This is a genomic window from Bifidobacterium sp. LH_449, assembly GCF_056356755.1.
In genome coordinates this window covers 173015-229298 of sequence record NZ_JBKEUV010000003.1, presented here as the reverse complement: position 1 = coordinate 229298, position 56284 = coordinate 173015, and the positions used below count along the sequence as shown (strand labels likewise).

The 56284-nt window shown below is 61.6% G+C and carries 58 protein-coding genes and 2 tRNA genes (1 of these 60 only partly in view); 12 read left to right on the top strand and 48 right to left on the bottom strand.

The genetic code is table 11. The annotated features are described in order from the left end of the window. The 6 genes from AC1AX7_RS04315 to AC1AX7_RS04290 form a co-directional block, all read right to left on the bottom strand. Window positions 1–142 carry the start of a UDP-glucose--hexose-1-phosphate uridylyltransferase gene (locus AC1AX7_RS04315; RefSeq protein ID WP_476508883.1) on the bottom strand. 1379 nt of this gene lie to the left of the window's left edge, so 142 of the gene's 1521 nt are visible here — the first part of the coding sequence; its start codon is at window positions 140–142; the stop codon falls past the left edge of the window. Continuing rightward, window positions 142–1224, bottom strand: coding sequence for a phosphotransferase enzyme family protein (locus AC1AX7_RS04310; protein ID WP_476508858.1), 1083 nt, complete (start codon window positions 1222–1224; stop codon window positions 142–144). Before AC1AX7_RS04310 ends, AC1AX7_RS04315 begins: the two co-directional genes overlap by 1 nt. 176 nt (window positions 1225–1400) lie before the next feature. Beyond that, window positions 1401–3653, bottom strand: coding sequence for a 1,3-beta-galactosyl-N-acetylhexosamine phosphorylase (gnpA, locus tag AC1AX7_RS04305; protein WP_476508857.1), 2253 nt, complete (start codon window positions 3651–3653; stop codon window positions 1401–1403). A 129-nt stretch (window positions 3654–3782) separates the two neighbouring features. Then, window positions 3783–4745 (bottom strand): carbohydrate ABC transporter permease, encoded by a 963-nt coding sequence (locus AC1AX7_RS04300; protein WP_476508856.1) that lies wholly within the window; start codon window positions 4743–4745, stop codon window positions 3783–3785. Continuing rightward, window positions 4742–5713, bottom strand: a complete 972-nt coding sequence (locus AC1AX7_RS04295; RefSeq protein ID WP_476508855.1) for a carbohydrate ABC transporter permease — start codon at window positions 5711–5713, stop codon at window positions 4742–4744. The genes AC1AX7_RS04300 and AC1AX7_RS04295 overlap by 4 nt, the downstream gene beginning before the upstream one ends. Before the next feature lie 162 nt (window positions 5714–5875). Next, a complete protein-coding gene (locus AC1AX7_RS04290) occupies window positions 5876–7183 on the bottom strand; it encodes an ABC transporter substrate-binding protein (protein WP_476508854.1) in 1308 nt (435 codons plus the stop codon). Window positions 7184–7414: 231 nt separating this feature from the next. On the opposite strand from AC1AX7_RS04290, the gene AC1AX7_RS04285 reads away from it, so the two are divergent. Continuing rightward, window positions 7415–7813 (top strand): hypothetical protein, encoded by a 399-nt coding sequence (locus AC1AX7_RS04285; protein ID WP_476508853.1) that lies wholly within the window; start codon window positions 7415–7417, stop codon window positions 7811–7813. A gap of 6 nt (window positions 7814–7819) precedes the next feature. Here AC1AX7_RS04285 and AC1AX7_RS04280 read toward each other — a convergent pair. Together AC1AX7_RS04280 and serS are read right to left on the bottom strand one after the other, a co-directional pair. Beyond that, a tRNA-Ser gene (locus AC1AX7_RS04280) sits at window positions 7820–7907 on the bottom strand. A gap of 118 nt (window positions 7908–8025) precedes the next feature. Beyond that, window positions 8026–9312 (bottom strand): serine--tRNA ligase, encoded by a 1287-nt coding sequence (gene serS / locus AC1AX7_RS04275; RefSeq protein WP_476508852.1) that lies wholly within the window; start codon window positions 9310–9312, stop codon window positions 8026–8028. 225 nt (window positions 9313–9537) lie between these two features. On the opposite strand from serS, the gene AC1AX7_RS04270 reads away from it, so the two are divergent. Beyond that, the gene (locus AC1AX7_RS04270; protein ID WP_476508851.1) at window positions 9538–10701 is read left to right on the top strand and encodes a diacylglycerol/lipid kinase family protein; all 1164 of its coding nucleotides are present in this window, start codon (window positions 9538–9540) and stop codon (window positions 10699–10701) included. A gap of 20 nt (window positions 10702–10721) precedes the next feature. Here AC1AX7_RS04270 and AC1AX7_RS04265 read toward each other — a convergent pair whose 3' ends face one another. Both AC1AX7_RS04265 and AC1AX7_RS04260 read right to left on the bottom strand, forming a co-directional pair. Continuing rightward, on the bottom strand, window positions 10722–11591 hold the full coding sequence (locus AC1AX7_RS04265; protein WP_476508850.1) for a PRD domain-containing protein: 870 nt from the start codon (window positions 11589–11591) through the stop codon (window positions 10722–10724). Window positions 11592–11620: 29 nt separating this feature from the next. Further along, window positions 11621–13729, bottom strand: a complete 2109-nt coding sequence (locus tag AC1AX7_RS04260; RefSeq protein WP_476508849.1) for a glucose PTS transporter subunit IIA — start codon at window positions 13727–13729, stop codon at window positions 11621–11623. Between the two features lie 275 nt (window positions 13730–14004). Between AC1AX7_RS04260 and pgm the strand changes: the two genes are divergently transcribed. From pgm to rpiA, 3 genes are all read left to right on the top strand, one after another. Further along, entirely contained in the window at window positions 14005–15681 is a 1677-nt protein-coding gene (gene pgm, locus AC1AX7_RS04255; RefSeq protein WP_476508848.1) for a phosphoglucomutase (alpha-D-glucose-1,6-bisphosphate-dependent), read from the top strand. Between the two features lie 111 nt (window positions 15682–15792). Continuing rightward, window positions 15793–16992, top strand: coding sequence for a ribonuclease H family protein (locus AC1AX7_RS04250; protein ID WP_476508847.1), 1200 nt, complete (start codon window positions 15793–15795; stop codon window positions 16990–16992). A gap of 143 nt (window positions 16993–17135) precedes the next feature. Continuing rightward, a complete protein-coding gene (gene rpiA / locus AC1AX7_RS04245; protein ID WP_476508846.1) occupies window positions 17136–17834 on the top strand; it encodes a ribose-5-phosphate isomerase RpiA in 699 nt (232 codons plus the stop codon). Window positions 17835–18012: 178 nt separating this feature from the next. On the opposite strand, the gene AC1AX7_RS04240 is transcribed toward rpiA, so the two are convergent. Further along, window positions 18013–18102, bottom strand: coding sequence for a 30S ribosomal protein bS22 (locus tag AC1AX7_RS04240; protein ID WP_004268639.1), 90 nt, complete (start codon window positions 18100–18102; stop codon window positions 18013–18015). A gap of 211 nt (window positions 18103–18313) precedes the next feature. Then, on the bottom strand, window positions 18314–18940 hold the full coding sequence (locus tag AC1AX7_RS04235; RefSeq protein WP_476508845.1) for a hypothetical protein: 627 nt from the start codon (window positions 18938–18940) through the stop codon (window positions 18314–18316). A 67-nt stretch (window positions 18941–19007) separates the two neighbouring features. Between AC1AX7_RS04235 and radA the strand changes: the two genes are divergently transcribed. Further along, on the top strand, window positions 19008–20450 hold the full coding sequence (radA, locus tag AC1AX7_RS04230; RefSeq protein WP_476508844.1) for a DNA repair protein RadA: 1443 nt from the start codon (window positions 19008–19010) through the stop codon (window positions 20448–20450). Window positions 20451–20544: 94 nt separating this feature from the next. Here the strand turns inward: radA and ribF are convergent, their stop codons facing one another. The 5 genes from ribF to nusA form a co-directional block, all read right to left on the bottom strand. Beyond that, entirely contained in the window at window positions 20545–21696 is a 1152-nt protein-coding gene (gene ribF / locus AC1AX7_RS04225; RefSeq protein ID WP_476508843.1) for a bifunctional riboflavin kinase/FMN adenylyltransferase, read from the bottom strand. A 51-nt stretch (window positions 21697–21747) separates the two neighbouring features. Beyond that, a complete protein-coding gene (gene truB, locus AC1AX7_RS04220; RefSeq protein WP_476508842.1) occupies window positions 21748–22767 on the bottom strand; it encodes a tRNA pseudouridine(55) synthase TruB in 1020 nt (339 codons plus the stop codon). Continuing rightward, window positions 22764–23357, bottom strand: coding sequence for a 30S ribosome-binding factor RbfA (gene rbfA, locus AC1AX7_RS04215; protein WP_476508841.1), 594 nt, complete (start codon window positions 23355–23357; stop codon window positions 22764–22766). Before rbfA ends, truB begins: the two co-directional genes overlap by 4 nt. Before the next feature lie 227 nt (window positions 23358–23584). After that, on the bottom strand, window positions 23585–26422 hold the full coding sequence (gene infB, locus AC1AX7_RS04210; RefSeq protein ID WP_476508840.1) for a translation initiation factor IF-2: 2838 nt from the start codon (window positions 26420–26422) through the stop codon (window positions 23585–23587). 219 nt (window positions 26423–26641) lie between these two features. Then, the gene (gene nusA / locus AC1AX7_RS04205; protein ID WP_476508839.1) at window positions 26642–27706 is read right to left on the bottom strand and encodes a transcription termination factor NusA; all 1065 of its coding nucleotides are present in this window, start codon (window positions 27704–27706) and stop codon (window positions 26642–26644) included. Between the two features lie 73 nt (window positions 27707–27779). Between nusA and AC1AX7_RS04200 the strand changes: the two genes are divergently transcribed. The 3 genes from AC1AX7_RS04200 (at window position 27780) to AC1AX7_RS04190 (ending at window position 30500) form a co-directional block, all read left to right on the top strand. Beyond that, window positions 27780–28706, top strand: a complete 927-nt coding sequence (locus tag AC1AX7_RS04200; protein WP_476508838.1) for a hypothetical protein — start codon at window positions 27780–27782, stop codon at window positions 28704–28706. 114 nt (window positions 28707–28820) lie between these two features. Then, window positions 28821–28908, top strand: a tRNA-Ser gene (locus AC1AX7_RS04195). 185 nt (window positions 28909–29093) lie between these two features. After that, entirely contained in the window at window positions 29094–30500 is a 1407-nt protein-coding gene (locus tag AC1AX7_RS04190) for a C1 family peptidase (RefSeq protein WP_476508837.1), read from the top strand. A 154-nt stretch (window positions 30501–30654) separates the two neighbouring features. Here AC1AX7_RS04190 and AC1AX7_RS04185 read toward each other — a convergent pair whose 3' ends face one another. From AC1AX7_RS04185 to rpsJ, 30 genes are all read right to left on the bottom strand, one after another. Further along, entirely contained in the window at window positions 30655–31578 is a 924-nt protein-coding gene (locus AC1AX7_RS04185; RefSeq protein WP_476508836.1) for a tRNA pseudouridine synthase A, read from the bottom strand. 253 nt (window positions 31579–31831) lie between these two features. Beyond that, window positions 31832–32332, bottom strand: coding sequence for a 50S ribosomal protein L17 (rplQ, locus tag AC1AX7_RS04180; RefSeq protein WP_476508835.1), 501 nt, complete (start codon window positions 32330–32332; stop codon window positions 31832–31834). A 90-nt stretch (window positions 32333–32422) separates the two neighbouring features. Next, the gene (locus tag AC1AX7_RS04175) at window positions 32423–33418 is read right to left on the bottom strand and encodes a DNA-directed RNA polymerase subunit alpha (RefSeq protein ID WP_476508834.1); all 996 of its coding nucleotides are present in this window, start codon (window positions 33416–33418) and stop codon (window positions 32423–32425) included. Window positions 33419–33497: 79 nt separating this feature from the next. Next, window positions 33498–33896 (bottom strand): 30S ribosomal protein S11, encoded by a 399-nt coding sequence (rpsK, locus tag AC1AX7_RS04170; protein ID WP_476508833.1) that lies wholly within the window; start codon window positions 33894–33896, stop codon window positions 33498–33500. Between the two features lie 82 nt (window positions 33897–33978). Beyond that, complete coding sequence (gene rpsM / locus AC1AX7_RS04165; RefSeq protein WP_476508832.1) at window positions 33979–34356, bottom strand: 30S ribosomal protein S13; 378 nt, start codon at window positions 34354–34356, stop codon at window positions 33979–33981. 139 nt (window positions 34357–34495) lie between these two features. Further along, complete coding sequence (gene rpmJ / locus AC1AX7_RS04160; protein ID WP_003842636.1) at window positions 34496–34609, bottom strand: 50S ribosomal protein L36; 114 nt, start codon at window positions 34607–34609, stop codon at window positions 34496–34498. Between the two features lie 23 nt (window positions 34610–34632). Continuing rightward, the gene (infA, locus tag AC1AX7_RS04155; protein ID WP_003808114.1) at window positions 34633–34851 is read right to left on the bottom strand and encodes a translation initiation factor IF-1; all 219 of its coding nucleotides are present in this window, start codon (window positions 34849–34851) and stop codon (window positions 34633–34635) included. Between the two features lie 214 nt (window positions 34852–35065). Further along, complete coding sequence (locus AC1AX7_RS04150) at window positions 35066–35626, bottom strand: adenylate kinase (RefSeq protein ID WP_476508831.1); 561 nt, start codon at window positions 35624–35626, stop codon at window positions 35066–35068. A gap of 209 nt (window positions 35627–35835) precedes the next feature. After that, window positions 35836–37173, bottom strand: a complete 1338-nt coding sequence (gene secY, locus AC1AX7_RS04145; RefSeq protein ID WP_476508830.1) for a preprotein translocase subunit SecY — start codon at window positions 37171–37173, stop codon at window positions 35836–35838. A gap of 225 nt (window positions 37174–37398) precedes the next feature. Continuing rightward, window positions 37399–37860, bottom strand: coding sequence for a 50S ribosomal protein L15 (gene rplO, locus AC1AX7_RS04140; protein ID WP_476508829.1), 462 nt, complete (start codon window positions 37858–37860; stop codon window positions 37399–37401). A 2-nt stretch (window positions 37861–37862) separates the two neighbouring features. Continuing rightward, window positions 37863–38045, bottom strand: a complete 183-nt coding sequence (gene rpmD, locus AC1AX7_RS04135; RefSeq protein WP_476508828.1) for a 50S ribosomal protein L30 — start codon at window positions 38043–38045, stop codon at window positions 37863–37865. After that, on the bottom strand, window positions 38045–38770 hold the full coding sequence (rpsE, locus tag AC1AX7_RS04130) for a 30S ribosomal protein S5 (RefSeq protein WP_476508827.1): 726 nt from the start codon (window positions 38768–38770) through the stop codon (window positions 38045–38047). The genes rpmD and rpsE overlap by 1 nt, the downstream gene beginning before the upstream one ends. Next, a complete protein-coding gene (rplR, locus tag AC1AX7_RS04125; RefSeq protein ID WP_476508826.1) occupies window positions 38767–39138 on the bottom strand; it encodes a 50S ribosomal protein L18 in 372 nt (123 codons plus the stop codon). The genes rpsE and rplR overlap by 4 nt, the downstream gene beginning before the upstream one ends. A gap of 1 nt (window position 39139) precedes the next feature. Next, window positions 39140–39679 (bottom strand): 50S ribosomal protein L6, encoded by a 540-nt coding sequence (gene rplF, locus AC1AX7_RS04120; RefSeq protein WP_476508825.1) that lies wholly within the window; start codon window positions 39677–39679, stop codon window positions 39140–39142. A 17-nt stretch (window positions 39680–39696) separates the two neighbouring features. Then, window positions 39697–40095: a 30S ribosomal protein S8 gene (rpsH, locus tag AC1AX7_RS04115; RefSeq protein ID WP_476508824.1), complete on the bottom strand. Its 399-nt coding sequence runs from the start codon at window positions 40093–40095 to the stop codon at window positions 39697–39699. An 83-nt stretch (window positions 40096–40178) separates the two neighbouring features. After that, window positions 40179–40364: a type Z 30S ribosomal protein S14 gene (locus tag AC1AX7_RS04110; protein WP_003808046.1), complete on the bottom strand. Its 186-nt coding sequence runs from the start codon at window positions 40362–40364 to the stop codon at window positions 40179–40181. Between the two features lies 1 nt (window position 40365). After that, window positions 40366–40938 carry a 50S ribosomal protein L5 gene (gene rplE, locus AC1AX7_RS04105; protein ID WP_476508823.1) on the bottom strand — a complete coding sequence of 191 codons (573 nt, stop codon included), beginning with the start codon at window positions 40936–40938 and terminating at the stop codon, window positions 40366–40368. Then, complete coding sequence (gene rplX / locus AC1AX7_RS04100) at window positions 40935–41270, bottom strand: 50S ribosomal protein L24 (RefSeq protein ID WP_476508822.1); 336 nt, start codon at window positions 41268–41270, stop codon at window positions 40935–40937. The genes rplE and rplX overlap by 4 nt, the downstream gene beginning before the upstream one ends. Window positions 41271–41272: 2 nt before the next feature. Further along, window positions 41273–41641, bottom strand: coding sequence for a 50S ribosomal protein L14 (rplN, locus tag AC1AX7_RS04095; protein WP_476508821.1), 369 nt, complete (start codon window positions 41639–41641; stop codon window positions 41273–41275). Between the two features lie 91 nt (window positions 41642–41732). Continuing rightward, window positions 41733–41993 (bottom strand): 30S ribosomal protein S17, encoded by a 261-nt coding sequence (rpsQ, locus tag AC1AX7_RS04090; RefSeq protein ID WP_476508820.1) that lies wholly within the window; start codon window positions 41991–41993, stop codon window positions 41733–41735. Continuing rightward, window positions 41993–42250: a 50S ribosomal protein L29 gene (gene rpmC, locus AC1AX7_RS04085; protein ID WP_476508819.1), complete on the bottom strand. Its 258-nt coding sequence runs from the start codon at window positions 42248–42250 to the stop codon at window positions 41993–41995. Before rpmC ends, rpsQ begins: the two co-directional genes overlap by 1 nt. Next, window positions 42250–42669 carry a 50S ribosomal protein L16 gene (gene rplP / locus AC1AX7_RS04080; RefSeq protein ID WP_476508818.1) on the bottom strand — a complete coding sequence of 140 codons (420 nt, stop codon included), beginning with the start codon at window positions 42667–42669 and terminating at the stop codon, window positions 42250–42252. Before rplP ends, rpmC begins: the two co-directional genes overlap by 1 nt. A gap of 8 nt (window positions 42670–42677) precedes the next feature. Then, the gene (rpsC, locus tag AC1AX7_RS04075; RefSeq protein WP_476508817.1) at window positions 42678–43484 is read right to left on the bottom strand and encodes a 30S ribosomal protein S3; all 807 of its coding nucleotides are present in this window, start codon (window positions 43482–43484) and stop codon (window positions 42678–42680) included. Window positions 43485–43486: 2 nt separating this feature from the next. Next, the gene (gene rplV / locus AC1AX7_RS04070) at window positions 43487–43846 is read right to left on the bottom strand and encodes a 50S ribosomal protein L22 (RefSeq protein WP_476508816.1); all 360 of its coding nucleotides are present in this window, start codon (window positions 43844–43846) and stop codon (window positions 43487–43489) included. Between the two features lie 16 nt (window positions 43847–43862). Beyond that, window positions 43863–44141, bottom strand: a complete 279-nt coding sequence (gene rpsS / locus AC1AX7_RS04065; RefSeq protein ID WP_476508815.1) for a 30S ribosomal protein S19 — start codon at window positions 44139–44141, stop codon at window positions 43863–43865. A 15-nt stretch (window positions 44142–44156) separates the two neighbouring features. Beyond that, a complete protein-coding gene (gene rplB, locus AC1AX7_RS04060) occupies window positions 44157–44987 on the bottom strand; it encodes a 50S ribosomal protein L2 (RefSeq protein ID WP_476508814.1) in 831 nt (276 codons plus the stop codon). A gap of 35 nt (window positions 44988–45022) precedes the next feature. Beyond that, a complete protein-coding gene (gene rplW, locus AC1AX7_RS04055; protein ID WP_476508813.1) occupies window positions 45023–45319 on the bottom strand; it encodes a 50S ribosomal protein L23 in 297 nt (98 codons plus the stop codon). Between the two features lie 5 nt (window positions 45320–45324). After that, entirely contained in the window at window positions 45325–45987 is a 663-nt protein-coding gene (rplD, locus tag AC1AX7_RS04050; RefSeq protein WP_476508812.1) for a 50S ribosomal protein L4, read from the bottom strand. Window positions 45988–45993: 6 nt separating this feature from the next. Further along, window positions 45994–46644 (bottom strand): 50S ribosomal protein L3, encoded by a 651-nt coding sequence (gene rplC / locus AC1AX7_RS04045; protein ID WP_476508811.1) that lies wholly within the window; start codon window positions 46642–46644, stop codon window positions 45994–45996. A 17-nt stretch (window positions 46645–46661) separates the two neighbouring features. Further along, window positions 46662–46970: a 30S ribosomal protein S10 gene (rpsJ, locus tag AC1AX7_RS04040; RefSeq protein WP_003827292.1), complete on the bottom strand. Its 309-nt coding sequence runs from the start codon at window positions 46968–46970 to the stop codon at window positions 46662–46664. A 282-nt stretch (window positions 46971–47252) separates the two neighbouring features. On the opposite strand from rpsJ, the gene AC1AX7_RS04035 reads away from it, so the two are divergent. Then, entirely contained in the window at window positions 47253–48044 is a 792-nt protein-coding gene (locus AC1AX7_RS04035; RefSeq protein WP_476508810.1) for a YwiC-like family protein, read from the top strand. Window positions 48045–48865: 821 nt separating this feature from the next. Here AC1AX7_RS04035 and adhE read toward each other — a convergent pair. Continuing rightward, entirely contained in the window at window positions 48866–51598 is a 2733-nt protein-coding gene (adhE, locus tag AC1AX7_RS04030) for a bifunctional acetaldehyde-CoA/alcohol dehydrogenase (RefSeq protein WP_476508809.1), read from the bottom strand. Window positions 51599–52009: 411 nt separating this feature from the next. Between adhE and AC1AX7_RS04025 the strand changes: the two genes are divergently transcribed. Together AC1AX7_RS04025 and glgX are read left to right on the top strand one after the other, a co-directional pair. Further along, entirely contained in the window at window positions 52010–53374 is a 1365-nt protein-coding gene (locus AC1AX7_RS04025) for an ROK family transcriptional regulator (protein ID WP_476508808.1), read from the top strand. 278 nt (window positions 53375–53652) lie between these two features. Further along, the gene (gene glgX / locus AC1AX7_RS04020) at window positions 53653–56232 is read left to right on the top strand and encodes a glycogen debranching protein GlgX (RefSeq protein ID WP_476508807.1); all 2580 of its coding nucleotides are present in this window, start codon (window positions 53653–53655) and stop codon (window positions 56230–56232) included. Window positions 56233–56284 lie beyond the last annotated feature (52 nt).

Genomic DNA, 56284 nt, shown 5'->3' with positions numbered 1-56284 from the left:
CGTTCCGTGCCCAATCGACGTCGCTTTCGTCCAGATTGAGCCGCTTGCAAGCGAAATCGACCAGCGCGTCGACGCTGGCGTAGACGTCGGCGAGCGCGTTCGCCCCTTCCGGCTGCGTCTTCAATGTCGTTTCGCCGCCCATCATCGCGCCGCCTTTTCCATGACTTCGGCCACGATGGCGCGGGTTTCGTCGACCTTCTGTTCCATCTCCTGCACGAGCTTGATCTGCGTGCGGGTGCGCACGAGGTTGTGTTCCGGATACTTGGTGGCGAAATAGGTGTCGCCCACCAGGTAGTCGGCGAGGAATCGCATGCCGCATTCCATGGTCATCATGTTGCCTCCGAAGGCGAGCAGTTCGATTTCGCGGTCGGTCATGCTGGGACGCACCTCGCCGACGAATCCTTCCGCATAGGCGCGGAACAGTTCGGTGCTGAAATGCACTTTGTCGAGGTCCTTTTCGTCTTCGAGCGCGGTGGAGGCGCCGAAACGGATGGAGTCGCCGAAGTCGAACAGCATGGAGCCCGGCATGATCGTGTCCAGGTCGATGATGGCGCGCGCCTTGCCTGTTTCGGCGTCCATCAGGATGTTGTTGAGCTTGGTGTCGTTATGCGTGACGCGCAGCGGGATCGTGCCGTCGGCGAGCCCGTTCATGATGATCGGATACTGTTCGGCATGGTCCATGTAGAAGGCGATTTCGTCGCGGCATCCTGCGGCGCGGCCGAGCGGATCGGATTCGACGGCGGCCTGAAAGTCGCGGAATCGGCTTGGGGTGTCGTGGAAGTGCGCGATGGTTTCCGTCAATTGCGACGCGTCGAATGCGGCGAGGTGGTTCTGGAATTCGCCGAATGCGTGGCCCGCCTCGCGGAAGACGTCGGCGTTGGGCACGAGATTGTAGGAGACGGTGTTTTCGATGAAGTCGTAGACGCGGTATGCGCCGCCGTCGTATTCGCAATATGACGCGCCGTCGTCGGTCCGGATGATGTTCAGCGTCTCCTTGCCGCTTGCCTTGAGGGATGCGGTGACCAGTTCGATGTTGCGCATCAGGTTCGCCGTGTCGGGGAACACGCTGGTGTTCATGCGCTGCAGGATGTAGCGCGTCGTATCGGTGACGACAAGATAGGTGGCGTTGATGTGGCCGTCGCCGTATGGCGTGACGCTTTCGACGGCGCCTTCGATCCGGAAGCGGTCGACTACTGCGGCAAGTGTTGCGTCGATGTCTGCCATGGGATGCTTCTTTCTTCTTGTGATGCTGGTGATGCTGTATTGCCGGGGCATTCGGCTGCGCCGATCGTTGATTCGACCGCGTATTCGTTGTCGAAAGGGGCAGCCGCCGCGTCCCCGACCGGCGTTGACGCCGCCGGGGACGCGGCATGGCTGCTTTCGGAGCGGAGGGGTTGGTCTCACGCTTCGCGCCATGCGATGGCGCTGGATTCGAGATCGAAGGTCTCCGATTCGCCGGCGGCCGTGCGCACGGTCGTGGTCTGCGGCCTGTCGGTGTTGTTGATTACACAGTACATGTGCGATTGCGGGAAGTAGGCGACTTCGCACTCCGGATTGCTGGAGCTCCATGCGTCGTACCTGGCCTCGTTGTGGCTGGCGTAGAACAGGATGCGCTCCAGCAACCGCGCGTTCGCCGCCGAATACGGCAGGCCGGAAACGTAGACGCCGCGTCCCTTGCCGTATTCGTTGACGGCCAGCTGCACTTCGCCCTTGTCGGCACGGATCAGCGTCACGTTTTCGTTGACCGGATACGTGTTCGCCACGACTTCGCCGAAGTCGATGCCGCCGACTTCGCCGAGCCCGTAGCCGCCGCCGCAGCCGCTGAGGTTGCCGGCGCGACCGGCCTGTTCGGCCGTTTCCAACGCGCCTTCCGGCAGATGCACGTCGGCGGTGATGAAGTGCTCCGGCATGACGGCCGGAAAATACTTGTCCACCGACAGCGTCTGGAAGCGTTCCTCGTCCACGCCGAGCACGTCTGCGAGCTGGAAGAAGCGCCCGTTGCGGAATCCGCCGGTGGAGGTCGGCTCGCCGACTCCGACGAATGCGCCGCCTTCGCGGACCCATGCGCGGACGATCTCCTGCAGACGCGGATCGGCCCAGGCGTCGCCGCCGGAGAAGGCCGTTCCCGCGGGGCCGCCGTTGATGATGACGTCGATGTCCGGGGCGATGCCGTGTTCGAGCACGTCGTCGAAGCTGATGAACCGCACGTTGACGCGCATGCCGGACAGCGCTTCGAGCACGCCGTAATACGAGTAGGTCTGCTTGTTGGGCAGCGCATGGGCGACGGTGAACGCCATCCAGGAGCGCATCCTGCCCCAGCAGTTGAGGATCGCGACGTTGAGCTCGCCTTCCGCGGCGACGCCGTGGGTACGGTCGTGGATGTCGCGGAATTCGTCGGCGATGTGGGTGACGGTGTCGACGAACTTCGGGAACTTCGCAGCCAGGGAGAGGTATCCGCCGTAGCCCATGCGGGAGATCGGGCTGCGCAGGATGGCTCGGCGGGCCTTGCGCCAATTGTCGAGGCCTTCGATGCTCGGATCATTGCCCTCGTGGAAGGTGTCCGGGAAGAAGTACGGCAGGAACCGGCCTTCCGTGTACTTGACGCCCGGAATGTCGGCGATCATGCGGGTGGTCGTGCCGTCGCCGATCGAGCCGACCACCGCGTCGAGTCCGAGGTCTTCGAAGCCGTCCTTATACGGTTCGGTGCCGATCCACTGGTCGCCGAGGAACATCATCGCCTCCCTGCCGGCGGCGTGGGTCTCGTCCACGAGCCGCTTGACGTTGGCGCGTACGAATCCGGACAGGAAGTCGATCCAGTCGCGCTGCGCCTTGCGCGGCACGCGCCAGGCGGAGTTGTAGCATCCTTCGTCCACGAAATCCTCGGGGCGCAGGCGATAGCCATACTGCTGCTCGAAATCGTCGAGCGCCTTCGGGGAGACCGTGCATGCGCATCCGAACCAGTCGACGATCTTTTCGCGATGCTTTTCGTCGAACAGCAGCGTGAACTGGTAGAAGAACGTGGTGAAACGGACCACGTCGGTGGTCGGATTGTCCTTCAGCCACTGACGGAAGGTGTCCATCACGAAGTCGCGGGTCTTCTCGTGGTAGATGTCGAACGGGATCTCGTGTTCCTTGTCGCCCCAGTCGTTGGTCAGATGGTTGTACATCTCGACCGGGTCCCAGATGATGTAGGCGAGGAACGATGCGGTGTATTCGTGCATCGGCGTGACGCCGGTCACATGGATCGTGTCGGTCTCGTCGTCCAGCGTCCAGTCGTCCGGATCGACGACTTCGCCGGCGGTGCGGTCGACGACCTCCCAGTACCGGTGCGGGTCTGCGTCACGGTTCGGCTTGAGCTGCTCCTCGTAGAAGCAGTCCATCAGCGGGATGTCGACGCCGTCGCCCTGCGCAAGGATGCGGTTGGTCAGCAGATACACCTGCGGAGTCTCATCCATATGCAGGGTGATCCACTCGTTGTGGGCGCGGGTCGGGAAATACGCGCTGTAGATCTTCTTGCCGAGCGCCATGACGGCCTCGTCCAAATGGGTGCCGTCGGAATTGCGGATGGCGTCCGCACCCCACAGGTCGGCGAGTTCCTTGGTCTTTTCCGCGAAGTTCTCTTCGCTGGGGAGCGTGAAGCGTCCTGTCGTCATTGGTAGGTTCTCCTTTGTTACTCCATCGGTGCGATGGTGATGTGATTGTTCGCCGGTGCCGGCATACATGCCATGATGAAAGGTCTTCTATGGGATGGGCCGCGGATGAAGTCCGCGGCCCGCCGTCCGTCAGCCCTTGACCGCGCCTGCCGCCAGGCCGGCCTGCCAGTAGCGTTGCAGTCCCAGGAAGAGGACCACCACCGGCAGCACGCCGAGCAACGCGCCCATCATCAATGCGCCTCGTTCGGTGAACAGCGAGTTCGATACCAGTCCGTACAGACCGAGCGTCACGGGCTTGAGCTCGTCGGACGATACCATCATCAACGGAAGCAGGAAGTTGTTCCAGGTCGAGACGAACAGGAACAGGAAGATCGTCACCATCGCGGGCGCCAGCAGACGCAGTACGATGGTGAAGAAGATCCTCGCCTCGCCGGCGCCGTCGATGCGGGCGGCCTCCAACAGCTCGTTCGGCACCGAGGTCTGCGCGTACACGCGCCCCAGGAAGAAGCCGAACGGGCTGACGCAGCATGGGATGATGATGGACAGCATCGTATTGGTCAGATGCAGCGTATGGAAGATCGAATACTGCGGGATGGTCAGCAGCGCGGCCGGCATCAGCATGCAGGCCATGACCACGCCGATGGCGGCGTTCTTGCCTCGGAAATTGAATTTCGCCGTGGCGTAGCCGGCCATGACCGACAGCAGCGTGCCCACGAGGGCGGAGACGCCCGAGTAGATCAGCGAATTGAACACCCAACGCCAGAACTGTCCTTTGGTCAGTCCGAGCAGTTTCGAATAGTTTCGGGCGATCGCGTCGGGCAGGTCCTGCAATCCGACGGCGAACCACATGCCGTTGCTGCCCGTCATCTGCGACGGGGTCTTGGTGGACGCGATGATCGCCCAGTAGATCGGGAACAGGAAGTATATCAGCGCCAGCAGCAGGAGAACGAAGGTGAGGACCTTGACGTATGTCTTCGGCTGCATGGAACGGGGCAGATCGTTGGCGTGCTTGTCGCGGATCCTGTCGGCCTTCTTGCGCCTGCGGATCGCCTCGCGGTCCTGCATGGTCGCGTTTTTCGTTGCAGTGCTCATTCTGCGTTCACCTTCCTTTCGACCAATGCGTAGACCATGGCCAGAATGCCTGCGATGAGCGCCATCATGATGGCGATGGCCGATGCGGGGCCGTCACCGCTCGGGGTCAGATTGCCGCGGGACGTGTTCATCGCCATCATCATCGGCGTGTACGAATCGGAGATGCCAGGGTCTGCGGTCTGCATGATCTGCGGCTCGTTGAACAGCTGGATGGTGCCGACGATGGACAGCAGCATGGCGAGCAGGGCCGCGGCACGCACGTTCGGCAGTTTGATGTGCCATGCGATCTGGAATCCCGAGGCGCCGTCGATGCGGGCGGCCTCGTACAGGTCATGAGGGATGGCCTGCAGCGCCGCCAGGAAGATCAGCATGTTGTAGCCGGTGAACGTCCAAGTGGTGATGTTGGCCATTGAGGCGAGTTCCACGTTGCCGGCGAAAAAATCGATGTTGATGCCGAGCGCGGCCAATCCCTTGACGATCGGGGAGATCTGCCCGTTGTACAGGTAGACCCAGATGATCGAGGCCACGACGCCCGGAATCGCGTATGGCAGGAAATATCCGAGACGGAATCCCGTGACGTGCTTGACGATGAACGAATCGATGAGCATGGCCAGCACCAGGGCTCCGATGATCATGATGGGCACCTGGATCAACGTGTAGATGAGCACCCTGCCGGTGCCGGCCCAGAACTTATCGGATGTGATGACGTATTGGAAGTTCTCCAGTCCGACGAACTTGTCGACCAGCTCGCCGCCGCCGTAGGCGCCGCCGCCCTCGGACACCTGGCGGAAGAAGCTGTCGTGCACGGCCCACAGGATGGGAAGGATGAACACCAGTGCGAACATGAGGGCGAATGGCGCCATGAACGCCCATCCCATACGGTTCTCACGCTTGGCGGCGTTGGACCGCTTCGCCGCCCGGGGGCGCTTCGCCGAGCCTTTCTTCAAGGATTGTGTTGTAGCAGTCATATCGAAACCTGTCTTTCAAGTCTGAGAGGGCATGCGGCCCTGTACAAAAGGGCCAGAGCGTCCATCGCTCCGGCCCTTCCACACTCGTGAACGAAACGAGACCCGTATGTCACGTCGTGTCGGAACCGCTCCGGATTCGCCGCCCCGACACGACGCCTGCCGTTATTCGGCCACGGACAGGTTGTAGTTCTTCAACGTGTCGATCGAGGTCTTCTGCGCGGCGGCGAAGATGTCGGCGACTTTGCCGGTGCCGTCAGCGGCCTTGGCTGCGGCTTCGGTCATCGCGCTGCCCACTGCGGAGAAGCCCGGGATGTAGGTGAATTCGGCCATATTGTCGTTGGCCGTCTTGAACTCGGCCATGATGTCCTGGCCTCCGAAGTAGTCAAGCCATGCCTGCGGGGTCTTGGCCTCTTCGGTGGTGGCCGCCACGACCAGGCCCTGGGAGACCAGATCCGGGACCTGGGTGTTGAACCAGTCGAGGAACTCCATGGCTTCCTTCGGATGCTCGCAACCCTTGAGGACGGCCACGCCGGAACCGCCGTCGGAGCCGGTGCCCGTGCCGTTCTCGAACCAGTCAGGCAGCTGTGCGACACGCCAGTCGCCGGCGCCCACGCCACCGGAGTTGTCGATGAACAGCGGGGCTTCCCAAGCGGCGGCGACGGTGCCGATCAGGCTGCCGTCCTGCAGCGAAGCGTTGAAGGAGGCGTCCCAGCGGGGGTTGGTGGTGACCGCCTTGGCGTCGATCAGCTGCTGATACACGTCGGCGACGGCTTCGGAGCCTTCGGTCTGCGTGTCAACGACCCAGGAATCGCCTTCGATCGTGTACCACGGGCCTGATGCGCCGGCCTGTCCGGACAGCGACATCATGGCCTCATCGGGCTGGAAGCTCATGATGTACTTGCCCTGCGCGGCGGTCTTCTTCGCGGTCTCGATCAGTTCGTCCTTGGTCTGGGGAACGGTAATGCCCAGCTTTTCGAATTCGGCCGCGTTGTAGAAATAGGTCAGCGGGCCGGTGTCCTGCGGAAGACCGTAGGTCTTGCCGTTCACCTGCATCATCGAGAACGGGCCCGCCGCGAAATCGTCCTTGTATTGCTCGGCGTACTCGGTCACATCCTGCAGCATGCCCTTGTTGAAGACTTCGGGGAGTTCCGAAAGGCCGACCTGTGCCATGTCCGGAGCCGCATCGGCCTTGACGTCGGTTTCCAGCTTCTTGATCATGTCGGCGGAAACGCCGTCGAACTTCGTGGCCTTGACGTGGATGTCCGGATGGGACTCGTTCCACCTGGCGACGATGTCATCGACCTTCGTCATGCCGTCGCCATCGGGCAGACGATGCATGTAGGTCAGCTCGATCGGGCCATCATCCGCAGCCGTGTCGGTTCCGGCCTCGCCGCCGCAGCCCGTCAACGCAAGGCCCAGCACTGCAGCAGATGCCAGTGCCGTCATAAAACGCTTGTTTCGGATATTCATCTCCGCTCCTTTACAAGAGATTTCATCACCACTTCACTGTGGCAGGTGATTAACAATATATCCCCCAAAAGAATAAATGTCAACTTCACTAACAATAAAATCCCGTTCCGCGTGTCTCACCTTCAAAACCCGCAGAAAATCAACGTTTTCACATTTTCATATATGTGAACAATACTTATCAAACCCGTTCGCCGCGCAGATTCGCAGCCACAGGCCCCGCATTCGGGAACAATGCATGCGCCGACGCCGAAAACGGCATCCAGTTCGGACATCGGCCCTCGCATGCGGGAAAATAGTGCGGCCGACGACCGAAAAGCGCCGATAGCGTCCAAAAATGCCATATTGGACGAAGCCACACCGCAACAATGGACGTTTCAGACGGGTTTTTCGTCCAATTCCGCGCAGTGGCTTCGTCCAATATGGCATTTTTGGACGCTCGAGAAACCGCAGGAGCGCCAGGAACGGCGAACAGCGAATCAGCGAGGTTGGCAAGGCGGTACAAACGGCAAGGTCGGCAAAAGCGGCAACGGTGCCGACCTCATACCGGGGCCCGCCGGCGGATCAGCCCGAACCCCGGCAGCCGCAAAGGCTTTCGGCATGAAAAAAGCCCTTACTGATTTTTCTCAGTAAGGGCTGTGGCGGATAGGGCGAGATTCGAACTCGCGGAAGCTTGCGCTTCAACGGTTTTCAAGACCGTCTCCTTAGACCGCTCGGACACCTATCCTTGGATGCACGTCTCACATGCGTTCGACGCACAGATGTTCAGTGTACCACGTCCGCCCGGCAGCCGACGCCACCGAGCGGAATCCGCAAGGAATGCGGCACACACGGACGAAAAAGGATCAGGCTTCCCACTTGGTCGGCTCGATGACTTCCTTGCCGCCCATATACGGACGCATCGCCTTCGGGATCTCGATGGAGCCGTCGGCCTGCTGGTGGTTCTCCATGATGGCGACCAGCCAACGGGTGGTGGCCAGCGTGCCGTTCAGCGTGGAAACCGCGCGGGTGCTGCCGTCTTCCATACGTTCGCGGACGTTCAGGCGGCGGGCCTGGTATTCGGTGCAGTTGGAAGTGGAGGTCAGCTCGCGATAGCGGCCCTGCGTCGGCACCCAGGCCTCGCAGTCGAACTTGCGGGCCGCGGAGGAACCCAGGTCGCCGGCGGCGGTGTCGATGATGCGGTACGGCACTTCGACCTTGCCGAGCATCTCCTGCTCCATTTCCAGCAGATGCTGGTGTTCGGCGCGGGCATCCTCCTGCTTGGCGTAGACGAACATCTCCACCTTGTCGAACTGGTGCACGCGGATGATGCCGGAGGTGTCCTTGCCCGCGGCGCCGGCTTCACGGCGGTAGCAGGAGCTCCAGCCGCAGTAGCGCAGCGGGCCGTTGCCCAGGTCGAGGATCTCATCGGCGTGCATGCCGGCCAGCGCCACTTCGGAGGTGCCGACCAGATACTGCTCATCCGGTTCGCGCAGACGGTAGATTTCGTCCGCATGGGAGTTGAGGAAGCCGGTGCCGCGCATCACTTCCGGACGCACCAGCGTCGGCGTGACGGCAAGCGTGAAGCCATGCTCTTCGGCCTGGTCCACGGCCATGGTCAGCATGGCGATCTGCATGCGGGCCACGGCGCCGCGCAGGAAGTAGAAGCGGGAACCGGAGACCTTGACGCCGCGGCGCATATCGATGCCTGCGACGCCGGTGCCGAGGGTCAGATGATCTTTCGGCTCGAAGCCTTCGGCGGCGAAATCACGAATCTGCCCGACCTTCTTGACGACGACGTAATCGTCTTCGCCTCCTTCCGGAGCTTCGTCCTCAACGACGTTGGACAGCTTCCACATGGCGGTCGTGTATTCTTCGGCCGCGGAGTCGGCGGTGGCCTTGTATTCGGCGACGCGCTGCGACAGCTCCTTGGTCTGCGCGATCAGTGCGGCCTTTTCCTCGGCCGGGGCGGCGGCGACCTTCTTGCCGATCTCCTTCTGTTCGGCACGGGCCGCTTCGAATTCCTTCAGCGCGGAACGACGGACTTCGTCGGAGCGCAGCACCTCATCGACCAGTTCGATGGATTCGCCGCGCTTACGCTGCGATTCCTTGACAACGTCAGCATGTTCACGGATGAATTGAATATCAAGCATGCTCCTTAGATTAATGCCGTAAGCCGACAGCCTAAAACATTTGTCCAAATGACATCGCACGGCCTGATTCCAACGGTATTTCGGCATGATTCCGGAGTCATTCCGGCATTGCCCCGCTCCGACCATGCCGCAACCGCGCCGCATGCACGTCATCGGCGTGTACATTTCGTCGACGTGTGGACGTTTTTACAGCATTTTCCCAGCGTTTGCATAACAATAGAACGCATGTCCGATCCCGTTGTCATCGTCCTGCTTGCCGCCGCGGCTCTTATCGCCATCGCCGCCGCGGCCTTTGCCATCCGCTCATATCGGCGCCACAGAAGGGCGCTGACGTTGAATCAGCGCGACGACGACCAGGTGAAATACGCGTTCATCGTCAATCCTTCGAAGCCGCAGGCCGACCAGCATCGCAAGCGCATCGAGCAGTTCTGCGCGGAAAAGGACATCACCGACATCAAGTTCATCGAAACGCAGCTTGATAAAAGCGGCCGTGAATGCGCGAAGGAAGCGCTTCAATGGGGCGCCGACGTCGTGGTGGCGGTCGGCGGCGACGGCACGGTGCGCACGGTGGCGAGCGCGTTGTCGAACACGGGCCACGCCATGGGCATCATCCCCATCGGCACCGGCAATCTGTTCGCCCGCAATATGGGCATTCCGGTGGACGATATCGATGCCGCGCTGACGGTGGCCACGTCGCACGGCTCACGTTTGGTGGACGTCGGCCGTGTGGAGTTGCTGGATGAGGATTCCGATCATGGCCATGCGTTCCTCATCATCGCCGGCGTCGGGTTCGACGCCGCCATGATCGATAACACGGACCCGAAACTGAAGAAGAACATCAGCTGGCTGGCCTATTTCTTCGGCGCGATGAAGCATCTGTTCGCACCCAAGTATCGCGGCGACGTGACGATCACCGCGCCGAACGGCGATTCGCGCACGATCAAGGGCCTGGCGTTCCGCACGTTCATGGCCGGAAACTGCGGTGAGATCCCGGTGTTTTCGCTGATGCCGGAAGCGTCATACAACGATGGCGTGCTGGATTTCGAAATCATCGACACAACGGGCGGCATCATCGGCTGGGCGAATCTGTTCGGCGACGTCGTGCATCAGACCGTCACCGGCAAGGCGCAGCAGAGCCCGCTGTCCACGAATTCCACGATCGACCAGATTCCGGGAGTCAGCGCGGAGATCGTGTTGGAGAAGCCTTCCCCTGTTGAAGTGGATGGCGATATGCTGCCGCAATCGCGCCATCTGCGCTTCTCCGTGGAACGTGAGGCGCTGTGCGTGCGCATTCCGGAGGGCGTGCCCGCCTCCGCGGAGAACGGGTATATGACCGGTGTGATTCCGCCGATCCGTGTCGAACAGAACGAAACGACCCGTCAGGACTGACGGACTCCCGTTCCGACGGATCATGCCGTTGCGCTATAAGCCTTGCCGCCGTACCGCTGCGCATCCGCGACGACGCGTGCGACGTGCAACGTCAGGTATGCGGTTTCGTCTTCGGTGAGCGTATCGCCGAGCCGCACGTTGATGATCGACGCGATGCGCTTGGCGCAGTCGGCCGCTTCCGGATAGGATTGCCGGATCGAGCTGACGATCGCCTCCGGCTCCGCGGTGAGCTGATGATGCTGGTGTATGCGTACGAAGAGATAGCGCAGGTGGGTGATGAACCGTCCCACATTGACGCTGTTCTGATGCAATGCGATGTTGTATGACGATTCGATGACGGTGAGGATCTGCTGGATGATGCCCGTCATGACGTACGTGTTCGACAGGTCTCCCGTCGCGAAGCCCGCATTGACGAGGTGCAGGGCGACCGCGACCGCTTCGCTGTGCGGCAGCAGTCCTTGCAGGTATGTGTTCATCGCCGCGACGATGGCCTCGCCTTTGGCGTATTCGTCGGCGTAGAGCGACCGCACCTCCGCCTCCAGCGGGTACTCGACGGCGATGCCGTCATGTGCGCGTTTGATGGCGCCGCACATGTGGTCGGACAGTGCCATGACGAGCGACGGGGTGGTCTCCGCCTGTTCGGAGAGTCCCGTGCGCGCCATGGCATCGGATACCAGACGTACGATCTCAGGCGGAATCGCGGCGAGCAATTCCGCCATATGGTCCGGGTCGCGCCCGTCGGAGGGGACGAATTTCCTCACGACTTTCGTTTCATCAATGCGCTGTCCGGGCTTGGCCTGGAAGCCGAGCCCGCGGCCGGTCAGGATGACCTCCCGGCCGCCGTCCTTCGCCAGGACCACGTTATTGTTGAATACGCGTAATACTTCCACGTTGCGATACCGGACCTTTCATCATCGCGTCAGCGCTCCACTTCGAGCACCGGATCGCCGGCCTTGACATCGACGTCGGTGCGGGGTGTGACCGAGGCGAATGCCGCCGTGTTCAGCACCGTCATCAGCGTGGTGGTGCTGTAGCCGGCCGCCTTGACCTTGTCGAAGTCGACGTTTACCAGTGTATCGCCCATATTGACGTGCTGGTTGGCGGACACGGCGACGGCGAAGCCTTCGCCGCCCATCTTGACGGTGTCGATGCCGACGTGGACGAGGACTTCCACGCCGTCGTCGGTTTTGATGCCGAAGGCGTGACCGGTTTCTGCCACGGTCTGCAGCACGCCGGAGACGGGAGCGACGACGGTCGATTCGGCAGGCTGCACGCCTACGCCTTCGCCGAGGGCACGGGATGCGAACACCGGGTCTCCCGCTTCGTCCAAGGAGATGACATGGCCTGCGACAGGCGTGCATACCACGGATTTGGCGGCCGGCTGCGCTTCGACAACGGGTTCGGCGGAGTCTGCCTCAGCGGTCGGCTCGACGGCCGGCACGCCGGCGACGTCCGTCGCTTCGGCGGCGCCGTCGGCCTTGGCCGCGTCCGCTGCGGCACGGGCTTTCGCTTCGGCCTTCTGCTCGGGGGTGCGGTAGTCGAATGTGACGATCAGCAGCATGGAGACGACGAAGGCGACGGCGATCGCGATGCCGTACACCCACATCCGATCGAAGACGGGGATGGTCAGCAGCGACGTGAAGGCGAAGGCGGAGGTGGTCACGCCGCGCACCGTCTGCCCGGCTCCGGTAGCGGACGGGAACAGCCAGCCAAGCACGGCGATGGTGACGCCGCCGACGGCGCAGGCGACCAGCATGCGCTTGTAGACGAGCTTGTAGCGCAGATGGATGCCGTACAGGGACGGTTCCGACACGCCGCCGAGCAGGCCGGCGGCCAGGGCGCCGAACGAGGTTTCGCGCATCACCTTGTCCTTATCGCGGATGGACAGCACCAGCACGCCGGCCGTGGCGCCGAAGCAGGCGAAGTTCCACACGCCCATCGGACCTTGGATGAAGTCGTAGCCGAGCGTCTGGATGTTCATCAGCATCAGGGCGTTGAGCGGCCAATGCAGGCCCAGCGGCACCAGGAACGGGTACAGCATCGGGATGAGGATGGCGAAGATGAACGGGGCATTGGCGTTGAGCCAGGCGAGGCCGACGCCCAGGATGTTGGCGACCCACACGCCGGCAGGGCCGATGACGAAGGCGGTCAGGCAGCCGACGATGATCATCGCGAAGAACGGCACGAACACCAGCTGCACGCTGTCCGGAATGATCTTCTTCAGACCGCGGTAGACAAGCGCCAGCACCGCGGCCATCAGCAGCGGCACGAACACGTTGCCGCTGTAGTCGCTCAGCAGCATCGGCAGTCCGAAGATCTTCGCGGTGCAGGCGGTGGTGCCGAGCGCGTCGTTCGTCACGCATGTGGTCACGCCCGGGAACGCCTTCGGATCCATCAGGCCCAGGAACTGCGGGGTGAGCAGCATCGCCATGATGGAGCCGCCCAGCCACGGATCGACCTTGAGCTTCTTGGAGGCGTTGTATGCCACCATGATCGGCAGGAAGTAGAACACGCCCTTCCAGATGGCCTTGACGAACACCAGGGAGGCGGAAGCCTCATCGTTGGGGATCACGCCAAGGGAGATGAGCAGGTTGACGATCGCGATGACGATGGATGCACCCAACAGCACGCCCAGCACCGGGCGGAACGAGTCGGACAGGTATTCGAAGAAGGAGTCCAGCCACGCGATCTTTCCACGCGCCTTGGAGCGGGCGGCGGCCTTGACGTCGGCGTCGGACATCTCACCGCTCTTCCCGGGGGCTGACGCACCGCCCGCGTCGGCCATTTCGGGCAGATGCATGATCTCCTCATACATGCTCGCCACGGCGCCGCCGATGACGACCTGGTAGCGGTTGCCGCTTTGCGGCACCGCGCCGAGAACGCCCTTCATATGTTCAAGTCGGTTCTGGTCGACCTTGCCTGCGTCAGCGAGGTCGAAACGCAGTCGGGTGGCGCAGTGCGTCAGGCCTCGAACGTTCTGTGCGCCTCCGATTGCGTCGATGATTTGCGATGCGGTTGACTGTGTCATCGAAAATCCTTTCGTAAAATCGTTCTCCCGATTGTCCTTCATCATCGCAAGGCGTTTTTGGGCAATAAAAAAGACCCGAGGCACGGCGGAATCGCCATACCTCAGGTCTTGCGTCTCATAGACTTGCAACCCTGCAATATTCGGATAGATGGAGGATACACCGCCACCGGCTTTCATGCAAACCGCGGCCTGTCGCATCCGACCAGGAAGCAACACAACTTGCATATATCTAACATTTGCGCACAAACATTCTCATATCGTGGCAAAATGGAGTCATGGTAGCAAACAATGCGGGCATGCCCGCCACCCCAGCTGATCTGATCAACGTCGACGAAGTCATCGGCAAATACTATGACGTCGTCCCCGATCCGTCCGTTCCGGCCCAGCGAGTGTCCTTCGGCACTTCCGGACACCGCGGATCGTCCCTGAAGACCTCGTTCAACGAGGCCCACATCGTCGCCATCACGCAGGCGATCGCCGAATACCGCAAGAAGGCCGGCGTCACCGGCCCGCTGTATATCGGCCGCGATACGCATGCGCTGAGCGAGCCGGCCCAGAAGACCGCGATCGAAGTGCTCGTCGCCAACGGCGTGCACGTGCGCGTCGACTCGCGTGGCGACTATGTGCCGACCCCTGTGGTCTCCCACGCCATCCTCACCCATAACCGTGCGGCCGACGGCTCGCAGCGTTTCACCGGCGAAGGACTGGCCGACGGCATCGTCGTCACCCCGTCGCATAACCCGCCGACCGACGGCGGCTTCAAGTACGACCCGGTCACCGGCGGCCCGGCCCCCGCGGACGTGACCAACGCCATCGCCGAACGCGCGAACGAACTGCTCGGCGATTTCAAGTCCGTCAAGCGCATTCCGTACGAGGAGGCCATCAAGTCCGATCTCGTCGAGGGCTTCGACTATCGCGACCACTATGTCTCCGATCTGGCCGACGTCATCGACATGGACCTGATCCGCACCTCCGGCGTCCGCTTGGGCATCGACCCGCTGGGCGGCGCCTCGGTCAACTACTGGCCGCTGATGAACGAAAAGTTCGGCCTGTCCATCGACGTGGTCCGTCCGGAAGTCGACCCGACCTGGCGCTTCATGACCATCGACCATGACGGCAAGATCCGCATGGACCCCTCCTCCACGTATGCGATGAAGGGTCTGGTGGACGAACTCAACGCCGGCGCATGGGACAAGTACGACCTGGTGGGCGGCACCGATCCGGACGCCGACCGCCACGGCATCGTCTGCCCGAACTGGGGCGTGATGAACCCGAACCACTACATCGCGGTCTGCGTCGAATACCTGTTCGGCGGCAACCGTCCGGGCTGGCCGGAAGGCGCAGGCATCGGCAAGACGCTGGTCTCCTCGTCGCTGATCGACCGCGTCGCCGCCTCCATCGGCGCCAAGCTGGTCGAGGTGCCGGTCGGATTCAAGTGGTTCGTCGACCCGCTGTTCACCGGCGAAGTCGCGTTCGGCGGTGAGGAAAGCTCCGGCATGAGTTTCCTGCGTCGCGACGGCCGCGTGTGGACCACCGACAAGGACGGCCTGATCCCGGACCTGCTGGCCGCGGAAATCACCGCGAAGACCGGCAAGAACCCGGCCCAGCTGCATCAGGAGCAGGTCGAACGCTTCGGCGAAAGCTGGTACAAGCGCGTCGACACGCCGACCACGCTGGAGCAGAAGGCCAAGTTCGCCGCACTGACCGGCGACGACGTGACCGCGTCCACGCTGGCCGGCGAGGACATCGAAGCCAAGCTGACCGAAGCTCCGGGCAACGGCGCGAAGATCGGCGGACTGAAGGTCGTGACCAAGAACAACTGGTTCGCCGCCCGCCCGTCCGGCACCGAAAACATCTATAAGGTGTACGCCGAATCCTTCGAATCCCCCGAAGCCCTCGACAAGGTGCTCGAAGAGGCCACCGAAGTCGTGGACAAGGCGCTCGGCGAGTGACGTCGACCCATCGGCTCGCCGCAACGCATGGATAACGAGACAGGCCCCGCCCGGTTCCAGCCGCAGGCGGGGCCTGTCTCATGCCGCCATACCCTGCGTTAGGGTTAAGGCATGACTATTACGGTATCAACGGACGGCAGCGCGCTGGGCAATCCGAACGGCCCGATGGGTTGGGCGTGGGCGGATCACGAATCCCCGGACGCGTTGCCCCAGGCGCATCAGCATCCCGGCGACTGCGATGCGGGCGGCGCCACGAACGGCACCAATCAGATCGGCGAATTGTGCGCGGTTTTGGAGGCTTTGCGAGCGCATCCCGGCAGCGAGCCGCTGATCATCGAAACGGATTCGCAGTATGCGATCAACTGTTCGACCACGTGGGTGCGCGGTTGGAAAAGGAACGGCTGGAAGAATTCGCAGAAGAAGCCAGTCAAGAACGCCGATCTGATCAAAGCAATCGACGCGGAGCTGTCCAAGCGCGAGGGCAGCGTGAAATTCGTCTGGGTGAAAGGGCACGCCGGCAACGCGGGCAACGAAAAGGTCGACGAGTTGGCCCGCACGTATGCCGCCGATTGCCGTTCCGGCGTACGCGACGGATACCTGCCGAAGGAGGGCTGGCAGTCGCTGCTGGCATCCGAATATTCCAGGGGCACCGACGTGCCGGCGGACGCGCGGATGCTGCTTGACGGCGCCATCGGCGACGACGAATACCATCTTGCGCGCGGCGACGGTGAGGATGCGTCGCCGCATGACGGCGAAACGACGGTCATGCCCGCCGCGAGGCCGCGCAGTATCGCCGAATTGCTGGCGGAGCCGGAAGGCTACCCCGCCGATGATGCGAACGATAACGATGATGACGACATCATCGATACGGTCGCCATCGAGGACGCCGACGATGACGGCTCCGGCATCGTCGATGACGGAGCCGATGATGTTGCGACGGATGATGACGTTGCGACGGATGCCGGCATCGATAATGACGGCATCGACAGCGACGATGCCGACGATAACGACGCCGACGATGTCGAGGCGAGAAGCGACGGCGTGCCGGCACAGCCCGAAGAGGACGCCCGGCCGGATCCGCCTGCACGACCGGCGCCCGAACCGCAGCCGGCAGCGCCGGAAAAGCCTGCGGTCAGGCATTCCGGCCTCACCGTCTCCGGAACATTGCGCTTCTCCCCTCCCCCGTCATCCAGTCCGACGTATAACGGGCGCCCTCGTCTGATTCGCGGATATGTGCAGGTGGAAGGCTATGTGGACGGCAACGGCGATATCGTCATCACCGATGCGCCGTTCGCGGTGCGACATGCATAATAGCGACAGGCATAAAACGAACAATATCTAACATTCCGGAACGTTTTCTGCCCTTGATTGCACATGGAAGCACCAAATCGACTAGGATAGGAAACGGTCTTCGCGGCGCACGCCCCGAAGGGATTCCCCATCGAAGGAGCATTATGGACAAGGCACAGCAGGATGAACTGAAGAAGGCGGCAGGCATCGAAGCCGCCAAGCTGATTCAAAACGGCATGATCGCGGGCCTGGGCACCGGCTCTACCGTGCGTTTCCTCGTCGACGAACTCGGCCGCCGCGTTCAGGAGGAAGGCCTGCAGTTCACCGGCGTCACCACGTCTCGCCGCACGCAGGAGCAGGCCGAAGGCTATGGCATCAAGATCGTCGACATCGACGACGTCGACCATATCGACGTCACCATCGACGGCGCCGATGAAGTCGACAAGAACTTCAACGGCATCAAGGGCGGCGGCGCGGCCCTGCTGTGGGAGAAGATCGTGGCCACCAACTCCAACAAGATCGTCTGGATCGTCGATGAATCCAAGATCGTCGACACCATCGGCGCGTTCCCGCTGCCGGTAGAGGTCATTCCGTTCGGCGCCGGCCAGGTTGTCCGCAAGTTCGAAGCCAAGGGCTACAAGCCGGTCCTGCGTCTTGACGCCGAAGGCCAGCCGGTGCGCACCGACGAGAACAACTACGTCGTCGACCTGCACCTCGAACGCATCGACCATCCGGAAGCGCTGGCGGAAGACCTGATCACCACCGTCGGCGTGGTCGAGCACGGCCTGTTCCTCAACATGGTCGACAAGGTCATCGTCGGCGACCCGAACGGCCCGCGCGTGATGACCAACGGCAACAAGTGATCGGCTTCGCCGGCAGAAGACCGGCAGGAGACCGATAGAGCTTCGATGAGAGGCCGCCCGGAAACGCATTCGGGTGGCCTCTCATCGTATACGGCCGCCGCAGACGCGCACATAACATGAAAGCCCTGAAATCCTCACAGATCTCAGGGCTTTTCCGCGCTTCGTACGCGCTCGAAGACTACTTGCGCTGGTGGCGAGTCTTACGCAGAAGTTTGCGATGCTTCTTCTTGCTCATACGCTTGCGACGCTTCTTGATGACGGAACCCATCTGAAGCCTCCAATCCTTGTATAAAAGGGAAAAGTTTGCAACTTGCCCAATACTACACTCATTTGAGGACGAACGACACCGTAAACGCCGAAATCATATGCGATCGCATGATGCAATCATGAAAATCGACGATCAAGCGGCCTCATATGCGATCGGCGCAGGCGTTGCACGGCGATCCTCGTCGTTTGGCGGTTTGCGCCCCTGCGCGGCCCTACAGCGGGAATTCCTGGTAGAAGCGATTCACCGAATCCTTGGCGCCGGTCACCTGGAACACCACCGTATCGTTCTGCCACAAGGCGATCGCCTTATCGGAGTCCGACGCATCCTCCTGCACGGTGTAGCTTCCGGTCTCCGCGCCGGACACCATCACGTTGCCGGTGGCCAGCGTATCGCCGGTCATCATGCCGGCCAACGCGTCATACTGCGTCTTTGCGGAATCCGAATCGGACCACTGCGCCAGGATCATCGTCAGGTCCTGGCCTTCGACGCCGGTGGAATACGTAACCGTATACTCCTCCAACGGCGACGCGCTCTGCCAGGATGTGGTCGCCTGCGCATCGGTACGCGCGAAATTCAGCACGCTGTCAGGCATCGACGACAGCAGCTCGGTCGCATCATCCGGCAATGCGACGGCGTCGATGGACGGCGTGGCCGGCTCTTCCTTCTTCTGCTCCTTCTGCTGGGAATTCTGCTGCGCAGCGGCATTCGGCTCCGTCTTGTTCAACGCCCATCCGGGCCAGACAAAAGCCGAAGCCAAAGCAAGGATCACAATGACCGCGGCGGTGACGACGACAGCGATTAATTTGCCATGGGAAGAAGAGGTTTGCGTATTCGACATGCCTTTGATTCTTTCACACACATGCGACGCCGTCCGGATGTCGTTCAACGCCCGTACGCTCGAATGCATGGCGAAGAATCCCGTGCAATACCTGTGTTCGGAATGCGGATGGACAGGCTCGAAATGGTATGGAAAATGCCCCGAATGCGGGCAATGGGGCTCCGTCGACGAATTCCATGAGACGCGCTCGTCGTCGTTGCTGTCCGCCGGCGCACGCGCGGGATCGCGCGCGGGACGTGCCGGCGCCGCTTCGTCCGCCCGTCCGCACGCGCAATCCGCGGCGACCGCCGATGACGCGGCGAAGCCCATCACTTCCATCGGCATGGAATCCGTGCGCCGCATCCCCACGGGATTCAGCGAATTCGACCGCATCCTGGGCGGCGGCATCGTTCCCGGTTCGGTGACGCTCATCGCGGGCGAACCCGGCATCGGCAAATCGACGCTGCTGCTGGAAACCGCCGGAAACGTGGCGCGTCTGCAGGCCGGCGCCCCGCAACGGAACACCGTACTGTACCTGTCCGGCGAGGAATCGCAGGCGCAGGTGCGTATGCGGGCCTCCCGCATCGATGCGATGGAGCCGAATCTGCTGCTGGCCTCCACCAACGATCTGACGACGGTGCTGGATCTGATCGAACGGCATCAGCCCGCTTTGGCCATCGTCGACTCGGCGCAGACCATCGTCTCGCAGGACGTCGACGGCATCTCAGGCGGTTCCACGCAGGTGCGCGAGGTGGCGAGCGCGCTGATCGATTTGGCGAAAACACTTGATGTGCCGGTGATTCTGGTCGGTCATGTGACCAAGGACGGTTCGATTGCGGGCCCGCGAACATTGGAGCATCTGGTCGATGTGGTGTGCCAGTTCGAAGGCGACGGGCAGACCGCATTGCGCATGCTGCGCGCGGTGAAGAACCGTTTCGGCCCGACCGACGAGGTCGGCTGCTTCGATATGAGCGGGGAAGGTATTGAAGAAGTGACCGACCCGTCGGGATTGTTCCTTTCCGACGGCGACGCGCCGGTGGAAGGCACTTGCGTGACGTTCACGCTGGACGGGCATCGCAGCCTGCCGATCGAAGTGCAGGCGTTGGTGACGAAATCGGTGTTGCCGACGCCTCGACGCGCCGTGAACGGCGTTGACGCAAGCCGTATCGCGATGTTGACGGCGGTGCTGTACCGGCATGGAAAGGTCAATCTGTTGGCGAATGATTTGTATGTGTCGACGATCGCCGGAGGCTTGGCGAAGGAGCCGGCCTGCGATCTGGCGATCGTCGCCGCGTTGACGAGCGCCGCCAGATCGAAGCCGATAGCGCGCACGACATGTGCGGTCGGCGAGATTTCACTGACCGGTCAGGTGCGTCCGGTTCCACGTATGGAATATCGTCTGCGCGAAGCGGCACGTCTGGGATTCACGACGGCGGTGACGCCTCCGTTGCGCAAGCATGTCGCAATCACCGGATTGCGGATCGTCGAGGCGGTCTCGCTGCGCGATGCGCTGGAAGCGTTGGGCCTGTAGCCTTTCCCGCGTCGATCCGCGGAAAAAGCTACAGGCCCGGCGTATGCAACGGCTACATGTGCAACGGCCGCTGTTCGGCTGCCTGCTTGGATGTCTACCGTCCGGCGGTCAGCAGTCTGGTCTGTTCCACGTTGGCGCGCAGCGCATCGGTCAAGGCGTCCAACGTGTCGAAACGGATCTGTGGACGCAGGAATCCCGCGAATTCCACACGCACGTTGTGGTCGTACAGGTCCAGCCATTCGTCGGTGATCGCATAGGCTTCCACCACCCGCTCGTTGAGACCCGTCTGTTCGCTGAAGGTCGGCTTGGTGCCGATGGAGATCGCGGCGGGCCAGCGGCGCGGTTCGCGGGCTCCGTCCGCATTCAGGTCGGTGAGCCATCCGGCGTACACGCCGTCGACCGGCAGGTAGCCTTCCACGCCCTCTCCCAGATTGGCGGTCGGGAATCCGATGGAACGGCCACGCTCCTCGCCATGCACGACCACGCCCTCCACACCATGCGGGTGTCCCAACACTTCGTTGGCGTCCTTGATACGCCCCTGCGACAGCATGTAGCGCACATTCGTGGAACTCCATACGCGCACGGCCTTGGCCTGATTGCGCTTGCTCCATGCGCGGCGTTCCGCCTTGTTCAGGCCTGCGAGCGGATCGGCCGGCTCGCCTTCCCCGTCTGGCATCCGCGGCACGATGACGGCCGGCACACGGGTTTCGCCCGGGCCGCGATCGTCGACCACCTCCAATTCGAAGACACCGGTGGCCGCGGCAAGATTCGCGATCGCCTGCACGTCGCCTTCGCAGTTCGCCCCCATCTGCGCGTCCTTGCCCAACACCAGGCCGCGCATGCCCAGTTTGCCGACCATCTGGCCCAGGAAGAAACGATACGATTTCGAAGCGAACGGCAGCGTGTAGTGCACGACCAGCACATGGTCGACGCCCAACCGCTCGCACATGCGCAGGCGTTCGTCCACGCCGGACAACGCCTGCGGATCGGTCATGCCTTCCGGCATCTCGGCGCCTTCATGCGTTTTAGCCCATCCGTGCACGGCCGCCGGACGACGGTCGAACATCACCACGACGGAAAAGGAATCATTGTTCTTCGCCAATTCGACGGCGCGTCCGATCACCGTCTGATGGCCGCGATGCATGCCGTCGAAAACACCGATGGTGATGATGGACTTCCTGTCCACGCTCAACGTGGGCCATGCGACCACGCCGGTCTCATCCGGAACCAGTCTGGTGACGTTCATACGAATAGTCCTTTCACGAATCCATACTTTTTGCACGCGATCGGCGCGTGGTCACTGTGCGAACACAACGATCGGCTTCGCTTCGCCACGCTTCGCGCGTTCCACGATCGCGACGACGTCCTGCGTCCGCGGCACGTACGCGACGGCGACCGCGCGCATATCGCGGGCGATGCGGCGGCCGAACCGCAGATCGGCGGCTTCCTTTTCATCGATCGGCAACGCCGGCATCGTCGACGTCGCGCTTTCCAGCATGCCGATCATATGCGCGGCGATATGGTCGGCGTCGGCATCCAGCACCGCACGATTGCGCGTCACCGTTTCACCGTCGCGATTGGTGAACGTGCGGCTTTCCGTATGCGCGGTGACGACGCGCTGATCATCGACGTGGAATCCGCCGACACGCGTGCGGCGAAGCCGCGTCAGATGACCGCCCACACCCAATTCGGCGCCCAGATCGCGGGCCAGCGCGCGGATATACGTGCCGGCCGAGCATGAGACGCGCACGTCGACGTCGATGACGGCCTGACCGTTCTGCGCGACGGCGCTGCGCATGCCCGATACGGCGAATTCCTCGATGGTGACGCTGCGCGCCTGCAGCTGCACGTCCTTGCCTTCGCGGGCCAGATCGTAGGCGCGCTGGCCGTTGATTTTGATGGCGGAGTACGTGTTGGGAACCTGTTCGATGACGCCGGTGTAATGGTCGGCGATCACCTGTACGAGACGCTGTTCGGTAAGCCGTCGCAGCAACGCCGCCGTCGCGGCGACGTCGGCGGCGTCGATCAGGTCGCCGTCGGCGTCATCGGTGGTGGTGCGCTGTCCGAGACGAATCGTCGCCTCATAGGTCTTGCTGTGATCGACGATGTAGTTCAACAGTCGCGTGGCGTTGCCGAATCCCACCACCAGAACGCCGGTGGCCATCGGATCGAGCGTGCCGGCATGGCCGACACGTTTCATATGCAGGACGCCGCGAACGGCGGCCACGATATCGTGGCTGGTCACGCCCTGCGGCTTGTCGATGATCAGCAATCCGGAGGATTGCGTCTGCGCACTACTGCCCACGATATGCGTCATGCCTCGTCTTCGGCGGTATCGTCGGCGTCGCCGGCATCTTCCGCGTCGGAATCATCGTCAGAGGAATCATCGTCAAATTCCTCCACGACGACGGCGTCGACATCGTCATCATCGAAGTCATCGTCGAAGTCGTCGTCAAAATCGTCATCGTCATGCTCTTCGGGATGCTTGTACGGATCGGCGTCGCCGGCATACTGCGCGTTTTCGCGCGCCTTCGCCAGCTCCGCGTCACGCTTGCGGGCCATCATGAGAATGTCTTCGATGCCGTGAGCCTCACCCGGCACTTCATCGAAAATGAATTCCAGCTGCGGAGTCAGGCGCAGACCGGCTTTCGTGCCGACCAGCGAACGCAGACGACCCTTCGCCTGGTTCAAGGCCTGCTGGGCGCGCTTGCGTTCGCCCTGCTCATGGCCCTCACGGCCGAGCTGCGTCCAATAGATCTTCGCGATCTGCAGGTCATTGGTGACGCGCACTTCGGTGATCGTCACGTTCTGCAGACGCTTATCGTGCAGCTGGGCTTCCATCGAAGAGGCGATCACGCGCTGGATCAAAGCCGCGATACGTGCGGCGCGAGGATTGGTGCCTGCCATTTCAGGTTCCTTTTTCTTTCATGCGTGCATGTTCCGCACGCGTAACGAACATACTGGCATCATTGTCGCACAGCCCCTACTCCGTACGACCGCTTCGTACAAAGCGAAAAGCCGTGCAAGACGGCGATGCGCCCGCGCCGGGAACACCGGTGACGGGCGCATCGCTTGCGACAACGAATCGAATGCCGGACCAGGCCTTGTGCGATCGGCCTGGCCGACGGACGAGCCTACTTGCGTTCGACTTCCTGCATCTCGAAGGTCTCGATGATGTCGCCGATCTCGATGTCGTTGAAGGAGCCGAGGTTGATACCGGCCTCGTAGCCTTCCTTGACGGAGGTGACGTCGTCCTTGAAACGACGCAGCGAGGAGATCTCCAAGTCGTTGACCGTGGCGACGCCGTTGCGCAGAATACGGCACTTGGTGCCGCGCTTGACCTCGCCGTCCTGCACGAGGACGCCGGCGATGTTGCCGAACTTGGAGGAGCGGAAGATTTCGCGGATCTCCGAATGGGAGGTGACGACCTCTTCGTATTCCGGCTTGAGCATGCCCTTGAGGGATGCTTCGATGTCTTCGATCGCCTTGTAGATGATCGAGTAGTACTTGACTTCGACGCCCTCGCGTTCGGCCAGGTCGGCGACCTGACGGTTCGGGCGCACGTTGAAGCCGATGATGACGGCCTTGTCGACCGTGGCCAGGTTGACGTCGTTCTGCGTGATCGCGCCGACGCCGCGGTGGATGACCTGGATGCCGACCTCGTCGGAGACCTCGATCTTCATCAGGGAATCTTCCAGCGCTTCGACGGAGCCGGAGGAATCGCCCTTGATGACGATGTTGAGCATATCCACCTCGGACTTGGCGAACTGCTCCTTGAGGCTTTCCAGGGATACGATCTTGCGGCGCTTGGCCAGCTGGGCCGCGCGCTCGGTGGCCTGACGCTTCTCGGCGATCTGGCGGGCGGTACGGTCGTCGCCCGCGACGAGGAACAGGTCGCCTGCGGTCGGCACGGAGGTCAGACCGAGCACCTGCACCGGCGTGGACGGGCCGGCTTCCTTCATCTGATTGCCGTTTTCGTCGAGCATCGCGCGGACACGGCCATAGGACGTGCCGGCCACGATCGCGTCGCCGACATGCAGCGTACCGGACTGCACCAGCACGGTGGCGACGGCGCCGCGGCCCTTGTCGAGTCGGGCTTCGACGGTGGCGCCACGGGCGTCCATATCCGGGTTCGCGCGCAGATCGAGTTCGGCGTCCGCGGTCAGCAGCACGGCCTCCAACAGCTGTTCGACGTTGGTGCCCTGCTTGGCGGAGATGTCGACGAACATCGTGTTGCCGCCGTACTCTTCCGGAACCAGGCCGAATTCGGTGAGCTGACCGCGCACCTTGTCCGGATTCGCGCCCGGCTTGTCGATCTTGTTCACGGCCACGACGATCGGTACGTGCGCCGCCTGGGCGTGGTTGATGGCTTCGACGGTCTGCGGCATGACGCCGTCGTCGGCGGCCACCACGAGGATGGCGACGTCGGTGAGCTCGGCGCCGCGGGCGCGCATGGCGGTGAAGGCTTCGTGGCCCGGGGTGTCGAGGAACGTGATCTTACGCTTCTCGCCTTCCATGTTCACGGTCACCTGGTAGGCGCCGATGCGCTGCGTGATGCCGCCGGCCTCGCGATCGATGACGTTGGTGGAGCGGATCGTGTCGAGCAGTCGGGTCTTACCGTGGTCGACGTGGCCCATGACGGTGACGACCGGCGGACGCGGTTTCAGGTCCTCATCCTCCTGCAGCTCTTCCTCATCAAGGTTGATGTCGAACTGCTGCAGCAGCTCCTTGTCTTCCTCTTCCGCGGAGACGATCTTGATGTTCCAGCCGATTTCCTCGCCGAGGATCTGGAACGTCGACTCATCCAGCGACTGGGTGGCCGTGGCCATTTCACCCAAGTGGAACAGCACGGTGACCAGCGCGGCCTGATTGACGTTGATCTTTTCGGCCAGATCGGCCAGCGAGGCGCCCTGACGTAAGCGAACGGTCTGGCCGTTGCCGGTCGGAATACGCACGCCGCCGATGACCGGAGCCTTCAGCTCCTGGAACTCCTGACGCTTTGCAAGCCTGTTCTTACGGGCCTTCGAGGACTTACCGCCCTGACGTCCGAAGGCGCCTGCGGCACCGCCACGACCGCCGCCGCGGCCGCCGCGTGCCGGCGCGTTATTGGAGCCGCCGCCCTGATAGCCGCCGCCGTTCGAAGCGCCCGCACCGAAACGGTTGCCGCCCGGACGACCGGTATTGGAGGCGCCGCCGCCCTGACCCGGACGATGCTGGCCCCACTGGCCCGGCTTGGCGCCCTGTGCGCCGCCCTGACCCGGACGACCACGGAAGTTGCCGCCACGCTGGCCGCCGCCCTGACCCGGACGCGGGCCACGGCCACGGCCGCCCTCGGCGTTGTTGCCGACACTCGGGCGAGACATCGGATGCGGACGCGGAATATCGCCCGGAGTCGGGGTGCGCATACCCTGCTTGCGGCTGAACGGATTGTTGCCCGGGCGAGGTCCGGACGTACGCTGACGGGAATCGCCGTTGCCTTCAGGCTTGCCGGCATTGCCGTTGGCTGCGGCGTTCTGGCCGCCGCGCGGACCGCGCGGTCCGGGGACGGCGGACGGCTTCGCCGCGAATCCAGGCTTGTTGCCTGCGGACTGGTTGGAACGCGCACCGGGCTTTGCCTGCGGTGCGGCCGGCTTCGCGGCGTTGGAATGGCCCGCCGCCTGCGCCGGGGTCGGTGTTGCCGGCTTGGGGGCCGCCGGCTTTACGGGGGCCGGCTTCGCAGCCGCCGGTTTTGCGGCGTCGGCAGGCTTTGCTGCAACGGCCGGCTTCGCGGCCGCCGGAGCCTGCTGGGACTTCTTCTGAGCGGGGGCAGCGGCGGTCGAGGCGAACGATTCCTTGAGCCTACGCACAACCGGCGCTTCCACGGTCGATGATGCGGACTTGACGAATTCTCCCATGTCCTTGAGCTTTTCAAGGACGGTCTTGCTATCTACGCCAAGGTCCTTGGCGAGTTCATATACGCGTGCTTTCGGCACTCAATTTCTCCTATCCTGGACCGCGCGCATATGAGCGCGGCCTCTAGTGATTCACGGCGAGCTTGCTCTGTCTCATCGTGCAACCATGTTCGTGATACCTCGTCTTTGCCATGGCATACCGGCATTCGTCGGCATGCTTGGATTGTCGAGTCCAGCATACACACGGCGCTGGATGTGAATCCTGTGCACAACCAGCGCCGTACTATGCATAAAACCTTGTCACTCCGCAGTGTTTTCGGATGCGCCCGAGTCGACGCCCTCAGCAGCCGCCTCCTGCTTGCGCGCATGCGTCTCCGCGGATTCAATGCCGATCTTCCAACCGGTCAGCTTGGCGGCCAGACGAGCGTTCTGACCTTCCTTGCCGATGGCCAGCGACAGCTGATCGTCATGGATATAGGCGATGGCGGTCTTGTTCTTTTCGCTGATCACCTGCACGCCGGTCGCGACGGCCGGGGACAGCGCGGCGGCGATGAATTCGGCCGGCTCGACCGACCAATCGACGATGTCGATCTTTTCCGGACCGAGATTCTCCATGACCGCACGCACGCGGGCACCGCCGGGGCCGATCAGGGCGCCCTTCGGGTTGATGCCCTCGGTGTTGGCGCGCACCGCGATCTTCGTACGGGCACCGGCCTCACGCGCGATGGCCATGATCGACACGGCTCCGGAAACCAGTTCCGGCACTTCGCGTTCGAACAGGCGACGAACCAGTTCCGGATGGGAACGGGAGACCACGATCTCCGGACCACGAAGGCCGCGCGCGACGTTCACGACATACACGCGGATACGCTCGCCGTGGCGGTAACGTTCTCCCGGGACCTGCTCGCGACGTGGCAGAATGGCTTCCACATCGCCCACGGCGACGTGCACGTTCACGGTGTCCTTGGCATCCTGCTGCACGATGCCGGTGATGAGCTTGCCCTTCTGACCGGAGAAGGCGCCGAACACCTTATCGTCCTCGGCCTTGCGGAACAGCTGGGAGATCACCTGACGTGCGGTGGCGGCGGCAAGACGGCCGAAATCATGCGGGGTGTCGTCATATTCTTCGCCAAGCGTCGGGTACGGGTGGGGATCCTCCTCGGTAGGCTCCGCAGGAATCTCATCCTGCGCCCAGATGGTGAGCGTGCCGGCGCGGTCATCCAATTCAACGCGCGCATGCTTGGCCGCATGCGGCGTCTTCAGATATGCCAATCGCAGCGCCTCTGCGAGAGCCTCGTCGAGCGCCTCGGGTTCGATGCCTTGCTCTGCGGCAAGACGGTGCATTCCTGCCAGGTCCAGTTCCATTGTCAGACCTCCTATGAAGTTATTTCCGAGCGCTTGGCCCAATGGTCACAGTCAACCATTAGTGTAATGTTTCATGCAGACACGTCTATCCTCCTCCATGTCACGTCGTCATCGCATCATCATGGCGTCGATCATGGCGGCATCGGCGCTGCTCTGCACCGCCTGCGCGGCGCCAAGCGCTGAAGGCCGCGCGCAATCCGAACAGCGGTTCAGCCCCTGCGAAACCGCATATTATTCGGCTTCCGACCGTCACGGCCCGCGCGAGGACACGCTCCCCCGCCTGATGCAGTATTTCGCGGCATCGCAGGCATCCGCGCAATGGCTGGACGTGGCGTCATACTGTACGGGCCGCTTCGATGAAGGCGTCATCCGGAGCGCTCAATCACGGCACCATGCCGACACCATCGCCTCACGATATGGTCTGCCCGTTATTTCGCAGCCGGCCCGTCCTCTTGAAAACGTCGGCGAACTGGATTTGGACGCCGAAACATTGGCGGCGATGGCGCTTGCCGAGGATCGGCTGGGTTTTATCGCGCAAATCGCAGCGGCGCGCGGTATCGATGATGTTTCGCCGTCGGACGCCGACCTCTACCATTCGACGGGCGAGCGCCTGATCGGCCTGGCCATCGATGCCGATGGCGATATCGCGGATCCGCGTCTGAAGGTGTATGACATCGCCGGTTCCGGATTATTGGATGACACGCAGTCGATCGTCGATCCCGCGAACGGCTTGAGCGCGCCTCTTATGGCCGTGGCACGCATGAACTGCGCGCGCGAGGAGATGGCGGCGGTATCGGATGCCGTTGCCGATGACGACGGCGGCGCCGGCATTCCCGAAGAGCCCGCGGCTTCCGACGGACAGGCTTCCGCTCAGCGGACCTCCACGCAGCAAAGCCGTGCGGATGGCCTGCACGCGCTTGCCGAATCGGTATCCAACCATGTATATCGGGCTTTTGAGGGCGGCTATCCTTCCTTTGATGAGGCGTTGCTGAAAAGCTAGGGATCGTCGAAAGTCGGTCGAAGTCTCGGCGCGGCGGATATCGAATGACCCGCCGTTGAATTTGACAAGTCCAAAATCTGTGGCATGATAGACAAGTTGCTTATTGCAGCACATGGATGAATGTCCGAGCGGTCTAAGGAGCACGCCTCGAAAGCGTGTGAGGCCAAAACCTCCGCGAGTTCGAATCTCGCTTCATCCGCCAACGCCCCTGTCGAGAATGTTCGATGGGGGCTTTCGCTTATCCGGCGCCCTTTCCTTTCTCCGGCGTCCTTCCGCAGTTCCCGACGCCTTGGCTTGCGCCGTCCGCCGCTTCGCGGCGCATATGTGGTCCGCCTCATGCAAGACGTACAATGCAAGCGTTTCCAATCCATCGATCCAAGGAGCATGATGAGCGAGAACCAGAACGCTTCAGTCAAGGCGATGACCGCCGAGAAGATGCGTCGTTATTCCTCCGATTTCAATGCCGACCGTGCCAATCTCGTGGCCGCCAACGCCGCGGTGTCCTCCGGCGTCCTGAAGGCCGCCACCGCATATCAGGGCGTGCGCGCGCTCCCCCGCGACTTCTCCATCGATCTCAAGCAGGGGTCCATCACCAATCAGGAACGTTCCGGCCGCTGCTGGATGTTCGCCTCGCTGAACGTGTTGCGCTACGAACTGATGCACAAATGGCATCTGGAGGATTTCGAATTCTCCGAAACCTACCTGTTCTTCTGGGATGCCATCGAGAAATCGAACGTCTATCTGGAAAACGTGCTGTCCACATTGGACGAGCCGGCTGACAGCCGCATCTTCGGGGCCATCAACGAAGGCCCTGCCGACGATGGCGGCTGGTGGCAGATGTTCGCGGCCCTGGTCGACAAGTACGGCCTGATGCCGAAGTCGGCGTATCCGGAATCCGCGAACTCGCGTGATTCCGACGCATTCAAACAGTATCTGAACACGAAGCTGCGTGAGATCGCCGCCGACCTGCGCGCCCGCCATCAGGACGGCGCGGGCATGGAGGAGCTACGCGCCGCCAAGGATACGGCGATGGGCGTCGTCTATCGCATCTGCGCGATCAGTTTGGGCGAGCCGCCGGAACGTTTCGATTTCCTCGCCCGGGTCAGCGGTGACGGCAAGGACGGGGAGAACTCCGATACGGCCGGCGGCAAGGACGAACGCCGCCAGATTCGCGAATTCGGCATCACGCCGATGGAGTTCTACCGCAAATACGTGCCGGTGGACGTCGACGATTTTGTGACGCTGTGCAATTCGCCAATGGCACGCACGCCGTTCGGACGCCGCTACAGCATCCGATTCTCCACGAATGTGGCCGAAGCCGCGGATATGGAGTTCGTCAACGTGCCGTTGGATGCGTTCAAGAAGGCGGCGCTGGCACAGCTTTCCGCAGGCCATCCCATCTGGTTCGCGTGCGATTGCATGCAGTTCGCGCTGCGCGGCGACGGCGTGTTCGACTGCGACACCGTACGGGTCGATCAGCTGTTCGGCACCGACTTCGGTCTCGATAAGGCCACGGGCCTGGAATACGGCGACTGCCCGAGCAATCATGCGATGACCCTGACCGGCGTGAATCTGGATGCCGAGGGCCGTCCGAACCGTTGGAAGGTGGAGAACAGCTGGGGCAAGGACAACGGCAAGGACGGCTATTACGTCGCGTCCGACCGCTGGTTCGACCGGTACGTCACCGAAATCATCATCCGCAAGGAATATCTGGATGCGCAGACGTCGGCTTTGCTGGACACCGAACCGGTCGTTCTCGAACCTTGGGAGCCTCTGACCAAGCGCTGCGACTGACGCGCCCATCCTCCCCCGCGGCCCGACGATTCCGCCATACCGACCGTCCGCACCGGTATGGCGGCCAGTCCTCTCCCGTAAGCGAGGGGCCGCCGCCATGGCCGCATCGGACGTCGATACGGCGGAATCGTCGGCCATGCGGCTGCAGCGTGGGCTACAACGTGCGCTTCGCGCGAATCGCTTCGGCGCGGGCCGCCAACTGCTCGTCCGCCGGATAGGCGATGTGTTCCAACGTCAATCCCTGCGGCGCGATCGGGCCCGTCGATCCCTCACGCAGCGGCGTGGCCATCTTTTCGGCGAACCAATCGACGGGGCGCTTGCCGACGCCCACCTGCACGCAGCCGTTCACCAACGAGCGCACCATATTGCGCGCGAACGCGTCGGCGACGATCGTGAAGCACAATAATCCCGACTCCGCGGCGGGCGTCGTATATTGCTCCCCCATCGGCGACGGCATCAGCGGCGAGGCCGGAATGCGGCGCCAATACGCGGTTTTCACGTCACGAATGGTGGTGCCGCCTGGATTCGGCGTCGCGAAGGATCCGAAATCGTGCAGGCCCAGCGTCAAAGCGGCGGCCTCATTCATCGCGTCGATATCGAGCGTATCGTCGATATGCAGCACGAAATTGCGCATACGCGGATCGATGACGCTGTCGCGATCGGCGATGCGGTACACGTAGGTGCGTTCCAACGCGGAAAAGCGCGCGTCGAAGCCAGCCGGCGCCTCGCTGACGCGGTGAATGGCGATGTCGTCGGGCAGCATGCGTTGCAGGCGATGCTGCAACGCGAGGATCGGCGGCACCTGCATGTGTCCGACGCAGCGTTCGAGCGATTCCGGGGCGACATCGACATGGCAGACCTGATGCGACGCGTGGACGCCGGTATCGGTGCGGCCTGCGACGGTGAGACGCGGCTGGATGACGGCATCGGCGACGCCGGTTTCCGTGATGTCGTCGGGGATGCGCAGAACGCGGCGCATCGCCTGTTCGATTTCGCCCTGCACCGTGCGAATATCGGGCTGCTTCGCCCAGCCGAAGAACGCGCCGCCGTCATATGCCAGATCAATACGTAGTCTCACGCGTTAGAGCATAGCAATATGCATGTAGCATGGGGGCGCCGCCCGCAAAATCGTCCTACGTCTCTTCGCTTGCGTCCCCTTTGCCGCAAAACCCGCTGAAACCGCTGTAGACACTTGGTGTTATGAAAATGGGATCGGGAATTTCGATGGGACGATTTTGGATTGGACGATGTGATCGGGGATATGAAAAAGCAGGTTGGGGATCATGCGATTCCCAACCTGCTTTAATTTGATTGGCCTATATCAGATAGGCTCACTCAGCCTGCTCGGCCGGAGCTTCGGTGGCCTCAACGGCTTCGACCGGAGCTTCGACGGTGGCCTCTTCGACGACCGGAGCTTCAGCGGCGACCTTGGTCGCGGCTTCGGCTTCCTTGACGACGGCCTTCTTCGGGCTCACCGGCTCGGTGACGAGCTCGATGATGGCGGCAGGAGCGGAGTCGCCCCTGCGCGGAGCGATCTTGACGATGCGGGTGTAGCCGCCTTCGCGCTGTTCCATCTGCTCGGCGATTTCGGTGAACAGCTTGTGCACGACGGACTTGTTGCGGATGACGCGCATCACGCGACGGCGGGAGTGCAGATCACCGCGCTTGGCGAAGGTGATCAGGCGCTCGGCCAGCGGACGAAGGCGCTTGGCCTTCGGCAGCGTGGTGACGATGCGGCCGTGCATGAACAGGCTGGTGGCCATGTTCGCGAGCATCAGACGCTCATGTGCCGGGCTGGAGGCCAGGCGTGGGCCCTTCTTAGGTGTAGGCATTGTTGTCTCCTTGAATGCTCCACCGAATCCAGGTGGGCAACTGCCCGAACGTCCGGATCCGATGAAGCGGTTGAATCAAAAACGACGCGATTACTCGTCTTCCGGCGAGAAGAACGTGCCGCCTTCGAGGTTGGTGGTATCGAAGCCAAGCGGGGAGGCCTTCAGAGCCAGACCGAGGGTCTGAAGCTTTTCCTTGACCTCGTCGATGGACTTCATACCGAAATTGCGGATGTCGAGCAGATCCTGCTCGGTGTGGGCGACCAGCTCGCCGACCGTGTGGATGCCTTCACGCTTCAGGCAGTTGTAGCTGCGCTGGGTGAGGTTCAGGTCCTCGATCGGAACGGCCATCTCAGGGTTGGTCTCTTCGACTACGGGAGCCGGTCCGACCTCGACGCCTTCCGCCTGGATGTTGAGTTCACGGCACAGGCCGAAAAGCTCAACCAAGGTGGAGCCGGCGGATGCGACCGCATCACGCGGGGAGATGGCGGGCTTAGTTTCCACGTCCAAAATGAGCCTGTCGAAGTCGGTGCGCTGTTCGACGCGCGTGGCTTCGACCTTATAGCTAACCTTGAGCACCGGGGAATAAATGGAGTCGACCGGAATACGGCCAATCTCGGCATTATCCTGCTTATTCATCTGGGCGGGCACGTAACCGCGGCCGCGTTCGACCGTGAACTCGATCTCGAGTTCGCCGTCGTCGGCGAGCGTGGCGATATGCATGTCCGGATTGGCGATGGTGACGCCTGCCGGCGGGGTGATGTCGCCCGCGACTGCTTCGCCCTTGCCGCTCTTGCGCAGATACATGACAACCGGCTCATCGTATTCGCTGGTGAGCACGATGCCCTTGATGTTCAGCAGGATTTCGGTAACGTCTTCACGGACGCCCTGCAGAGTGGTGAACTCATGCAACGCACCGGAGATACGTACCGAAGTCACGGCCGCTCCAGGAATCGAGCTCAACAGGGTACGGCGCAGCGAGTTGCCAAGCGTGTAGCCGAAGCCCGGTTCAAGAGGCTCGATGACGAAGCGGGAACGCTGAGGATTGATGCTTTCCTCGGTAAGTGTCGGACGCTGTGCGATAAGCACTGTGGTTATCCTTTCAGCTTCTGACCGGTGGTGCACTCACCGGTCTTAAGCGGCTTTGGATGGATGGTTTTCTTAGTGCTCAGACGCGACGGCGCTTCGGAGGACGAACGCCGTTGTGTGCCTGCGGGGTGACGTCGGTGATGGAGCCGACTTCGAGACCAGCGGACTGCAGGGAACGGATGGCGGTTTCACGACCGGAACCCGGGCCCTTGACGAACACGTCGACCTTCTTCAGGCCGTGTTCCATCGCCTTGCGAGCGGCTGCTTCGGCGGCCATGCCAGCGGCGTACGGAGTGGACTTACGGGAGCCCTTGAAACCGACTTCGCCACCGGAGGCCCAGGACACGACGGCGCCGGACGGATCGGTGATGGAGATGATGGTGTTGTTGAAAGTGGACTTGATATGCGCCTGCCCAACCGGGACCGACTTGCGGTCGCGGCGACGCGGCTTGCGCGCGGCTTGCTTTTGAGCTGCCATTGACCCTCGTTTCCTTGTAACGAACTATTGTAATCGTCCGAACGATGAGATGAATCATCTCGTGGCTCGAACCTGCCACCTACTACTTGGTGGCCTTCTTCTTTCCGGCGACCGTACGCTTCGGGCCCTTGCGGGTGCGGGCGTTGGTCTTGGTGCGCTGGCCGCGCACAGGAAGTCCCTTACGGTGACGCAGGCCTTGATAGCAGTTGATCTGAATCTTACGACGGATATCGGCGTCGATTTCACGGCGCAGATCGCCCTCGATCTTGTAGTTTGCTTCGAGGTAGTCACGCAGCGTGATCAGCTGCTCATCCGTCAGGTCCTTGACGCGGGTGTCCGGGTTGATACCGGTCGCGGCAAGCGTTTCCTTAGCGCGAGTGCGGCCGACACCGAAAATGTAGGTGAGGGCGATCTCGATTCGCTTCTCATTGGGGATGTCGACTCCGGCAAGACGTGCCATTGCGATTCCTTTTCATTTCCGCAGGTCTTGCACCGAGTCGTCCGGTTTCCCGGCCCGGGCCTGCGTACCCGGGGTACCTTCGGCATTTGCTGCCGAATCGTGACTCAGCGCCTTTACTTCATTATGCCGCTGGATCTGCTCAGCCCTGACGCTGCTTGTGGCGCGGGTTGATGCAGATCACCATGACGCGGCCGTGACGACGGATCACGCGGCAGTTTTCGCAGATCCTCTTCACACTAGGGCTGACCTTCATGGTTATCCTTCTTTGTTGTACCTTTACTTGTAACGGTACGTAATTCGGCCGCGGTTCAGATCGTAGGGGCTCATTTCCAGCACAACACGATCCTGCGGCAGAATGCGAATATAGTTCTTGCGCATTTTGCCGGAAATGGTCGCAAGCACGATATGCTTGTTCTCGAGTTCAACGCGGAACATCGCGTTGGGCAGTGCTTCCACTACCTGTCCTTCGACTTCAATCACACCGTCTTTTGCCATGAGCCTCGTTCCGTTCCTTGGCGATTACTATGCGAGTCCGAAGACACGCCAACTTGCAAGAATACACAGAGGGTGGGAAAAGATCGGTCGGCGTGTCGCGATATTCGGAATCTCCGATATATATCGACGTTGATATACGCGGCAGCCCTGACGGATGTACGGCGAAGCGGGGCCCCTGGGCCGAGGGCGCCCCGCTTCGTCGCTTGTGGTTCAATCAGCCGAGCTTTGCGACGATGTCGGCCTGGATGTCGGCGATTTCGCCTACGCCGTTGATGGTGACGAGCAGATCGCGGCCGCCGTAGATGTCAAGCAACGGAGCGGTTTCCTTCTCATAGGTTTCCAGACGCTTCGCGATCGCTTCCGGGGTGTCGTCGGAACGTCCCTGCTCGGCGGCGCGCTTGGCCATACGCTCAAGCAGCACTTCACGGTCGGCCTCCAACGCCACGACGTGGTCCAGCGGGGTGCCGAGCTCTTCAAGCATGACGTCCAGGGCTTCGACCTGGGAGGCGTTGCGCGGGTAGCCGTCGAGGATCCAGCCGTTCTTGGCGTCGTCCATGGCCAGACGATCCTTGACGATCTTGTTGGTCAGCTCATCGGGGACGAGTTCGCCCTTGTCGGTGTACTTCAGCGCTTCAAGACCGAGTTCGGTCTTGTTCTTGATGTTGTAGCGGAAAATATCGCCGGTGGAAATGGCCGGAATGCCGTAGTGTTCGCTCAGCAGAGCGGCCTGGGTGCCCTTACCGACGCCCTGGGGGCCCATGATCAGCAGTCGCATTGTTGTCTCCTGTATTTGATTTGAGCTTCGGACGATCCGCAAGGTAACACCGTGGGCCGGATTTACCCGTTTCGTCTTTCCGCGCTCTTTTGGTTTTGGTGGACGTTTATGCCATGTATGGCATGGGCAACAGGAAACCGTCGCGCGTTCCCCGATATCGCATCGAGCGGGCGCACGACGGTTTCATGCTGCAAGGTTTACCGCAAGACTTACTTGCCTTCCTTGTGGTCCGTGTTTTCGAACAGGAATCCAGCATACTGGAACTGCTCGGTCTGGGCCTTGGCCTGACGCAGCGTATCGAGGCCGACGCCGGCGATGATCAGGATGGTCGTGCCGCCGAACGGCAGCTGCGTGTTCAGCTGCAGCGCCATGATCAGAACGGTCGGGATCAGAGCGACGAACAGCAGGTAGACCGCGCCGACGGTGTTGAGTCGGTTCATCACGTACTTCAGATAGCGGCTGGTGGCGCTGCCTGCGCGGATGCCCGGAATAAAGCCGCCGTACTGCTTCATATTGTCGGCGGTCTCGTCCGGATTGAACGTGATTTCCGTGTAGAAGAAGCAGAAGAACACGATCATCAGCGCGTACAGGGCGATGTACCACACGGAGGTGGTGTCGGCCAGATTGTCGTTGATCCAGGTGACCCAGCCGGCTTCGGAGTCGCCGAACTGCGCGATCAGGGTCGGAACGGCCAGGATGGAGGATGCGAAGATCGGCGGGATGACGCCGCTCATGTTGATCTTCAGCGGCAGATAGGTGGAGGAGCCGCCGTACATCTTACGGCCGATCATACGACGGGTGTACTGCACCGGCAGACGACGCTGGGACAGTTCGACGAAATCGACGAAGATCAGGATGACCAGCAGAACGCCGACCACGATGCCGAACTTCAGCCAGTCGCCATCGGTGCCGTTGGTGCCCCAGCCGATTTCCCACAGCTGCGGCAGGAAGCCGGAGCAGATGGACATGAAGATAAGGATCGACATACCCTGGCCGATGCCCTTTTCGGTAATCAATTCGGCCATCCACATGATCAGGCCGGTGCCGCCGGTCATGACGAACACCATGACGAGCAGGCTCCAGATGGAGTTGTCGGGGATGACCTGGGAGCACTGATAGTTGAACAGCGCACCGGAATGCGCGGTGACCAGAATGGTGGTGGACTGCAGCACGGCCAGACCGATGGTCAGATAACGGGTGTACTGGGTCAGCTTCGCTTCGCCGGACTGCCCTTCCTTGTGCAGCGCTTCGAAGCGAGGGATCACGACGCGAAGCAGCTGGATGACGATCGAGGCCGTGATGTACGGCATGACGCCCAGGGCGAAGATCGACAGCTGCAACATCGCACCGCCGGAGAACAGGTTCACCAGTCCGATGAAGTTCTCGGAGGAACCGCTCATCGTGCTCAGGCAGTCCTGAACAACGGTGTAGTCCACGCCCGGAACCGGAATGAACGAACCTATGCGATAAATGATGATCATCGCAAAGACGAAGAGGATCTTGTTCCTCAACTCTTTGGTGCGAAAGGCTTGAATTAAAGTCCTCAAGGGGATTTCCTTCCATTGTCGCGCGCGAAGGGCGCACCCATGCAAACAGACTCTAGTCGTCGAGTCTAGCGCAGGGCATGAACCGGCATCGATATATGTTCAAAAAATGCCTTGTGCGTGTCCGGTGAAACGTACGGCGCGATTATGCATGAAAAAAGCCTTTTCCCGCCTGTTGGACGGGAAAAGGCTTAAACCTCACGGCGATGGTTCAATCCGCCGACTGGATCAGTCTTCGGAAATCGAACCGCCGGCGGCCTCGATCTTGGCCTTGGCGGAAGCGGAAGCCTTGACACCCTTGATGGTGTAGGCAGCCGTGATCTCGCCGTCACCCAGGACCTTGACCGGGTAGCCGTCACGGACGGCGCCCTTGGCGATCAGATCCTGAACGGTGATTTCGCCACCCTGCGGGAACAGTTCCGCGAGAGCGGCGACGTTGACGACCTGGAACTCCTTCTTGAAGGGGTTCTTGAAGCCGCGGAGCTTCGGCAGGCGCATGTACAGCGGCAGCTGGCCACCTTCGAAGCCAGGACGAACCTGATAGCGCTTCTTGGTGCCCTTGTCGCCACGGCCCGAGGTCTTGCCCTTGGAGCCTTCGCCTCGACCGACGCGGATGCGATCCTTGTTTGCACCCGGAGCCGGCTTGAGGTCATGCATCTGCAGGATTGTGGTCTCTTCTTCAGTAGCCATAATCAGTCTGCCTCCTCAACGGTGACCAGGTGACGCAGGACGTTCACCGAACCGCGAACGGCCGGGATGTCCTCGCGCACAACGGTCTTACCGATCTTGTTAAGACCCAGGGTCTTAGCATTTGCACGCTGCTTCGGGGTGGAGTTCACCAAACCGTGGTGCAGGGTAATCTTCAGCTTAGCCATCACTCACCATCCTTCTGAGCGGCCTTGGCCTGGGCTTCTTCACGAGCCTTGCGGGCCTCGGCGATGCCGGCGGCGCGGGCGCGCAGCAGCGCATCCGGAGCCACTTCCTCAAGGGAGAGTCCACGACGGGCGGCGATTTCCTCCGGCTCTTCAAGCTGCTTGAGAGCGTCGACGGTCGCGCGCACCACGTTGACGGCGGTGGCGGAGCCCATGGACTTCGTCAGCACGTCGGTGATGCCGGCGCACTCCATGACGGCGCGGACCGCGCCGCCGGCGATAACGCCGGTACCCGGAGCGGCCGGGCGCAGGAGAACGGTGCCGGCGGCGTCATGGCCGATCACCGGATGGGTGACGGTGCCACGCACGCGCGGGACGTTGAACATGTGCTTCTTGGCATCCAGCTGGCCCTTGGCGATTGCGGCCGGGACTTCACGGGACTTGCCGTAGCCGACACCCACGGTGCCGTTGCCGTCGCCCACCACAACGAGAGCGGCGAAGCTGAACGTACGGCCACCCTTGTGGGTCTTGGACACACGGTTGATGGTCACCACGCGGTCGAGCAGCTCGTTCTCGTGATTTTCCTCACGACGGTTGCGACGCTCGCCACGACGGCCTTCACCGCGCTGGCCGCGACGGGACTTGCGCTCGTCGTTGGCGGCCTCAGCAGGTGCCTGAGTGTTCTGAGTTTCTTCAGCCACTGGGGTTTCCTTCTCGATGTCGCTCACAGTGCCAGACCTCCCTCGCGGGCGCCTTCAGCCACAGCTGCAACGCGACCATGGTACTTGTTGCCGCCGCGGTCGAACACGACAGCGGTGATGCCGGCTTCGAGAGCCTTCTTGGCGACCAGCTCGCCGACCTTCTTCGCGGCTTCGACCTTGGTGCCCTGGAAATCGGCGAAATCGCTCATCAGAGTGGATTCGCTCACCAGAGTGACGCCCTTGGTATCGTCGATGACCTGGGCAACCATGTGACGGTTGGAACGGGTGACCACCAGACGCGGCATTTCCGGGGTGCCGGAGATACGCTTGCGAATACGAGCGTGGCGGCGCTTGAGAGCAACCTTCTTGCCCTTACCGAAAATCTTGACGCTCATACTACTTACCAGCCTTTCCAGCCTTGCGCAGGATGCGTTCGTCCGAATACTTGATGCCCTTGCCCTTGTACGGTTCCGGAGCACGCAGCATGCGGATGTTCGCAGCAGCCTGGCCGACAGCCTGCTTGTCGATGCCCTTGACGATCACCTGGTTCGGGTTCGGAACTTCGAACTCGATGCCTTCCGGCGGTTCCACGGTGATGGTGTGGGAGTAGCCGAGGGAGAACTCGATGCCCTTGCCCTTCATCGCGGCGCGGTAACCGGTGCCGACGATTTCCAGGGTCTTGGCATAGCCTTCGTGCACACCCTTGACGATGCCGGCGACGAGGGAACGGCTCAGACCGTGCATGGCACGGGTCGGACGCAGATCGTCGGCCGGGGTGAGGATGATTTCATTGCCTTCGACAGAGGCGGTGATGCCCTGCGGGAGGACATAGGAATCGGTACCCTTCGGGCCCTTGGCAGAGAAGTTCTGACCGTCGATAGTGACTTCCACGCCAGCCGGAATGGTGACGGGGAGCTTACCAATATGCGATGCCATGTTTCAGCTCTCCTTTCTCACCACACGTAAGCGACGATTTCGCCGCCAATGCCTCGGTCGAGGCATTCCTTCTGGGTCAACAATCCCGAGCTCGTCGAGATAATGGCGATACCGAGGCCACCGAGCGGCATCGGCAGAGCATCGGACTTTGCGTAACGACGCAGGCCCGGCTTGGAGATGCGCTTGATGCCCTGGATGGAACGCTCGCCGTTCGGACCATACTTGAGGGTGACCTCGAGAGTCTGGCCGACCTTGGCTTCCTTGGCGGTGAAGTCCTTGATGTAGCCTTCACGCTTCAGGATCTCAGCGATGTTCGCCTTGAACTTGGAGTACGGCATATCCACGGTTTCGTGCTTCGCCGCGCTCGCATTACGCAGACGCGTAAGCATGTCTGCGATCGGATCTGTCATTGTCATTTGGGCTAACGCCCTTTCTCGCCGTGGTTTCCGCCGCCCTCACACCAATGGGTGCTTGGGCCGCGGACCTTCAGCGTCGATATTTACCAACTGGACTTCGTAACGCCGGGCAGCTCGCCGCGGTGGGCCTTCTCACGAAGGCAGATGCGGCACAGGCCGAACTTGCGGTAGACGGAGTGGGGACGACCGCACACCTGGCAGCGCGTGTAGGCACGCACCTTGAACTTCGGCTTAGCGGCTGCCTTGTTCTTAAGAGCAGTTTTTGCCATATCAGTTCTCCTTGAAGGGGAAACCGAGGTGCTTCAGCAGCACGCTGGCTTCCTTGTCGTCCTTGGTGCTGGTCACCACAGTGATGTCCATACCGCGCTGGTGATCGATCGAATCCGGATCGATCTCGTGGAACATGGACTGCTCGGTGAGACCAAAGTTGTAATTGCCCTGGCCGTCGAACTGGTCGCCGTTGATGCCGCGGAAATCGCGGATACGCGGCAGAGCCAGGGTCAGCAGACGATCCAGGAACTCCCACATACGGTCGCCGCGCAGGGTGACGTATGCGCCGATGGCCTGGCCCTCACGCAGGTGGAACTGCGCGACGGACTTCTTGGCCTTGGTGATCTTCGGCTTCTGGCCGGTGATCAGGGTGAGGTCCTTGACTGCGCCTTCGATGAGCTTGGAGTCGCGAGCCGCGGCGCCGACGCCCATGGAAACGACGACCTTCTGGATGCGAGCGACCTGCATCGGGTTGGAGTAGTTGAATTCCTTCTCCAGTTCCGGCACGATCTGCTCGTTGTACTTCGTCTTCAAGCGCGGAGTTGCCGGCGCTTCGATAGTGGTATCGGTCATGCCAGCTCCTTTCCGGACTTCTTGGCAACGCGCACGCGCACGGTCTTCACCTTGCCGTCGCGAACTTCCTGCTTCACGATCACGCCCACGCGGGTCGGCTGCTTGGTCTCCGGGTCGATCAGCATCACATTGGAGCGATGGATCGGAGCCTCGGTGGCGACGATGCCGGCCTGCTCGCCCTGCTGGGTGGCGCGCACGTGCTTCTTAACAATCTGGACACCTTCGACGATCAGTCGATCGTTCGGCAGCACACGGACAACGGTGCCTTCCTTACCGCGGTCCTTGCCGCGGATGACCTTGACCAGGTCGCCGCTCTTGATCTTGGCTACCATACTCAGATCACCTCCGGGGCGAGGGACACGATCTTCATGAAGCGCTTGTCGCGCAGTTCACGACCAACCGGTCCGAAGATACGAGTGCCCTTCGGATCACGGCCAGAGCCGAGGATCACGGCAGCGTTCTCGTCGAACTTGATGTAGGAGCCGTCAGCACGACGGTGTTCCTTAACGGTGCGGACGACGACGGCCTTGACCACGTCGCCCTTCTTGACCGACCCGCCAGGGATTGCATCCTTGACGGAGGCGACGATGATGTCGCCGATGCCGGCATAGCGTCGCTTCGATCCACCGAGCACTCGGATGGCAAGGATTTCCTTAGCACCCGTGTTGTCGGCGACATGAAGCCGCGTTTCCTGCTGAATCATTGATTCTCCTTAGCCGAGCTGGTTCTCCCCAAGCACCCCGTCCACCCGTTTCGAGCGGACGGGGTTACTCGCGGAGCCTTGCCGAACTTGTTTACTTGGCGCGCTCGATGATGCTATCGAGACGCCAACGCTTGGTCTTGCTCAAGGGCCGAGTCTCCATAATACTCACGAGGTCGCCAATTCGTGCCTCGTTGTGTTCATCATGGACCTTGACCGTGCGGGTGGAACGAACGACCTTGCCGTACAGCGGGTGGGTCGAACGCTGCTCGAGCTCGACGGAAATCGTCTTGTCCATCTTGTCGGACACGACGTAACCGCGACGAACCTTGCGGAAGTTACGCTCTTCAGCCATTACTTCTCCTCAGCTTTCGTTTCGGTCGCCTCGGGGGCCTGGCTGATGCCGAGCTCACGCTCGCGCAGGACGGTGTACATCCTGGCGATGTCGTGCTTGACCGCCTTGAGGCGGGCGGTGTTTTCGAGCTGACCGGTCGCTGCCTGGAAGCGCAGGTTGAACAGCTCTTCCTTGGACTTCTTCAGGAAGCCTTCGATCTCAGCGTTGGTCTTCTCGTTCAGATTCTTCATGGTGTATTCTGCAGATCCGACTGGCATCAGATGTCACCGCCTTCACGAGCAATAACACGGCACTTCATGGGGAGCTTGTCGATTGCGCGGCGCAGGGCCTCGCGAGCGACGTCCTCGGACACACCGCTGATTTCGAACATCACGCGGCCGGGGTGGACGTTGGCGATCCAGAATTCCGGAGCGCCCTTGCCGGAACCCATTCGGGTGCCGAGCGGCTTCTTGGTCAGCGGACGATCCGGGAAGATCGTGATCCACACACGACCGCCACGCTTGATGTAACGGGTCATGGCGATACGAGCTGCCTCGATCTGGCGGTTGGTCACGTAAGCCGGGGCGAGAGCCTGGATGCCGAAATCGCCGAAAGCGATCTCGTTGCCGCCCTTGGACATGCCACTGCGAACCGGACGGTGCTGCTTACGATACTTAGTTCTCTTTGGGATAAGCATTGTTCAGCTCACTCCTTCGTTTCCGTTGCGGCAGGAGCCTCAGCGGCCGGAGCCTGAGCGGCCTCGGTTGCGGCGTTCTGCTGCTGGGCGTTGCGCTGGCCACGACGCGGACGACGATCGCCGCGACGGCCCTGGCGGTTGTTGCCCTGCTGTGCCTGCTGCTCTTCGAACTCACGTTCGGTCATATCGCCCTTGTAGATCCACACCTTGACGCCGATACGGCCGTAGGTGGTCTTGGCCTCGAAGAAGCCGTAATCGATCAGGGCGCGCAGGGTCTGCAGCGGAACGCGACCCTCGCGGTAGAACTCGGAACGGCTCATTTCCGCGCCGCCAAGACGGCCGGAGAGCTTGATGCGGATACCCTTGGCGCCGGCGCGCATGGCATCCTGCTGAGCCTTACGCATCGCACGACGGAAGGTCACGCGGTTCGTCAGCTGCTCGGCGATGCCCTGGGCGACGAGCTGGGCGTCCAGTGCGGCGTTCTTCACTTCGAAGATGTTGAGCTGGACCTGCTTGCCGGTGAGCTTCTCGAGCTTGGCGCGGACGCGCTCAGCTTCGGCGCCGCGGCGGCCGATCACGATGCCCGGGCGAGCGGTGTGGATATCCACACGCACGCGGTCACGGGTGCGCTCGATGACGATGCGGGACACGCCTGCACGTTCGAGGTCCTTGCTCATGGCCTTGCGGATCGCATCGTCTTCGAGGACGAAGTCGCGGTAGCGTTCGCCAGCCTTGTTGGAATCGGAGAACCACTTGGAACGATGGTTCTCAGTGATGCCCAGGCGATAGCCAAAGGGATTAATCTTCTGACCCATCTTTAGCGGGCTCCTTCCTTGCTAGCGACCACGACCGTGATGTGGCTCGTACGCTTGTTGATACGAGCTGCGCGGCCCTGTGCACGAGCGCGGAAACGCTTGAGCGTCACGCCTTCGTCCACATAGGTCTCCTTGATGACCAGGTCGTTCTCGCGGAACGGTTCGCCGGCCTTGTCGGCCTTCACGCGGGCGTTCGCAATGGCGCTCTCAAGAACCTTGAGAACCGGAACGGACGCATCCTGCGGAGCGAACTTGAGGATGGTGATAGCGTCGGCTGCCTTCTTGCCTCGGATGAGGTCGACCATACGGCGAGCCTTGCGCGGCGTCACGCGGACGTGACGAGCGATTGCTTTAGCTTCCATGTGTCCTTACTCTCCTTTAGCGGCGTGCCTTCTTGTCGTCCTTCACGTGACCCTTGAAGGTCTTCGTGGGGGCGAACTCACCGAGCTTGTGTCCAACCATGGATTCGGTGACGAACACCGGCACATGCTTGCGACCATCGTGAACGGCGAAGGTGTGTCCGATGAAATCCGGGGTGATCATCGAACGGCGGGACCACGTCTTAATGACGTCGTGCGTGCCCTTCTCGTTCTGCTCGTCGACTTTCTTCTGCAGGTGGGCGTCGACGAAGGGGCCCTTCTTGATGCTACGAGTCATCTGCTCGACACTCCCTTACTTACGGTTCTTACCATTCGGACGACGACGAACAATCATCTTGTTCGAAGCCTTCTTCGGACGGCGGGTACGAACCTCGCCCTTGCCCCACGGAGAGACCGGCGGCTTGCCGCCGCGGGTACGACCGCCGTGCGGGTGATCGACAGGGTTCATGGATTCACCACGGGTGATCGGGCGCTTGCCCATCCAACGTGCACGACCGGCCTTACCGAGCTGGATGTTGGCGTGGTCGGAGTTGCCGACCTCACCGACGGTGGCGCGGCAGCGGGCGTCCACGTTGCGGATTTCGCCGGACGGCATACGCAGCTGGGCGTAGGCGCCGTCCTTTGCCACCAGCTGAACGGCGGCACCGGCGGAGCGGGCGATCTTGGCGCCGCCCAGCGGGCGCAGCTCGATGGCGTGCACCACGGTACCGGTCGGGATGTTCTTCAGCGGCAGGTTGTTGCCCGGCTTGATATCGGCCTGGGCGCCGGTTTCGATCTTGTCGCCCTGCTTGACGCCTTCCGGAGCGATGATGTAACGCTTCTCACCATCGGCGTAGTGCAGCAGTGCGATGCGAGCGGAACGGTTCGGGTCGTACTCGATGTGAGCGACCGTTGCCGGCACGCCGTCCTTATCCCAACGCTTGAAGTCGATGAGACGGTACTGGCGCTTGTGACCGCCGCCGCGATGGCGGGAGGTCATGCGGCCGTAAGAGTTGCGGCCGCCAGTCTTGCTGAGCTTGCGAACCAGCGACTTTTCAGGCGTGGAGCGCGTCAGATCGGAGAAATCCGAAACGGACGCGTTACGGCGGCCTGCAGTCGTCGGCTTATAAACGCGGATAGCCATAATCTAGTCTTCCTTTAACTTTTCTCGGCTAACCTTCAGTTACCGAAGATGTCAATCGTCTGGCCCTCAGCCACGGTCACGATGGCGCGCTTCTGGTTCACGCGCTGGCCGTAACCGGTGCGGGTGCGCACGCGCTTGCCCGGGCGGTTGAGAGTGTTGACGCTCGTCACCTTGACCTTGAAGATCTCTTCGATTGCCTGCTTGATCTGCACCTTGTTGGCGTTCGGGGCCACCACGAAGGTGTACTGGCCGCGATCGGACAGGGCGTAGCTCTTTTCGGAGACAACCGGCTTGAGGATAACGTCGTATGCGGGCTTATGAATAGCGACCATTAAAATCAGGCCTCCTTAGCCGTGCGCTCGGCCTTCGCCTCGAGGAAAGCTTCGAAGCCTTCCTTGGAGAAGACGACATACTGAGCGGTGACCACATCGTAGGTGTTCAGCTGATCGGCGAACAGCACGTGAACGGTCGGGATGTTGCGAACGGACAACCATTCGTTCACGTTGTCGCGGGAAAGCACGACGGTGGTGAACTTGTCAGCGGTGATCGGGTTCAGCGCGGCGACGGCGGCCTTGGTGGACGGTTCGGTGATGCCGAAGTCCACGACGGCGACGCGGCCGTTGTTGAAGCGGTCAGACAGCACGTACTTCAGAGCGGCGGCCTTCATCTTCTTCGGGGTGCGCTGGGTGTAGTCACGCGGCTGCGGGCCGTGCACGACACCACCGTGGTACCACTGCGGAGCGCGGATGGAGCCCTGGCGAGCACGACCGGTGCCCTTCTGCTTCCATGGCTTCTTGCCGCCACCGGAAACCATGCCACGGGTCTTGGTGGCGTGGGTGCCGGCGCGAGCAGCGGCGAGCTGAGCCACGACGACCTGGTGGATCAGCGGGACATGAGCCTGAACTTCTTCGGCGGAGAAGCCGAAGATTTCGGCGGGGGCTTCAACGGAGCCCGCAGCCTGGCCCTTGGCGTCGGTGACGTTCAGAGTAACGTTTGCCATGATTTATCAGGCTCCCTTCACTGCCGAACGAACGAGAACGATGCCACCCTTCGGGCCCGGAATGGCGCCCTTGATGGCGAGAATGCCGTTCTCGACATCCGACGAGACGATGGCGAGGTTCAGAGCGGTGTTGGTGACGTGGCCCATGCGACCAGCCATGCGCTTGCCCTTGAGAATACGGCTCGGGGTGGCGCATGCGCCGACAGAACCCGGACGACGTTCGTTCTTGTGAGAACCATGAGAACGACGATAGGACTTGAAGCCCCAGCGCTTGATGGTGCCGGCAAAGCCCTTACCCTTGGTGGTGCCGGTCACGTCGACCAAGGCGCCTTCCGGGAAGAGTTCAGCGGTCAGTTCCTGGCCCGGAGTGTACTCTTCGGCGTTGTCGGTGCGGACCTCGGCGAGGTGACGACGAGGGGTGACACCGGCCTTGGCGAAGTGGCCAGCGAGCGGCTTGGTGACCTTGGTCGGATCGACCATGCCGTAGCCGAGCTGGATGGCCTTGTAGCCATCGGTCTCTTCGGTCTTGACGGCGGTGATCACGTTGGTGGACACCTCAACGAGAGTGACGGGCACGAAGAAGCCGTTCTCGTCCCAAACCTGCGACATGCCGAGCTTCTTGCCCAGCAGTGCGGTGCGATTTGCATTCTGCGACATTGCGGTTCCCTCCTCCCTTACAGCTTGATCTCGATGTTGACATCTGCGGGCAGATCAATGTGCATCAGGGAGTCCACGGCCTTCGGGGTCGGGTCCACGATGTCGATGAGGCGCTTGTGGGTGCGCATCTCGAAGTGCTCGCGAGAATCCTTGTACTTATGAGGAGAACGGATAACACAGAAGACGTTCTTCTCCGTCGGGAGCGGAACCGGGCCAACCACAGTTGCACCCGCGTTCGTCACCGTTTCGACGATCTTCTTCGCCGATTGGTCGATGACCTCATGGTCATAGGACTTAAGCCTGATGCGGATTTTCTGTCCCGCCATTGCCTTCCGCCCTTTCTAGCGATTCGATTTACTGTTTACCAGCCTGCTTCATCAAAGGGCACCGGCGGAGGTGACCCAACGAGACGCACCCCTTCAGAGGCATACTCGTGGTCACACCACATCAGTGCGCGGCCATGTCTCATTCGCTCACGCGAAGCACATGCCACGCTCGCTTTTTTACTTCCAATTTGCGAGCCCTAGAATCAGGCAACTTGTTTATTAAAGCATCAGGGGTGGTCTTACGAAGTTCGGGCGTGTCGCAATCAGGGTCACGTAAAAACCATGGAATATCAAGCGAAATTCATATATCGTGAATTCATGGCACATCATCGAATTTCCGCCAGAAACTGGATTCCCCCACAGCCCGGAGCCTGGGTGATGGCATTGCTGCCCGCCCTTGCCGCAGTCGTTTTCGATTTTTCAGCGCGATCGATTTGGCTGCTTATGGCGTGGGCGCTGTGCTACTGCGTGCAATTCACGGGGTCGCGTTGGATTTCGTCGCGTTTCGCCCGCCGATACCTCTCCCCCGTCATCGTATATGCCGTGCTGCTCGCCGCCGTCGGCGTCCCGTATGTCATCGCCTATCCGAACATCCTGTATTGGGCGCCCGCGTATATTGCGCTCGCCGCAGTATCGTTCTTCGCCGCATGGCGCCGCGAGGAACGGTCCTTATGGGCGAACGCCGCCGCGGTACTGGCATCCTCCCTGATGGCCGCAGTGATCGCGCCTTCCGTGTGGGCGGCCGCGCCTGCCTTCGCCCTGACGCAATTCGGATCGGTGCTGTTCGTCAAAACGATGATCCGGGAACGCGGCAAACGTGCCTTCATATATGCATCCGTCGCGTGGCATGCCGTTTTGCTGCTGATTGCCTGCGCGATCACGGCATTATATACGCCTATCGCCTGGCTGTGGATTGCGGTGACGACATGGCTGCTGCTCCGCGCGGTTGCGCTGCCATTGATCGCACACCGCCATACGGTGCGACCGCTGGTCACCGGCATGGTCGAAATGGTATCCAGCATTGCCGTTTTCATTGCGGTTTTCGTCGTCGCGCCTTGGCTGACGCTGGGTTGACGCTGGGCCGCCGCCGGGCCGGTGCTGGGCTGAAGCCGGGCTGATGCTGGGCTGACGCTCGACTAATGCTGGCTGATACCAGGATAAGCACGCCCCGATATGGACGGACCGTGTGCGACCGCTCCAGTCTCGCCGCGCATCGCCGGACGGCCTCGTAACACGCCACACACCGCCGGACAGCCTCCCACACAAACTCGCCGCCCCGACACCGCCGCCCTCACGCCACAGCCTTTGACACCGCCCGTCCCTTACGCTGCCGCCCCTTACACTGTCCCTACACCGACCACCCCCTCCATCACCCACCTCCGCACCGCCACCCATCACCATCTTTGGCGGCGTTTTGCGGAGGCCAACACGCCGCCATGCTCCGTATCGCGTCGTAAAACGGCCATTTGCAACGCGACACAGAACACAGGGGCGTGTCGCCATCAGCAAAACATCGCGAAACAGGTGGGATGACGAATATGGAGAAGAAACATAACCAGAAACAGGAGGAAACGGGAAGAGGCAGACAGAGACAGTCAGAAAAGCAGGCAGAAACGACCGTAAGCAACCCAGAAGCAGCCAAATGCAGACGGATACAGGAAAAGTAGACAGAAGCAGGCAGAAGAAAGCCAAAAGCAGGCAGAGACAGAGAAACGGGCGGGAACAGGCGGAAACAGCCAAATGCAGACGGGCGCAGGCGGATGCGGGATACGACAAGGCCGCACAGATGCGGGATACGACAAAGGCCGTGCGGATCCCTTGATGGGAATTCGCACGGCCTTTGTTTACCGCGGATTATGCTGATTCAGATCAACATTGTCTGCCGTCAGATTCGCTCAGACGCGCTCGGAAGCCTCTTCGGTGGCGGCTTCGCCCTGACGCTCGACGCGCAGGCGATGGCCTTCGGCCTGAGAGACGCCATAGTAGGCGGCGATGGCGATGTCCTTCATATCCTCGATCTGCGGGATACGCGGGTTGGCCGGTGCGCACTGGTCTTCGTAGGCGCGCATGCCGATCTGGTCGAGGATGGACCAGAAGTAGTCCTCATCCACGCCGCAATCCTGGAAGCTCTTGTTCATGCCGAGCTTGTTGTCGCGGTAGTCCTCGACGGCCTTCGCCAGGTTCTCGACGGCTTCCTCCGGGGTCTTGCCCGGATTGACGCCGAGGTTCTTGGCGAGCTCCTGGTAACGTTCCGGAGCGATGTACTTGTTGTACTTCGGCCAGCTGGTCGGTTCCTCCGGGATGGAACCGTTATAGCGGATCACGTACGGCAGCAGGATGGAGTTGGTGCGGCCGTGGGCGACGTGGCACAGCGCGCCGATGGTGTGGGCCATGCCGTGGCACATGCCGAGGAAGGCGGAGCCGAAGGCCATGCCGGCCATGGTGGCGGCGTTGTGCATCTTCTCCTGGGCGTGGATCTTCTCTTCGCCCGGTTCGGCATTGACGGACTCGGCCAGGTTGTCCCAGATCAGCTTCGCCGCGTGCAGCGCCATGCCGTCGGTGAAGTCGTTGGCGTACACGGACACGTACGCCTCGAAGGAGTGGGTCAGGGCATCGAAGCCGGCGTCGCAGGCGAGGCGGCGCGGCTGGGTGCGGGCCAACACCGGATCGACGATGGCGACGGACGGGGTCAGCGCGTAATCGGTGATCGGGTACTTGTAGCCGGTCTTGTGATCGGTGATCACGGCGAACGGCGTGACTTCGGAGCCGGTGCCGGACGAGGTCGGGATGCACACGAGCTTGGCCTTCTTGCCCAGCGGCGGAATCTTGAAGGCGCGCTTGCGGATGTCGAAGAACTTCTCGCGCACGTCGGAGAAGGAGATTTCCGGGTGCTCGTACAGCAGCCACATGATCTTGGCCGCATCCATCGGGGAGCCGCCGCCGACTGCGATGATGGTGTCCGGCTCGAACTCCTCGCGCATCATTTCGGCGCCGCGTTCGACGGTTTCGACGCTCGGCTCCGGCTCGACGTAGTCGATGATGCGGAAGGTGACGTTGTTGGCGCGGGCGCGCAGCTGGTCGATGATCTTGTCGACGATGCCGAGCTGCTCCATGACCTTGTCGCACACGATGACGGCCCTTTCGATGCCGTACATGTCACGCAGGTACTTGACCGCGTTCGGCTCGAAGTAGGTCTTGGCCGGGATCTTGAACCACTGCATGTTGTTGTTCCTCCGAGCGATGCGCTTGACGTTGATGAGGTTCACGGCCTGAACGTTGCCGGAGACGGAGTTGCCGCCGTAGGAGCCGCAGCCCAGGGTGAGGGACGGGGCGATGGCGTTGTAGATGTCGCCCACGCCGCCGAGGGAGCTCGGGGAGTTCCAGATGATGCGGCAGGCGTGCATGCGCAGGCCGTATTCGCGGACCAGATCCTGGTCGTTGGTGTGGATGGCGGCGGTGTGGCCGGCGCCGTGCACCAGCATCTGCTCGCACATTTCGAAGGCGCTTTCCTTGTCGTTGGCCTTCAGCACGGCCTGGACCGGGGCGAGCTTCTCCATGGTCAGCGGCTCGTTCTCGCCGACTTCCTTGCATTCGGCCGCCAGAATGGTGGCGTCTTCAGGGATTTCGAAGCCCGCGGCCTTGGCGATGAACTGCGGGGACTTGCCCGGAACGACGGAGTTGAGCTTCGGGGTGCCGCCGGAGTAGGAGGTGCAGCCGAACATGTACTGTTCCAGCTTCGCCTTTTCCTCATCGTTGACGAAGTAGGCCTTGCGGCGCTTCATTTCGGCGACCAGCGGCGCGTAGACGTCCTTGTGGGCGATGATGGCCTGCTCGGTGGCGCAGATCATGCCGTAGTCGAAGTGCTTCGACAGGATCAGGTCGTTGGCGGCGCGCACGATGTCGACGTTCTTGTCGACGTATGCCGGAGCGTTGCCTGCGCCCACGCCGAGGGCCGGCTTGCCGGAGGAGTATGCGGCCTTGACCATGCCCGGACCGCCGGTGGCCAGGATGGTGGCGATGCCGGGGTGCTTCATAAGAGCGCCGGTGGCTTCGATGCTCGGATGCTCGATCCATTGGATGCAGTCGGCCGGAGCGCCTGCCTCGACGGCGGCGTCGCGCACGATGCGGGCCGCTTCGGCGGAGCACTTCTGCGCGAACGGGTGGAAGCCGAAGACGATCGGGCAGCGGGTCTTCAGCGCGATCAGCGACTTGAAGATCGCGGTGGAGGTCGGGTTGGTGACCGGGGTGACGCCGGCGACGACGCCGACCGGTTCGGCGATTTCGTCGATGCCCATCACGTCGTCTTCGCGGATGATGCCGACGGTGCGCTGTCCGGCCAGATAATTGGTGACATGCTCGCAGGCGAAGATGTTCTTGGTGGCCTTATCTTCGACCAGGCCGCGGCCGGTTTCGTCGACGGCCATCTTGGCGAGCACCAGATGCTTGTTCAGCGCTGCGATGGAAGCCTTGGCGACGATGTGGTCGACCTGCTTCTGATCCAGCTTTTCGAATTCCTTGAGAGCCTTCAGGCCCTTCTGTACGAGAGCGTCGACTTCGGCCTCGGCTGCGGCGAGCTTCTCTTCCGGGGTCGGCTTTGCCGGCTCTACGTTCTTCTTTGCCTCTGCCACTTGCAGTCCTCCTCGATCTTGCGGTTTGCAAAGCATCAAACGCATGTCACGCCTTTTGGCGGTGACCATGGCACACTTCGTGTGACCTGAATCACAATCTACCGAAATCCGCCATCTTTTGCATCACGTACTTTTCTGCAGCGTTTCATGTTATATTTTGTTTGTTTTAAGTGTGATTTATGTTAATTTTGGTCTGAAATCATCGATTTTTCCTCGGTCTGACACCTTTTGTTCACTTTTCAAGCGTTGTTCACACATAAAAGAAAACAGCATAATACGAACTTAGATAAACCCTTTTTATATAAGTGAAAATTTTTGACAACTTATATAAAAGTGCTTTAATAAAGGTATTCCGACACATCCGACAATGTCATGCGCAAAGCGGCGCAACAGCACAGCAAGGAAGTCCTCATGACATCGCAACAACGGATCAGCAATACCGGGAACACGCAAAGAGAATCCATAAGCGAGGCGACGACGTCCGTAAAACATCGCAACCGCACCGCAATCACGAAACTGCTCGCCACCGAAGGCGCGGCCACCAAGCAAGGCATCGCGCAGCGGCTTCGGCTAAGCCTGCCGACCGTCACGCAGAATCTCAAAGAACTGCTGCAAAGCGATGTCATCCGCGAAGGCGAACTGCAGGAATCGACAGGCGGCCGCAAAGCGCGCGCCTACGCCTTCAACGCACGCCACAACACCGCGATAGGCGTGGCCATGCACGCCACCGACGTCGTGCTGTATGCGCCCGACCTCAGCGGCGACATCATCGCGCATCGCCGTCGTACCATGCAATGCCGCAACGACAACGCCTACTACCAGCGATTGGGCGGCCTTATCAACGAATTCGCCAACGAATTGGCGGAAAACGGAAGCACGGTCAGCGAGGTCTGCTTCGCCGTCGACGGCATCGTCACGCCGAACGGCGAGGCCGTCATCGACATCGACAGCGCGGCGGCCGCGCAGGCGGCCTCCCAATCAGCCTCCCAATCAGCCTCACAGACCTCGCCGCAGACGATGCGACCAGCCTCGCCAACATCACCGCAAAAGACCCCGAAGACGTCGCCGCAGACAACGCCATACGCGGCATCGCCTGCAAGACCGCAGGCAGCGCCACCGGTATCCTCGCAGCAGACGATCGCACAGGCGACGCGCGCTCTCAGCGCAATCGCACAATCCGTACGACTTCCCGCCCGGCTCATCAGCAGCGCGCAGGCGTCGGCGACCGCCGAATTGTGGCATGACCGCACATTATGCGACGCGCTGTGCGTCTACCTTGACCGCAGGCCCACCGCAGCGGTCATCGTCAACGGCACGCTCTGCCCTGGAAGGGCGCGCCGCAACGGCATCATCAGCCATATGACGCTTGTGCCGCAAGGCCGCCCCTGCTATTGCGGACGGCGGGGATGCATGGACGCCTACTGCTCGCCCGAAGTGCTGATGGAAGACGGCGAAAGCCTGCCGGGCTTCTTCAGCGTGCTCGAACAGGGCGAATTGCATCATCGCGAGCGCATGGACGAATGGATGGAATATCTGGGGCAGGCGATCGCGAATATGCGAGGCGTCATCGCGGGCGATGTGATCGTCGGCGGCGAGGCGGCGCAATATTTGGACGATGACGATCTGGCGGCGTTGAAAACACGTATCGCGCGGCATTGCGTGTTCGATGATGATTTTGCGGTGCGACGCGGGCTTTGCGAGGAAGACCAGAATGCGATCGGCGCCGCGCTGCATTGCCTGGTCGATTATATGAAGGAGCTTTGCGCGATCGCGTAGCATGCGGGATTCCTATACGCGGAATTCCTGGATACGGGATCCCTGGATTCGGCAGTCTGCAGCCTGCAATATCGCGATTCGCGGACGTCTCGTATACGCGCATACGTTGTCGTATGAACACCACGACGACTCACGCCCGCACCAATCCACGTCTGCGCCAGCCCACACCTGCGCCAACTCATGCCTGCGCCAATCCACGCCCATGATCACGCCATCCGCATCCCGATCGCACGCATGGCTGCCCCGCCGATCACGGTGCGCGCGATTACAATAGGGTTATGGAGAATCCACCATTGCATCGCTATGCCACACGACCTGGCTTTTATTTCACGGATGACGGCGGGGCCGACGCGGTGATCCGCTCGGAAACCGCCGATCAGATATGGCTCAGCGTCATCGAGCCGTTGGATAAGCCTTCGGCGTTCTACAATGAGGCGATTCGCCTGCGCAAGGATTCTTTGAACGCTTTCGAACGGGATCTGCGTGAATACCATGTGGCGACGCGCGCCGTCGAGCATCTGGGCCTGCGCGAGACGCTGTTTCGCATGCAGGGGCCGAATTACGGCCTGTGGTACGTGCACCTGCCCAAGGCCTGGGACGGCATGCGATACGGCTACCGCGTCGACGGCGCGTGGGATCCGAGGCATGGCGTGCGTTTCAATCCGAACAAGATTCTGCTTGACCCGTACGGCAAGGGCATCGCCGGCCGTCTTGACTATGTGCCGGCCGCGTTTTCGTACGAATGCGAGATCGTCGACCGTAAGATCCGCGGATCCGCCTTCGGCGCGAAAAGTTCGTTGGATTCGTTGGGCAGCGTGCCGCTTTCGGTGGCGATCGACGACCGCGACAGCGCCAAGCATGACAACGAGCCGTCGCATCCGCATATTCCGTGGAGCAAAACCGTCATCTACGAGCTTCACGTGAAGGGCTTCACCGCGAACGCGCCTTGGCTGCCGGAGGAACTGCGCGGCACGTACGCCGGCCTTGCGCATCCTCGCACACTGGCCTATCTGCAGAAGCTGGGCGTGACCTCCATCGAATTGCTGCCGATTCAGGCCAAGCAGGACGAGCCGGTGCTGTTGGAACACAACCGTCCGAATTATTGGGGCTATTCGACGTTGAACTACTTCTCCCCCGAGCCCTCGTATGCGACGAAGGCGGCGCAGGCGGAAGGCGCGTCGGCGGTACGGCGTGAAGTCATCGACATGGTGCGCGCCTTGCATGAGGCCGGTTTCGAAGTGATCATGGACGTCGTCTACAACCACACCTGCGAAGGCGGCGTGGACGGCCCGACCGTCTGCTGGCGCGGCCTTGATTCGCTGGCATATTACCGTTCGCAGCCCGGCAATGCGGGGCTGCTGCAGGATACGACGGGTTGCGGCAATTCGTTGGATTTCACGAATACCCATGTGGTGACGTTTGCGATCGATTCGCTGCGGTATTGGGCCAAGCGCATCGGCATCGACGGATTCCGTTTCGATCTGGCGACGACGTTGGCGCGTCTGGACGGACAATTCACGAAGCATCATCCGTTCCTGTACGCGCTGCGCAGCGACCTGCTGCTGGGCAATCTCAAACTCATCATGGAACCGTGGGATCTGGGCGACCGCGGCTGGCGCACCGGCCAGTTCGGCCTGCCGTTCGGCGAATGGAACGATCGTTTCCGTGATACGTCGCGCACATTCTGGCTGACCGACGTGGATTCGCCGACCTGCGGCGGCACGGTGACGATGCAGGAAATCGCCACAAGACTGTGCGGTTCGGCCGACATGTTCGCCAGCGACCCGGGGCGCGGCGCGACGGCATCCATCAATTACGTGGCCTGCCATGACGGTTTCACGCTTGCCGATCTGACGCAGTACGCGCGCAAGCATAATCTGCCGAACGGCGAAAACAACAATGACGGCAGCAATGTCAACCATTCGACGAATTTCGGTGTGGAAGGGCCGAGTGACAATCCTGCGATCAATGCGAAACGCGAGCGCGCGGCGATGAATCTGATCGGCATGCTGGTGTTGTCGTTGGGCACTCCGATGCTGCTCGCCGGCGACGAATTCGGCAATTCGCAGCAAGGCAACAACAATGCGTATTGCCAGGACAATGAGACGAGTTGGCTGGATTGGTCGTGGCTGCGCGGTCCTGCCGATTCGCCGCAGCGTCGCCGCGTTGATGCGACGGCGGAGCTGATCGCCCTGCGCAAATCACTAGACCAGTTCCATCATGAGGATTTCTTCACACGATTGACGCAGCTGGGATTGCTTAAGCCTTCAAGCCGCGTGCAATGGTTTTTGCAGGATGGCACGACGCCGATGGAACAGGATTGGTTCGACGCGAATATTCGCAGTTTTGTAATGCGATTGGTGTCGAATGATGATGCCGACATTTTGATCGTAGTCAACGGCGCCTGCAAGGATATGACGTTCCGTCTGCCGTCCGACAGCCTGTGGGAATGCCTGTGGTCCTCGGCCGGCCCCGTTTCCGATGCGGATGGCACGATCATCGTGTCGCCGCTGCCGGAGGATGATGGGACGGGCGATGGCGCCTCCGCTGATGACGCTTCCGCTGGTGATGCCGCCGTTGGTGACGCCGCCGGGAAGGCTGGAGCTACCGGAAAGGGTGGAATTGATGGAAAGACCGACGCCGCTGCTGCCGGTGTCTCCTCCACGACTGATGATGCCGCCGATGCCGATGCCGAATACGACTATGTGACGCGCAGCGATTACGCCGATGACGTGGCGGATGACAATGACGATGACGAGGTGGCCAAGTCCCCCGATGACGTCTTCCCCGGATTCACCGCCCAGACCTTCCCGATGCCTGCCCTCAGCATCAATCTGATGCGTCAGATGACCTACTGACCCGTCCCACTCCGGCTTCCGGCAGCATCCGCACCACCCAGCCGGCTTCCTC

What these genes read in the sequence shown, in the direction of transcription:
- AC1AX7_RS04300 (WP_476508856.1), bottom strand. Translation starts at nt 4,745, where the DNA reads ATGAGCACTGCAACGAAAAACGCGACCATGCAGGACCGCGAGGCGATC.
- AC1AX7_RS04110 (WP_003808046.1), bottom strand. Translation starts at nt 40,364, where the DNA reads ATGGCAAAAACTGCTCTTAAGAACAAGGCAGCCGCTAAGCCGAAGTTC.
- infA (WP_003808114.1), bottom strand. Translation starts at nt 34,851, where the DNA reads ATGGCAAAAGACGGTGTGATTGAAGTCGAAGGACAGGTAGTGGAAGCA.
- rpsJ (WP_003827292.1), bottom strand. Translation starts at nt 46,970, where the DNA reads ATGGCGGGACAGAAAATCCGCATCAGGCTTAAGTCCTATGACCATGAG.
- AC1AX7_RS04285 (WP_476508853.1), top strand. Translation starts at nt 7,415, where the DNA reads ATGCATGCGCCGACGCCGAAAACGGCATCCAGTTCGGACATCGGCCCT.
- AC1AX7_RS04270 (WP_476508851.1), top strand. Translation starts at nt 9,538, where the DNA reads ATGTCCGATCCCGTTGTCATCGTCCTGCTTGCCGCCGCGGCTCTTATC.
- rplQ (WP_476508835.1), bottom strand. Translation starts at nt 32,332, where the DNA reads ATGCCTACACCTAAGAAGGGCCCACGCCTGGCCTCCAGCCCGGCACAT.
- AC1AX7_RS04250 (WP_476508847.1), top strand. Translation starts at nt 15,793, where the DNA reads ATGACTATTACGGTATCAACGGACGGCAGCGCGCTGGGCAATCCGAAC.
- rplX (WP_476508822.1), bottom strand. Translation starts at nt 41,270, where the DNA reads ATGGTAGCCAAGATCAAGAGCGGCGACCTGGTCAAGGTCATCCGCGGC.
- rpsK (WP_476508833.1), bottom strand. Translation starts at nt 33,896, where the DNA reads ATGGCAGCTCAAAAGCAAGCCGCGCGCAAGCCGCGTCGCCGCGACCGC.
- AC1AX7_RS04290 (WP_476508854.1), bottom strand. Translation starts at nt 7,183, where the DNA reads ATGAATATCCGAAACAAGCGTTTTATGACGGCACTGGCATCTGCTGCA.
- rplF (WP_476508825.1), bottom strand. Translation starts at nt 39,679, where the DNA reads ATGGCATCGCATATTGGTAAGCTCCCCGTCACCATTCCGGCTGGCGTG.
- glgX (WP_476508807.1), top strand. Translation starts at nt 53,653, where the DNA reads ATGGAGAATCCACCATTGCATCGCTATGCCACACGACCTGGCTTTTAT.
- rpsH (WP_476508824.1), bottom strand. Translation starts at nt 40,095, where the DNA reads ATGACAATGACAGATCCGATCGCAGACATGCTTACGCGTCTGCGTAAT.
- rplR (WP_476508826.1), bottom strand. Translation starts at nt 39,138, where the DNA reads ATGAGCGTCAAGATTTTCGGTAAGGGCAAGAAGGTTGCTCTCAAGCGC.
- rplC (WP_476508811.1), bottom strand. Translation starts at nt 46,644, where the DNA reads ATGTCGCAGAATGCAAATCGCACCGCACTGCTGGGCAAGAAGCTCGGC.
- serS (WP_476508852.1), bottom strand. Translation starts at nt 9,312, where the DNA reads ATGCTTGATATTCAATTCATCCGTGAACATGCTGACGTTGTCAAGGAA.
- AC1AX7_RS04310 (WP_476508858.1), bottom strand. Translation starts at nt 1,224, where the DNA reads ATGGCAGACATCGACGCAACACTTGCCGCAGTAGTCGACCGCTTCCGG.
- truB (WP_476508842.1), bottom strand. Translation starts at nt 22,767, where the DNA reads ATGACGCATATCGTGGGCAGTAGTGCGCAGACGCAATCCTCCGGATTG.
- rpsM (WP_476508832.1), bottom strand. Translation starts at nt 34,356, where the DNA reads ATGGCACGTCTTGCCGGAGTCGACATCCCCAATGAGAAGCGAATCGAG.
- rplV (WP_476508816.1), bottom strand. Translation starts at nt 43,846, where the DNA reads ATGGAAGCTAAAGCAATCGCTCGTCACGTCCGCGTGACGCCGCGCAAG.
- rplN (WP_476508821.1), bottom strand. Translation starts at nt 41,641, where the DNA reads ATGATTCAGCAGGAAACGCGGCTTCATGTCGCCGACAACACGGGTGCT.
- rpsC (WP_476508817.1), bottom strand. Translation starts at nt 43,484, where the DNA reads ATGGGTCAGAAGATTAATCCCTTTGGCTATCGCCTGGGCATCACTGAG.
- rpiA (WP_476508846.1), top strand. Translation starts at nt 17,136, where the DNA reads ATGGACAAGGCACAGCAGGATGAACTGAAGAAGGCGGCAGGCATCGAA.
- rpsS (WP_476508815.1), bottom strand. Translation starts at nt 44,141, where the DNA reads ATGACTCGTAGCATCAAGAAGGGCCCCTTCGTCGACGCCCACCTGCAG.
- rbfA (WP_476508841.1), bottom strand. Translation starts at nt 23,357, where the DNA reads ATGGCAGGCACCAATCCTCGCGCCGCACGTATCGCGGCTTTGATCCAG.
- rpmJ (WP_003842636.1), bottom strand. Translation starts at nt 34,609, where the DNA reads ATGAAGGTCAGCCCTAGTGTGAAGAGGATCTGCGAAAACTGCCGCGTG.
- rplD (WP_476508812.1), bottom strand. Translation starts at nt 45,987, where the DNA reads ATGGCAAACGTTACTCTGAACGTCACCGACGCCAAGGGCCAGGCTGCG.
- rplE (WP_476508823.1), bottom strand. Translation starts at nt 40,938, where the DNA reads ATGACCGATACCACTATCGAAGCGCCGGCAACTCCGCGCTTGAAGACG.
- AC1AX7_RS04235 (WP_476508845.1), bottom strand. Translation starts at nt 18,940, where the DNA reads ATGTCGAATACGCAAACCTCTTCTTCCCATGGCAAATTAATCGCTGTC.
- pgm (WP_476508848.1), top strand. Translation starts at nt 14,005, where the DNA reads ATGGTAGCAAACAATGCGGGCATGCCCGCCACCCCAGCTGATCTGATC.
- rplB (WP_476508814.1), bottom strand. Translation starts at nt 44,987, where the DNA reads ATGGCTATCCGCGTTTATAAGCCGACGACTGCAGGCCGCCGTAACGCG.
- rplW (WP_476508813.1), bottom strand. Translation starts at nt 45,319, where the DNA reads ATGGTCGCTATTCATAAGCCCGCATACGACGTTATCCTCAAGCCGGTT.
- nusA (WP_476508839.1), bottom strand. Translation starts at nt 27,706, where the DNA reads ATGGAACTGGACCTGGCAGGAATGCACCGTCTTGCCGCAGAGCAAGGC.
- AC1AX7_RS04150 (WP_476508831.1), bottom strand. Translation starts at nt 35,626, where the DNA reads ATGCGACTGCTGATCATGGGCCCCCAGGGCGTCGGTAAGGGCACCCAG.
- AC1AX7_RS04240 (WP_004268639.1), bottom strand. Translation starts at nt 18,102, where the DNA reads ATGGGTTCCGTCATCAAGAAGCGTCGCAAGCGTATGAGCAAGAAGAAG.
- AC1AX7_RS04295 (WP_476508855.1), bottom strand. Translation starts at nt 5,713, where the DNA reads ATGACTGCTACAACACAATCCTTGAAGAAAGGCTCGGCGAAGCGCCCC.
- rplO (WP_476508829.1), bottom strand. Translation starts at nt 37,860, where the DNA reads ATGGCTACTGAAGAAGAGACCACAATCCTGCAGATGCATGACCTCAAG.
- rpsQ (WP_476508820.1), bottom strand. Translation starts at nt 41,993, where the DNA reads ATGGCTGAAGAGCGTAACTTCCGCAAGGTTCGTCGCGGTTACGTCGTG.
- AC1AX7_RS04035 (WP_476508810.1), top strand. Translation starts at nt 47,253, where the DNA reads ATGGAATATCAAGCGAAATTCATATATCGTGAATTCATGGCACATCAT.
- ribF (WP_476508843.1), bottom strand. Translation starts at nt 21,696, where the DNA reads ATGAACGTCACCAGACTGGTTCCGGATGAGACCGGCGTGGTCGCATGG.
- AC1AX7_RS04200 (WP_476508838.1), top strand. Translation starts at nt 27,780, where the DNA reads ATGCAGACACGTCTATCCTCCTCCATGTCACGTCGTCATCGCATCATC.
- AC1AX7_RS04190 (WP_476508837.1), top strand. Translation starts at nt 29,094, where the DNA reads ATGAGCGAGAACCAGAACGCTTCAGTCAAGGCGATGACCGCCGAGAAG.
- radA (WP_476508844.1), top strand. Translation starts at nt 19,008, where the DNA reads ATGGCGAAGAATCCCGTGCAATACCTGTGTTCGGAATGCGGATGGACA.
- rpmD (WP_476508828.1), bottom strand. Translation starts at nt 38,045, where the DNA reads ATGGCTAAGCTGAAGATTACCCTGCACCACGGTTTGGTGAACTCCACC.
- AC1AX7_RS04260 (WP_476508849.1), bottom strand. Translation starts at nt 13,729, where the DNA reads ATGACACAGTCAACCGCATCGCAAATCATCGACGCAATCGGAGGCGCA.
- rplP (WP_476508818.1), bottom strand. Translation starts at nt 42,669, where the DNA reads ATGCTTATCCCAAAGAGAACTAAGTATCGTAAGCAGCACCGTCCGGTT.
- gnpA (WP_476508857.1), bottom strand. Translation starts at nt 3,653, where the DNA reads ATGACGACAGGACGCTTCACGCTCCCCAGCGAAGAGAACTTCGCGGAA.
- AC1AX7_RS04025 (WP_476508808.1), top strand. Translation starts at nt 52,010, where the DNA reads ATGACATCGCAACAACGGATCAGCAATACCGGGAACACGCAAAGAGAA.
- rpmC (WP_476508819.1), bottom strand. Translation starts at nt 42,250, where the DNA reads ATGCCAGTCGGATCTGCAGAATACACCATGAAGAATCTGAACGAGAAG.